Source organism: Marinobacterium sp. xm-d-530 (assembly GCF_013283365.1).
Classification (GTDB): domain Bacteria; phylum Pseudomonadota; class Gammaproteobacteria; order Pseudomonadales; family Balneatricaceae; genus Marinobacterium_E.
Map to the genome: position 1 here is coordinate 285,022 of NZ_WBYM01000003.1, position 56,340 is coordinate 341,361.

The window sequence follows — 56,340 nt, forward strand, 5'->3', positions numbered from 1 at the left end:
TGGGAAGGCTTTACACATCTCGGTAACAAACTCAGGCTCTTTAACCGCTTTAGTACCGATAATCACGTAAGAGACGCCGGCATCTAGGTAGGCTTCAATGGTCTCTGCAGAACGGATACCGCCGCCAATTTGAATCGGTAGATCAGGGTAGGCTTTAGCGATCTCACGCACGATACCACCATTGACTGGCTCGCCTGCGAACGCGCCATTCAAATCGACAAGGTGCAAGCGTCGACATCCCGCATCCACCCACTTAGCCGCCATATCAACGGGGTTGTCAGAGAATACGGTTGAGTCATCCATACGGCCCTGACGCAGGCGCACACATTTACCGTCTTTAAGATCAATCGCAGGGATAATTAACATTGAAGCTTTTCCTATGGGTGAACGACTTAAGCTTGGCCGTTCCAATTTACAAAATTCTTTAGAAGCTGAAGGCCCGCTTTCGAGCTCTTCTCTGGGTGGAACTGCGTAGCAAAGACATTATCCTTAGCCAAAGCCACATCAAAGTCGACACCGTAATTTGCGGTACCGGCAACCAGTGATTGCTCCGCCAACTTAACGTAGTAGCTGTGCACAAAGTAGAAACGTGTGTCGTTTTCAATGCCCTGCCAAAGTGGGTGATCGATGCTCTGCTGAACCTGATTCCAACCCATATGTGGCACTTTGAGCTTTTCGCTGTTGCCGTCTTTCAGATCTTTACCAAAGAAGTTAACACGGCCCTCAAACTCGCCTAAACACTCAACGCCGCCATTCTCTTCAGAGAAGTTAGTCAGTGCTTGGTAACCCACGCAGATACCTAGGAAGGGCTTTCCAGAACTGATCGCTTCACTGACCTCTTGATCCACACCAAGACGGCGCATCTCCGCGACACAATCGCGAATAGCGCCAACACCGGGCAGAAGGACACGATCCGCATCGCGCACCTTCTGTGGGTCAGCCGTCAACACGACCTGAGTGCCGTCGTTGGAAACCAGTTCAAGCGCTTTGGCAACCGAGTGCAGGTTACCCATACCGTAATCAATAACGGCAATCGTGCTCATAACTTATAGACACCCTTTAGTTGAAGGCATCATGCCGGCAGCACGATCGTCAAACTCCAATGCCATACGCAGAGCACGGCCAAAGGCTTTGAAAACAGTCTCCGCTTGGTGGTGAGTATTCTTACCGCGCAGGTTGTCAATGTGCAGCGTGACGCCAGCGTGATTCACAAAACCGTGGAAGAACTCGCCAAACAGATCGACATCAAAACCACCCACAGAACCACGCACGAAATCGACGTGCATCTCTAGACCTGGACGACCCGAAAAGTCGATTACAACACGAGACAAAGCCTCATCAAGTGGCACGTAAGCGTGGCCGTAACGACGAATGCCTTTTTTATCACCAACTGCCTGCTTAAACGCTTGGCCCAGTGTAATGCCGATATCTTCGACTGTGTGGTGATCATCGATGTGTGTATCGCCATTCGCTTTGACGTTGATATCAATCAAGCCGTGACGCGAAATTTGGTCCATCATGTGCTCAAGAAAAGGGACGCCAGTATCGGCTTTAAACTCGCCGGTACCGTCCAAATTGATCTCAACACTGATCTGAGTTTCTAGCGTATCGCGTGATACGTTTGCTGTGCGTGCAGCCATGTTTCTCTCCGCTAGTCATGCGCAAAGCGCAAGTATAGCGAAATCGCGCTGGAAACGGCAGGTTAACTGGCTTTTTTTAATTTTCGACTACACTGAATGTAAATCCCTAATTTGGAACACACTATGAAAGTCGCTATTCGAATAATCGTCGCCCTACTATTGCTGGCTGTTTTAATGGTTGGTGCACTGGCAGGCTACATGGCCTACCTGTTTGATCCCAACGAATACAAAGCCGAAATCGAGCAGCAAGCCAAAGAAAAAGCCGGCATTGAACTGGCAATAAATGGCCCGATCGGTTGGTCGCTCTACCCTACGCTTGCGGTTGAGCTGAGCGACATCTCTGCACAAACGAACGACTCACAACAACAGGCCACCCTCGAAAACGCACGAGCCGTTATTAGTATCCCAGCACTGTTGGGCGGCAAAATTGAAGCGGACAGCATTCAAATCACTGGGCTGATGCTCCCTATGCCCAATCAAGATCAAGGCAACCTCGATCTAGCCATCGATCTGACAACCGCCCTGCAATTCGATACCGAGAAGCAGATTCTGACTCTTTCAAACATCGATCTACGATTTGATGAAAGTCGCTTTAAAGGGTCAGCGACCGTCGACCTGAACAGCCTTGCCATGCAAGTGAATTTAGCAGGGGACAGCATCGATCTGGATCGCTACCTCCCATCAAGCGACACTGAAGCGAATAGTGACTCTACCGATAAAGGCTGGCCAACAGATCCTATAGAGATATCACTGCCCATTGCTGATAACTCTTCTTACCAGCTATCGCTCGATACCCTTATCGTGAAAAAGCAGACCATTTCTGACATAAAACTCAGCGCCAAAACCAAAGGGGGCGTGCTGACCGTCGATCAGTTAGATGCTAAAGCCTTTGGTGGCTCTTTAAATGCCACTGCCGAGATTCGAGCAGATAACAAAGCGCCAACCTTAACGTTCAATCCAAGGTTTAAAGACATTGCCGCTGAACAACTGATGGCACTGGCTATGGAAGATCCCATACTCTCGGCCAAAGTCGACCTAGCAGGAACGCTGAGCACTAAGGGGACATCCGTTAAGGCATTCATCGAAAACCTCAACGGCAAAATGACACTGACCGCTGACGAAGGGGTAATCAAAGGGATCGATATGGCACAAGAGCTTTGCCAAAAGATCGAGAACATCACTTCGTTCGGCTTCAACCCTGACCAGGTCGACAAAACCACCCCGATTGCTAACCTGAGCAGCGATTTCATTATTAAAAATGGCGTTGTGACCAATCCTGAACTTCTAGCTAGTGTCGATGCCGCCAACCTAGATGCCAACGGGACCGTTAACCTGCCCAAACAGTCACTGGATTACACCCTTGGGCTTACCATAAATGAGGACCTCTTCCAGAAGAGCTGTGGCATCAATCCAGCACTGCGTGGCACCCGTATCCCCGTCAATTGCAGAGGCACATTCGACACCGACCCTGTTAAACTCTGCAAACTGGATACCCGCTTTGTTGGTGACATGCTGAAGAAAGTAGCTGGCGAGAAGCTGCAAGCAGAGATCGACAAGAAAAAAGAAGCACTCGAACAGCAAGCCAAAGAGAAGCTACAAGACTCTCTTAAAGATAAATTGGGCGAACAGCTGAAAAGCCAAGACGCCGGATCTCTGATTAAAGGGCTGTTCGGTAATTAATAAAGAGACCGAATGGATAACAGTCACTTCTCTGCGATCGTGTTGAAATGGTTTGATCAACACGGTCGCAAACACCTCCCTTGGCAACAGACAAAAAGCGCATACAACACTTGGATCTCTGAAATCATGTTGCAGCAGACCCAAGTAGCGACTGTGATTCCTTACTACAACGCCTTTATGGAGCGTTTCCCCACAGTCGAAGCCTTAGCCAAAGCACCGATTGATGAAGTTTTGCATCACTGGACCGGTCTGGGTTACTACGCCCGCGCCAGAAACCTGCACAAAGCAGCCAACATGGTCGTTAATGAGTTTAAAGGTCACTTCCCGCAAGACCCTCACCTGCTCGAGCAACTTCCAGGTGTAGGACGATCAACCGCTGCCGCGATCAGTTCCATTGCTTATGGCACCAAAGCAGCCATTCTGGATGGCAATGTAAAACGCGTCTTAGCACGATACTTTGCTGTCGAAGGTTGGCCCGGCAATACCCAAGTCGCTAATCGGCTTTGGGATCATGCCGATTCATTGACCCCGAATAGCCGCAATGCCGACTACACCCAAGCGATGATGGATCTTGGTGCGACACTCTGCACTCGCTCCAAACCCCGTTGTGCAGATTGCCCAATTAGCGACGGTTGTTTAGCTCTAAAAGCAGATCGCGTTACAGATTTTCCTGGATCAAAACCCAAAAAAGAGAAGCCCACAAAACAGACCTTTATGTTGTTGATAAAAGAGGGTGAAAAGTTCCTTCTCGAGCAACGGCCTGCGGCTGGCATATGGGGTGGACTGTGGAGTTTTCCAGAAGTCACAGACCTACGGGATATAGAGATGCACTGGGCGATTGATCAAGAGAAACTTGAGATCCTAGAGCCGTTTAGACACACCTTCTCGCACTACCACCTAGAGATCACACCCGTCGTCATCAATGCAGACTACCTGCAAGTCGAACACGTCATGGAAGAGCGAACCACACTCTGGTATAACAGCGTACAACCTAGCGAAGTTGGCTTAGCGGCGCCTGTTAAGACACTGATTCAAACACTCAGCGCCGCACACAAGGAGAGTTAAATGTCACGCACTGTATTTTGTCGTAAGTACCAAGAAGAACTAGAAGGCCTAGAGCGCGCACCCTACCCCGGCCCAATCGGCCAAGATGTGTTCGACAACATCTCTAAAAAAGCATGGCAAGAGTGGACCGATCACCAAACCATGTTGATCAATGAAAAGCACCTCAACATGATGGATGCAGAATCGCGCAAATTCTTACAAGGCGAAATGCAAAAGTTCTTCGCTGGAGAAGATTTCGAGAAAGCCGAAGGCTACGTACCCACTAAATAAAGATTTTTTAAATCAGACTGTTGACACCCAAAGCAGATCTCGGTTTAATACGCGCCTCCAATGAGTTGCCTCGATAGCTCAGTTGGTAGAGCAGAGGATTGAAAATCCTCGTGTCGGTGGTTCGATTCCGCCTCGAGGCACCATTCTTTCGTTATATGTATCAACAACTTAGCGAGAGTATGGCCTTACACCCTACCATACTCAAACTTCCCGACTTCCCTGTGACTGCCCTAGCGGTTAATTTTCTGTGCCTAAGTTAAATGCTTTATAAACACCAACTCGCACTTACTTTCACCCAGCATAGACTCAAACATCAGCTCTGCCTCTGACAGCATTGTGGAAACATCATTACCTGTGAACTCGTAATGCTCATCTCTGAACGTAGCTCGTATTCCGATAATAGGATCGTCTTCGGTAGAGATACCGATGACAAATATGATCTTAGGCGCATTTGAAGGCGTTTTAGCCTCCAACATAGCTAGGCGCTTAGATAGTGACGCAACCGCCATTAAGCCTCCTCAAGAGCCGCTATGCGCCTCTCAAGCTTATCCACCTCTATGATGCGACCCAACGCTGTAACAGACTGCATAAGCACCGCTCCAACATCAGCAGGACAGTCACCAGAGGCTACTGATGACAAAATAGCACCAGCCTTATCAGCAAGTGTTGTGCCTGCCATAGCTAGCTCAGGAATGTTTACGGATGCAGATGACTGTTTTGATATTGGAACAGTACGATCGAGTATGATCTTTGCGGCCGCTAGATCCCCCAGCAAGGCTTTCTCTACCACTTTATCGATGATATCAGGCGTTGCCTTATCTAGACGCTTACGAAGCTCAGGAGAGAGCATAGGGGGCCTTCCGCGTGGATTTCCAGAAGATCCTTTTGCGAACTTACCAGATGAAGTTCGGCCTGTTAATTCGTGTTTATCAGACATAAATAATAACCAACTATTTTAGTCGGATAATATCATAGCTGACGCAACAAAGCGGCTACTATCGACCCTTCTTAGCCATATCGTGTCTTTTGCTGGCCGGCTAGTTTTGGCCCTACTTGGACCGTTAGCATTATCTAATGTATCGGTTAAGCAGACGTTTTTATGGATAAATAAGACAAGTTGAACCCTTTGGTATCTCATAAGTTCAGCAGTTCAGTTTTCTGTCAGATTTATAGCTTTATAATCAAAAAGAACTGTTTTATTCAGATGTATACGTATTTACTAGAGTGATGAAGCTGCTTATTTCTACATTGTTGTCATTTTTGCTGTTGGGATTTGGCTCACTGAGCACAGCTGATGTGTCTAGTGTAGAAATGACTGAGATGATGTCGTCATCTCTTCATATGAGTCAGCACGCTGGGCAGCATGGCTGTTGTAATCAACAATCACCTAGGTGCTCCTCCGTCTGCACCAGCCTGATTGCTACAACTCTACTTCCCGTTGATTCGCGCATCAGCTTAGCTGATGTGCCGTCCTTCCTAACTTCAGTGCCCTCGACACTCTCCGGGCATTATTTGATAACTGTCCCTCCGCCGCGCTCATAACTCCGAAATTTATATATTTCTAAGTAGTAACTGTCGACGTGTGTCGGCGCTTTTCTATTATTCGGAGAATATTGATGAACCGTTTTTTAAAGCCCGTGCTATATAGCTTGGTGTTTTTATCTGTAGCGATTACCCCCGTATACGCAATCGATAACAGCGATGAAATCGAACGTATAGTTGATCAGCGCATCAGCGAGTATCTAAATAGCGATGACTTTGACAGAGTGGTTGAAGCATCAATCAATCGCTACATTGCTAAACAGAATGAGGCGAGAGCAGATCGAGAACGTCAGGCGTTGGAGCAAGCAGCCAAGAATCTAGCAGCTGTAGATCCTGCTAGGGATCACATTCGCGGACGTGAGGATGCGGACTTTACGCTGATTGAGTACTCCGATTATGAGTGTCCTTTCTGCAAACGATTCCATACTACCGCGATTGAGTTTGTCGAGAAGCATCCTGAAGTAAACTGGGTGTACCGACACTTCCCGCTCGATTTCCATAACCCGGGCGCTCAAGCTCAGGCTGAAGCGTCTGAGTGTGCGGCTGCGGTGGGCGGATCTGATGCGTTTTGGCAGTTTTCAGACCTTATCTATGAACGAACGACCTCCAACGGGAAAGGTTTCCCTGTAGAGAACCTGGTTCCACTGGCTGAAGAGATCGGGCTGGATCGTGGCGCTTTTATCGCTTGTATAACCGAAAGGCGATTCAAGGGCAAAGTTGAAGCAGACTATCAGAACGGCGTGGCATCAGGCGTGAACGGTACACCGGGTAATTTCTTGCGGGATAATCGTAACGGTAATGTGATTCCAGTCAGCGGCGCACAGCCTCTGCAAAATCTGGAACAAATACTCTCTCAGATGAAAGAGGCTCGCTGATGAAACTGAACCGCAGAGACTTTGTGCGCCTTGCGGCCATGAGTGTATTTGCTCAGCCCGTTCTGGCAGCGCTTCCGTCAATCGGAGAAGTGCGTCGTTTTCGGTTGGAGTTAAGACCGGAACAGCGGAATTGGATTCCCCAATCTGAGTTGCCTGTTGATCTCTGGGGGCTAAGCGACTCCCAGTTAACCCTCAGACAAGGGGAGCCGGTGGAGATAGAGGTGGTCAATCAACTCCCCGAGCCCACGACCCTTCATTGGCACGGATTACGAATTGAAAATGCGATGGACGGTGTGAGTGGTTTGACCCAGGAGCCTATTCCACCCGGCGGCACATTTACCTATCGCTTTACGCCCGAAGATGCCGGAACCTTCTGGGCGCACTCACATCATAAAACATACGAACAGCTGGCTCGGGGGCTATACCTTCCCGTAATCGTAGAAGAGAAGACCGCCTCAGATACCGATCAGGATATCCTAATGGTTATCGATGACTGGCGCTTGAACAATGAAGGGCAACTGGATACGGAGAGTCTTGGGAGTCTTCATGAGTGGGCGCACGGTGGTCGGCTAGGCAACTTTCTGACGATCAATAAAGAGGTACAGCCAAGCTTTACCGTAAAAGCAGGATCACGCGTGCGTTTACGGCTACTGAACACCGCAAATGCGCGCATCTTTGCTGTCGATCTGCCGGAAGTTCCTGCTTGGATCCTAGCCAAAGACGGTCAGCCGCTTGCTAACTTGATGCAAGTTACACAAACGTTGGTGATGGCACCGGCCGAGCGATACGATCTTATCTTGGATATTCCCAGAGATGCAGAAGGCCAGCTATCCGTGACGATGCCCACGGATAGAGCTCCCATCGAGATGGCCTATCTTCAGGTAGAGGGTTTGCATGAATCGAAGCGAGTGCAGTCTCCCAACCGCTTACCGGCTAACCCTATAGACGAGATATCACCCGATCAAATGCCGGATCACAAGGTGGTGCTCGACATGACTGGCGGAGCCATGGGCTCAATGACTCAGGCTGTCTATAACGGGGAGCAGATGAGTATGCAGGAGTTGATCCAGCACAAGCAGATCTGGGCGTTCAACGGTGTGGCAAACCGACCGCTTGAACCCTTACTTGAGGCGCGCTCGGGTGAACTGGTTGAGATAGAGATTATCAACAACACCGGTTGGGCACATGGCATGCATCTGCATGGACACCATTTCAAAGCTGATCTGGCGCGATACAACCCCGATTTGTGGCATGACACGCTGCTGATGGATAGCGGTGAATCAGCCCGAATTCGCTTTGTTGCGGGTAAGCCCGGTAGCTGGCTGCTTCATTGTCACATGATAGAGCATCAGGCGGCGGGCATGGTTAGCTGGATCAAAGTGATTGGTTGAGGGAGATGTAATGGAAAACCTCACCCAATTAGGCGTGCTGGCCGCCTTTACCGGCGGAATTATATCCTTCCTATCACCCTGTACGCTGCCGCTCGTGCCCGGCTACCTCTCATTTGTTGCAGGTTCTGGCGACAAAAGCCACTCCGAGCACCACTGGCCTCATATGGTGCTTAGCCTGTTTTTTGTGATGGGCTTCTCTATCGTATTTGTATCCTTAGGTGCCAGTACCAGTTTTCTGGGACAGATGCTTACCGAGTATCGATACGAGGCCAACCTCGTCGGAGGTAGTTTGGTTATCGTATTTGGGCTTTTCATGACAGGAGTTCTAAAGCTGAGCTGGTTGTACCGTGATATTCGACTGCATCCTGTGATCCGCTCAGCAAACCCAACGACAGCCTTTATATTGGGAATCTCGTTTGCGTTGGGTTGGACTCCATGCATTGGTCCAATATTGGCAGTTATTCTCACCCTGAGTTCTTTAAATGCTGATCCTCAGGGTGCTGTGATTCTTCTGACATTTTATGCGCTTGGGCTCGCTATACCGTTTCTGCTGGTTGCGATGTTTATGGGTACCTTTAAAAAGAGGATGGCTCGCTTAGCGCGATTCAGTCGTCATCTTTACGTTGGTGCCGGTATCACAATGGTGATTATGGGGATTGCCATGGTTACCGGGCGGTTGACGCTCTTTGCGGTTTGGGTGATGGATGCGTTCCCGGTTTTAGGCACCGTCGGATAATTTCATACAACAACTTAGGAAATAAATAAGAGAAAAATTAACATGAACACTAAACAGCTATTCAAGAATCTTTTTTTCACCGCCGCATTAGGCGTGAGCGCGATGGCCAATGCGGACCATCGCGACGGGCATGTTAACGTGACCGTCGGGGAACTTTCGGGCCGTGCTGAATTTGGGCAGAAAGTCTTTAACGGTACCTGTGCAGCCTGTCACGGTGAAAACGGTTCAGGATCACAGAAGGGACCGCCATTGATTCATGATATCTACAACCCAGGTCATCACTCTAATCAGTCGATAGTGAATGCCATTAAGCATGGCGTCCGAGCACATCATTGGCCTTACGGAGATATGCCTGCTCAGGAGAAAATCGGGTTTGCAGAAACGATGGCTGTGATCGAATTTATTCGCGAGATTCAGGTTCAAAATGGTGTGGAGCGCCAGGCACACAATATGTAATGGGCGGGTGCATCCAAACTAAATCAGGAGAAAAGAGATGAAACGATTGAAACTGGGGCTTCTAAGCTCAGTTCTGGGGCTATCTACCAACGTTTTCGCGCATGGCGTTATGCATGAAACCTTTCCCGCCAATAGCGCGTCAATGTCAGCGCCGACAGATCGTGTAGAGCTGACCTTCAAGAATCCTACGAAGTTGATCAGTATCAAATTACTCGATTCAGAAGAGAATTCCGTACCGGTTAATTTTGAGCGTTCGACGGAAGCTGGGACTCACTTTGAGTCGATGTTTCAAGCGCTACAACCCGGTAGTTATACAGTTCAATGGAAAGCGATGGGTGAGGATGGGCATATGATGAAGGGAGATTTTGGATTTAAGCAGGAGTAACTCTACAAAGTAAGGCAGCCATAAGAATGCTTGTGAAGGGAGTTAATGTATGGAATTGATTGTTTGGGACGGTCTTGTTTTTGGTACGCGCTGGTTACTTTATCTCGGCGCTGCGGCCGCGATTGGTGGTTCAGCCAGTCTGTGGATGATGCAGCAACAGATTGTGCTCAGACCGGTGCTGATGCGCTATTCCCTGATAGCGACGCTGTTAGCGGTCAGTGCTGCGATTCTGCATTTTCTGGTCCGGGTGGGCGAGGCCTATGACGAAGGCTTAAGCGGGATGTTCGATCCCGATATGATCGGATTTATGTGGGAGTCGCCGCTGGGTGAAGCACTGTTTCTAAGAAGCATCGGTTTGCTAATGATTCTTGCAGGTCTTCTGTTTCTAGCATTAGTTCGCAGCGGGAACCGTGAGCAACGTATTGAGCTTGGATTGATTGAAGGGCTCTTTGTGCTGGCCGGTATGGTGCTTATGGCGCTTTCCTTCAGTGAGGCAGGGCATGCAGTTGAACAACATCTGGTTTTTCAGCTTGTCCTGGCGGTGCATGTCGTTTTAACGGCCTGGTGGATGGGCTCGCTCTATCCGCTATGGTTGGCCTGTCATCGCCTGGAATTTAGCGAAGCGTACCGGTTACTTGATCGTTTCGGTCAGCTAGCAGTAACGGCTGTGCTATTGCTGCTTGCCGGTGGCGTATACATGAGCTACCAGCTGACTGGCTGGGCGAATCTATTTACCAGCGATTATGGCATTTTACTTCTGGTTAAAGTCGCTCTGGTGGCGGTCATCTTATCGCTGGCCGCGATTCATAAACTGGTCTTGGTACCCCGGCTTCAACACACTCAGGATGCGGGTGTATTGAAGCGTTCTATCTTTTTGGAGAAGATTATCGGAGCATCAATCTTTGCAATAACAACTGTTTTAACCACTTTAGTGGGAACGCTTAACTGATGCGTCCGTGATAGCCCAGACGATCATTTATCTTTGAAAATCTCGGTGTGCCGTTGTGCTATCTCCTGAGGCCACTGGGCTTTGATGTACGCCAAAACTTCCCAAATCTGCTCATCGGTCAGCTTACCGGCGAAAGCCGGCATCTTTGACTTATAATCCGCGCCGGCGATCGACTGCACACCCTCTTTGGTTAACTGGAACAGAAGCGCATCATCGTGATGCCAGGTGTGTCCCGTTTCGTCGTGCGGCGGCGCTGGAAGATAGCCGTTATCGTCACGCTTCTGCCAATCCGGCTCACCCTTTAGATCGGCACCGTGGCAGCTAGCGCACTCGTTTTGATAAATCGTTTTCCCAGCACTCACCGCCTTAGCATCAGTGTAAGGAATTTTGCCCTGAGCACTGTTAGTCGAAACGAAGGCAATGGCTGTACCCAGAACAACTACGCCAGCAGCAACGCCTAATTTTGTTCCATTATTCATAATCCATCCAAAATAGGTCTATGGAAATTAAGATGTTTTGACGACTCTATCTATTCGACCGTGATATCTCCCCGGTACATCTGCATCTGGCAATGAAACGCGTAGCTGCCCGCAGGGCTCGCTGGAATCTGAATCGCTTTTACCTTGTTTATGGGTAGCGATACGCTAATGCCGAGATCGGGGACCAGCAGCATTTCAGAGCAGGGGGCTTTATCTTCGCGCAAAAAATTGAGCGTTGTGGGTTTGCCTGCCGGTATCTTGATATGTGCGGGTGTATACACACCGTCAGCGACTTTGATGGTCTGCTTCGCTGACGCAACCGAGGCGACAGGCTTGTAGAGCCAGAACCACCAGACAATCAGTCCGATTAATACTAGACCTACTAGGTTGATGAGTATCATCGGTTACTCCTCCTCAGCGCTTCTGCGCCCTAAAAATTAATGCTGCTGCGCTTTAAACAGGCGCAGTCGATTGGCATTGGTGACGACTGTTAGTGACGAAAAGGCCATCGCGCCGCCGGCTATAATGGGACTGAGTAGAACGCCAAAGATTGGGTACAACAGACCCGCAGCGATCGGTATGCCCGCAACGTTGTAGATGAACGCGCCTACCAGATTCTGTTTGATGTTCGCTAGCGTAGCCTTGCTCACTGCAACGGCATCGGCCAGTCCGTGCAGTGAACCTCGCATTAGGGTGATATCCGCGCTCTCGATCGCAATATCCGTACCGGTGCCGATCGCGAAGCCAACGTTAGCCTTAGCGAGAGCCGGCGCATCGTTAATACCATCCCCCGTCATGCCGACAATCTCACCCTTCATTTGAAGTGATTCAATATGGGCAAGCTTATCCTCAGGCATCACTTCGGCATGGTACTCATTGATACCTACCTGGGCGGCTACGGCTTTAGCCGTGGCATTGTTATCACCAGTTAGCATAATGACTCTCATACCCTGAGCTTGCAGGCGCTGAATGGCCAGTTTGGAATCAGATTTGATCGGATCAGCAACGGCAACAATACCCGCGAACTGATTGTCGATCGCAATAAACATCGGAGTTTTCGCCTGACTGGCGAGGCGCTGGGCTTCATCGACCTGAGCACTGATGTCGATGTTGTTATGCTGCATAAATGAGGCGTTACCCAGTAACACCGTCTTGCCACTGACGTTGCCAGAAACGCCCTGACCGGAGTGCGCGTGAAAATCTGTGACTTTCTCCAGGCTCAAGCTTTGCGCTTTTGCCGCTTCTACAATCGCTTCTGCCAGTGGATGCTCTGATCCAGTCTCGAGGCTGGCGACCAGTGCCAATAGATCTGATTTGTCGAGGTCAGTAACCGGTATTATATCGGTCACAGCCGGTTTGCCTTCAGTGATAGTGCCGGTTTTATCAAGGACCATCGCCGTGATCTGAGAAGCGGTTTGCAGTGCTTCCCCGTTGCGAATCAGTACACCGGCCTCAGCCGCTTTACCCATCCCAACCATGACGGACATCGGTGTTGCCAGCCCAAGCGCACAGGGACAGGCGATAATCAGCACGGTTGTCGCTGAGATAATGGCGAAGGCAATCGTGGGTTCGGGTCCAAAGTTGGCCCAGATCAGCGCGCTGACAATGGCGATGATCATAATCGCGGGTACAAAATACTCGCTGATCTTATCGGCAAGGCGTCCAATCGGTGGTTTGGAGTTCTGCGCCTTTTTAACTGAAGCGATAATCTGCGACAGCGCCGTGTTCTTGCCCACCCGTGTCGCTTCATAGAGTAGCGATCCACTCTTGTTTAGCGTGCCGGCAATGATCTCATCACCGATCTCTTTGACGACTGGAATAGGTTCACCAGTCAGCATCGATTCATCAATTGAAGAATGCCCTTCGACAACGCGGCCATCGACGGCAATCTTTTCGCCTGGGCGAACGCGTACCTTGTCGCCCATAACGACATCATCGATAGGGAGATCTACCTCTTCATCACCACGGAGGACACGGGCTGTTTTGGGTTGCAGGCCGATCAAGCGCTTTATCGCTTCCGAGGTACGTCCCCGCGCTTTAACTTCCAGAGCCAGACCCAGATTAATCAGACCAATGATCATCGTTGTCGCTTCAAAATAGATGTGTCGTGCCATTTCAGGGAAAAGCGAGGGTGCAGTCACTACAGCAAACGAGTAGAGCCAGGCGGCTCCTGTTCCGAGTGCGATCAAGGTGTCCATATTGGCTGAGTGAGTACGAAACGCCTTCCATGCACCAATATAGAAACCACGACCGGCGAGCACCATGGCTGCCAACGTAACCAGGCCGATAATGCCCCAAACGAGTCTCTCCGTGCCGGTGGTGACAGACATTTCACCGATGAACAGCCCGTAAATCATCAGCGGCACACCGATGCTCAGGGAGACGACGACGTTGCGCATCAGCTGCCGATAGTACTGCGCGTCAGCGGCTTCTTTCTCTGCCAGGCTGTCTGCTTCCGACTCGTTTTCAGATTCTTTCGCACCGTACCCTGCCTGAGTAACCGCTTCTATCAGCGTATCGGACGCTACGTTGCCTTCGATGGTCGCAGTGCGATCAGCAAAGTTCATTTCAGCCGAAGTTACCCCGGGAACCGCTTTCAAAGATTTCTCGATTTTAGCGACGCACCCAGCGCAACTGGCACCTTGAATATCCAAAATAATTGGATGCTTCGCGACCTTAATGCTGTTCATGAGCTCCATCCTCTGTAAAAGTTTCAATAAGGTGGCAAATAGACTCGTTGGTCGGACATAGGTCTTCCATCTCGTTCCAGGTTTTAGCAGCTGCAATCATACGGTTTCTTAGCGCGACCATGTCACGAAACCTGGCTTCAGTCTCTTCCAAGCGCTGATTGATGATATCCCTAACCAAACCACAGGCAGAATGCTGATGATCGGTTCGCGCGAATATCTCCCTAACGTCATCAATGCTGAATCCAAGACTGCGCGCAGCGAGGATAAACTTGAGGCGATTGATATCTGATGGACTGAAATGCTTATACCCGTTGTCCGGATTAGTGTGTGGCTTTAGCAGTCCTGCGCGCGTATAAAATCGCACGGTATCAGACGTGATAGAAAGTAACTTGGCAACTTCATTTACCCGCATGAAAGACTCCTCTTTATTTCTGACTTACTTTTCCAGATCAATGCCCTGGTGGAGGTTTACTACAGCAATGCGGCACATGCTTGGCGTTGTCGCGGACGTTCTGATCGATTTGTTTGTCCCAACTAAGCTTTAGCCGGTTCCACCAGTCAGACTCTGGTTTGATATCGTGAGACTCAAGTATGTCCAAGATAGCGCTGATACTCGCAATAGACGCGTCGTACGAGACTGACAAACTTCCATTCTTTACGCCCAGGTCCACCATATCAACGCCTCTTATCGACTCAACCTCTCGTTTTGCAAGCTCTACACTTTGCTGTGTCATACCGGTCAATTTGAGTTTGCGTTTAACCAAAAATGCTTCGTTAATACCCACTTTATGCGTATCCATATCGCCTCAGTTAATCTGACTCGAAGTCACTTAGTACACGTTTACGTTTCTCATATACCTCTTCGTCAATTTCGCCGCGCGCATAAAGCTCGTCGAGGATCCGACGGGCATTATTGGATTCTTTGGATCCAGCTCGAACAGCTTTGACGGTCAGTACTATGATGAAAATTAAAATGCCCCAGAACAGTAGCATCCCGAAGCCACCAAACATTCCAAATCCCCAGGCCATTGGGTGGTAGTCACCGTCAAGATCTGCGAGCGTCGTCCCGCTGAGGAACATCGACGTTGCTGCGTATAGACTTAGTCTTTTATTCATTAGTCGCTCTCCTGCTTGCGTATTACACTATGAGACAGCTAATCTATATTTAGCTTAAACCTGTGAGTAGCTCATAGGTCAAGGATTGAACATGAAAAAGTTAAAACTCTATTGGAATGAGCGGTACCAAAGCCTTGCGGATGAAGAGCTATCATGGACCGAGGTCAGGCCAGATCTTTCTCTTGAATGGATTGAAAAGCTTGCAGATAGAGATGACTCGATTATCGATATCGGCGGAGGTCGCTCTGCGTTGATAGCGAGCCTGTTGGGACAAGGTTATACCCAACTGACTCATCTGGACTTATCAAGTGTAGCGAGTCGTGAACTGCAAGAACGGTTAGGCGAAAAAGCTAATCAGATCAACTGGATCTGCGGTAGTGTATTGGACTTCTCGTCGGCAGCTACAATCGATGTTTGGCATGATCGGGCCGTGTTTCATTTTCTGACGAAGGCTAAGGATCGTCAGCAGTACGTTAAGGTCCTTGAACAACATCTTTCGCCTGAGGGCAGGGTAATCCTCGCAACTTTTCATACCTCGGGGCCTAAAAAATGCTCTGGGCTCCCAATTTGTCAGTACACATCTGAGAGCTTGGTACGGGAATTCAATCAGTGGAGTGAGACTGATTGGGAACTGGAGCTAGGTGCTATTAACGATCATGTAACGCCATCAGGGAATGTTCAGGTTTTTCAGTACAGTTCTTTAAGAAAATCCCGATAAAGAAACAATGCACTAAAACTAAAAGTACTATCGACGCCCTTTTCAGAAGCTAGGATGGCGCGGCTTTCTCAGAAGTGTCGTGGTTTGTCAAAGGTCTGCTTCAGGGAAATCGAGTCATCTCTGTTTTGACCGTAAAGTTCGCTTAGCGACCATCTATTGAAGCGGAGTCGATGGCCCTAATGTGCCGATTTGAGATACCATAGTTGCTCAAACGAGCATGAGATTACTCGACCCTCCAACCACTCAATAGCCTGCTCACGTAAATCAGCATAGTGACTCACATCTTCCTTCAACTCCTTACGCTTTAGTGCCGTAAGGAACTTATTTACATGATGGCGTTTAGATTCTTTAGAGACTGATGAACCAGCAGAGCCATCCAGATTTGCTCTATAAAGTTTCCTGTCTAGGTGCGCTATTACCAAAGCGTTGTATTTAGCAGAGCTACAGTAGCTACTGAGAAGCTTCTGAATAGTCTTCTCAGTAAACGCATCACCTACCGCATCCTGAATCTGCTCATGGATGCCAATTTCTAACAGCGTTGGATCAGCGAATACACTGAAATTATCTGTCAGGTACTCAAGCAATCTTCTTGGTGAAGTCATTTCCCACCTCCTGAGTCTCTGTCTTGCGCTTTAACTCGCTGGTACTGAAGTCTCTAGTACCAATGTCGCCATATCCCTTACTACGCTGTTTCGCTAGATAGGAGAATATATAAACTGCTTCTGATTGAGTTTCTGGCTTAGCTCTATGAATCATAGGAATAGGTGGATCAACACGCCATGGATGAGAGTGACCACGCTTATCGTGCAGTTCTTCCCAGCGTTGTTGCACAGCCCAAGGGTTCTGGATCTTGTTACCGTCAAGCCAAAGCACTGCATGGTAGTGGTAGCCCTTTGCCTTCTCTTTTTCACGCACCCAGAGATACGCGACACGTTTGTGACCTTTAGATATGAGCCACTTCTTTAGTGCCCTAAGCATCTGGGTGAACGCCTTGTTATCACTACCGTATTGTTCACTGTGTGACTCAAGCCGTATCTGATACACCTTGTTGTGATGTGAGAGCATCGCCTCCATCTGAAGAATGGCTGGATACAGAATGTCCGTACGGACTTCGTACTCGCCCTCTGAGCCAGTATTGATCTCATATACATGATCACCATGCTGAACATAGCTAGCGTTCGTCAGAGAGCCTTTCTGGGGCTTTGAGTCGAGGGTTAAAGTGGAGTGGTTTAAGGGTATAGGTAATATCATTTACCTAGCTCCTTTTGAGCTATTAGCTCAAGCAAACCAAGCGGTTGTTCTGGCTGAACATCTGCATCCAATAGCCCATGTTGCATGGCTTTGGGCGATACTTCTTGCTGGCCTAGAGCACCCAGTAGACCACCCTGAATTTCGTTATCCTCGGGTACATCTTGTTGGGCAACTTGTTGAAGCAATCCCGTATTACTCATATCTCTCTGACGCCCCCATTTTCTAACCAAGAATGAACATCATTGATGTCATACATTACTGTGCGGCCGATCTTAAGATGCTGAGGCGCCCTTCCTGTTGCCCTCCAGCGTTGCTCCTGAAGCCATGAGACAGATTTATGTATGTACTTAGCCAACTCTTTTTCAGTTAGCAAAGAAGGGAGTGTTTGAACTGTTGTATGTGTGTGCATAGTGTCTACCTGTTGCTTAATAAGCGACAAGTAGAACACTCAGTTTAGGAAGGGTATGTACTGCCTAATCTTGTAGTACATTTTTTAAGAAGGTTGTTTTAAACCACTTCTTGTTGGGCTTATCATCTAAGTCGAAAAATGTTCGATAATAGTTTGATTGCTCGCCGTCAGACCACAACTCTTCAATAAAGTCGTAGTCTCTAATCTGCGTAAATCTGAACTTTTTAGGCGGATTACTTACACGCTCATGTGGGGGCTTTATTTTAGGGTCATCGACAAGCATTTGGCGCTCAGCACCCTTAAACTTTGAATATATTGTCCATGTAGCACCGACAGCTCTACCTATCTGCTTAGCCCTTATAGTACAGGCCAAACTCTTCATGAGATCAGCATCAGAGATTCTACGCCCTCTGGCTATTTGCCTACTGAAATCACTAGCAATTCTCTCAAGACACTCCACGTATGCATCATTGGCGTGATGCCTAAGCCTCAACCGTTGAGTGTTAGTTAATGACTCGTGCCATTTCACAACAGCAACGGTGTCGCTTCTTAGCATCTGAAAGTTAAGCTCGCCTATTAAATCAATGACCTCCTCAGTAATCGGATCATAAACGACGGTATGCATTTCAGGATTCATCATTTAATACCCTCCTCCATGTCAACATGGCATCTAACTTACTCTCGTAATAGTCATGACCTTGATAGTGACGGGTTTCCACGTCACCTCGATTACGTGACTGGAGCGCATTTCGTATTTCAGGGCTTACCCCTTTACTGGTCAGAACCGTAGTCACTGTAGCCCTGATTGTTTTAGGGGTATAGATCGAAGGTATATCTACATGATTACGAAGCAGATTCAGCAAGTCATCGAAGTAACGATCGTGTACTTGAGTTCTGCCACGGTCCCTACTAAAAACGAAGCCCTCAGTTGATATTGATCGCATTAGATTAACCATCTCATCGGTCAAAGGCACTTCATGGATATGAACGACACCACGACCTTTCGGGTCTTTCAACTTAACGACTGGTCGATCACCGAGCGTTACATCTGACCATTTAATACGCCTAAGCTGATCTAATCTCTGACCACTAAACAATAACCACAGCTTAGCAGTATATGCACGCTCATTGCCCAACAAGCCAATCGAACCCCAAACTTGCTTCAGTAGCTCAGTGGGCATGGAGGGAGCCTTGTCTTTGCGCTCATACTGCTCTTTCTGCCAACCAATCGTAGGATTCACAACAATACCTGCACGACCGACCTGAAGTGGTTTTGAAGCCTTTACAGCCATCGCCATGTTAAATGCGGCCATCTGATAAGAGCGCAACCTATCTTGTGTTCTCATCTTGCCCTCAGCGATTAATCGCCGACACGGTGCCATACAGTCAGTAAGTTGAATTTTGTTGGCTGGAGTGCGCCATATTTTGGGGTGTTGATCGCGTATATGCCTGTGACAGTCACCTCGTACCTGCTTGTGAGATGATTTACCTGTTCTTTGAAGCTCATCACAGTATGATTCTAGAAGGTCACCATATGTGAACTCTCTACCCTCATCATTAGTCAGCTCTTCAGGTCTGATACCGTTTTTGATCTTGGTGCGCCACTCGACAGCTCTATTACGCTGAGCCTCTACATCGGCCTTTTTAATGCCATCCCATACCTCTAGCATTTCTTGGTATATCTTGTCGCCTTTGTACTTCATCACAAAGACCAGACTCTTTGACGGCTGATCATCTGCACCCTTGCGAGAAACACTTAGCTTGAATTGAGTGACTTGAGTGTCATGAACGATGACCTGCTTACCAGACTCGCCTTGATACCCTTTGATGAACTTTGCAGTTAACTCTGTACGCTCAGAAGCCATTCCGACTTCCCCTTGACTTCCCTTTTAATGAGCAATGAGTATACACTGAAAAACAGCAAGAACCAGTATTTACGTGACTTACAGAAACCCAAAGCAACAACCTGCAATCAACACCAGCTATAGAAATAGGATTGAAAATCCTCGTGTCGGTGGTTCGATTCCGCCTCGAGGCACCATTCTTTAAGGCTTGCAGATGTTGCAGGCCTTTTTTGTTTCTGAGCGATAACAGTACTCTTGTTGGCCAAGCTACTAATCACTCAACAACTCAAGAACGTCAGCCATTGATTGAGCAATCTCTTCTGACGTTGCAGGTTCTTTCCCCAGCAAGGTAATGGCCGCCCTGTTTAGTTTTCGAATTTGATCAACTGTCTCTTCAGATTGATCACCATCCATGACTCTTTGTTTGAGTTTGCTTGTCGGGATATCACTGGCTGTGATGGTGGTGATATCAGTTGAGTTTAATCCGCCCAATAACCTATGAAGCTGGCCACGATTTTTTAGCCCTAACTCCTTAACAAGCTGATCGACAGCCTCCTGCTTGGCGGCACCTGTTTTGTGTGCTTTATTTTTCTTGGCTTTCTCTTGGTGGTGTTCAGGCTTTTCTTTCCCTTTTTCTGCAGTCGCCGGCGAGGATGTTGACAATAATGAGATAGAGAGAAGCGAGGCTAAAACTGTGCGAATGATCATAACAATCTCCAATTTGCTAATAATTTAAGCGTAGTCGCAAATTCCTATAAAACAATGAGTCACCCATTTACAGATTAGAAAGGCCGCATCACGGCATTACCGCTGCTAGCAAAACCAAGATGTGCTAGCCTCTCCTAGTCAAATGTTTAAATTAAGAGTTGTTATGACACGTTTTATTGCTCTGTTTTCTGTGCTGTTGCTAGCTGGCTGCGCAACCTCGCCTCCGCGCAATGTTGAGAACGCCTGTTACATTTTTAATGAGAAGCCTGACTGGTACAAAGCGTCGATGGCGGCGGAAGAGAAGTGGGGGCTTCCGATGCAGGTTCAGTTGGCGATTATGCGCCAGGAGTCGAGCTTTAAGCACGATGCAGCACCGCCACGAGATACCTTTTTAGGGGTGCCAATGTGGTGGCGGATCTCTTCAGCTTACGGGTATGCACAAGCAAAGGACTCCACTTGGGATTGGTACAAAAGTAAAACGGGCCGATTCTGGGCAAGCCGAGAGAACTATGCCGACGCTGTCGACTTTATGGGTTGGTACGCCGGCATCTCACAACGCACTTTGGGTATCTCTAAATGGGACGCCTACAACCAATACCTTGCATATCACGAAGGCCACGGCGGCTGGAAGAAACAGACCTTCAATAAAAAAGCCTGGTTAATTGGTGTTGCTAAAAAGGTCGATGCCAATGCGCGAATGTATGGCAGTCAGCTGCAAGGTTGTCGCGACCGTCTTAAATCATCTTGGTGGCCGTTCTAGGCCACCGTTACTCAAACCTGATTAAAGGTTTCGATCTGAAGGTTTATCGTTCACGTACGCCACTTCATGAATGAGAAAACCTTAACCACTGCCTCCCCCGTCCCCAAAAGCAGAGCATCACGCCTATTAAGCATGGGCGGATTAGCTACAAAACTTGCAGGAAACGTCTTAACAGAAGGCTCTAAACGCTGGATAAAAGGTGAAGCACCCTCTTTAAACGAGCTGGTTTTAACACCTAAGAACATGAGTGATGTAGCCGATAAGCTAGCCCGTATGCGTGGCGCAGCAATGAAATTAGGTCAGCTACTCTCAATGGATGCCGGTACCCTACTACCCCCTGAATTGGCCGCTGTCCTAGCTAGGTTACAGTCACAAGGCGTCATCATGCCTAAAACTCAGCTCATACATACGCTTGAGTCGAGCTGGGGCAGTGATTGGATGGATCGGTTTAACTACTTTTCGTTCGACCCCATTGCCGCCGCTTCTATTGGGCAGGTCCACAAAGCACGGACACTGGATAACAATGAGTTAGCAATTAAAATCCAATACCCTGGTGTGGCACAGAGCATCGACAGCGACATCGATAACGTCATTTCACTGCTCAGGCTAAGCGGTTTACTGCCCAGAGGGCTGGATATAGATGAATTGGTTGATGAAGCAAGGCACCAGCTTCACTTAGAGGCTGATTACTGCGCAGAATCACGGCATTTGACAGATTTCGCTGGCAAGATCAGCAACTTTAGCATCAATTGCGATCTAATAATGCCAACTTACTTCGCCGAGCTTTCTGAAACTAACATCATGACGATGAGCTTTATAGAGGGCGTGGGCATTGAAGAGTGGCTAAAAGATCACCCAGAGGATGCCAGCCGTATTATGGGGTTGATGCTGGAGCTATTCTTTACCGAACTCCTGCAGATGAACTTAATGCAGACAGACCCCAACCCCGCAAATTTTCATGTTTGCCCAGACACTGGCAAACTGATTCTTTTCGATTTTGGCGCGGTAAGGCAGTTCGATCCTCAGTTTGTAGATCGCTACAAACAGGCCATAGATCAGGCCATTGAGCAAAACCGTGCAGGCCTTGAAGCGGCTTTAGAAGTGCTTAGTTTTTTCAAAAATGGTACCGATGTGGCAAACAAAGCGGCGGTTATCGATATCTTTACCATTGCTTCTGAACCCCTCAGGTCAACAACGCCTTATGATTTTGGTCAGAGTGATATTGCTAAGCGCATCCATGAGATTGGTATGAGTGTTAGTAAAGACCCAGATGCGTGGCATACCCCACCGGCCGATGTGCTGTTTTTACATCGTAAAATGGCAGGGCTTTATCTAATGGCCGCAAAGCACAAGGCTGTTGTTGATACACGAACTATCTATCAACAAATTAGTGGTTAATAAGGTTTTTATTTGAAGGCATTAACAGACTGAACTATGCTGAATCTAATCTCAGATTTGGTATTCAAGATGCTAAGTGACAAGGTCATAACACCGATCGACTACTCAAAATTGGGCTGTAAACAGTGCCTAAATGGTGAAGTGTTGGGCTTTGATTTCACTATGGCCTTCCAACCCATTGTTGATCTTCGCCATCAGACTATTTTTGCCCAAGAGGCACTGGCAAGGGGGCTTAACGGCGAAGGTGCAGTATCAGTCTTTGAACAGGTTAATAAACAAAACCTCTATCGTTTTGACCAAACTTGTCGAGTTAAAGCCATTGAAATTGCATCGCGTTTTGACAATGAGTCGCTGATCAGTATCAACTTCATGCCAAGGGCTATCTATAAGCCTGAGCTGTGTATTCGCACCACGCTTGAAGCGGCAAAAGTCTATTCGATTGATCCCAAAAGATTGATGTTTGAGTTCAGCGAAACTGAGCGTATTGACGACATTGCTCACCTAAAACGAACGATTGAGTTCTATAAGGAGCAGGGCTTTAAGACCGCTATGGACGATTTTGGTTCTGGGTACTCAGGTTTAAATATGCTGACGGAATTTAAGCCTGATCTGATCAAGCTCGATATCCAGCTGATTCATGAAATTGACCACTCAAAGACACGCTTTGCCATCATTAAGTCGGTTAAAACGATGTGTGATGATCTTGGCATTCAGATCATTGCGGAAGGTGTGGAAACCGTTGAAGAGAAGCAGACACTAGAGGGTTTGGGAATTCACTACCAACAAGGATTCCTATTCGCAAAGCCTGCTTTTGAAACACTGCTTAAAACTGAAGAATTAAACCACCTCTGACACTAATCCAAGCGTTATTGATTCTCTAACTCTTGGATCTTTTTATAGGTAGCCTCAGCTTTGCTGGTTAGCTGTGAGTAGCCGGCAATATCCCCATTGCGCTGCAACTGCATCGCCTGCTCTGTTAGCTCTGCATACTCTTTTTTTAACTTCTTCAATGGATCTTTCTTAAATAAACCAAACATCTCTAATCTCCCCAGTTTGTCCTCTCTACGCAACAGACATTCAATAGGTTTGGTATTACTATCTTCAATCACACCATCAATAGATGATTTACTCGATGCTAAACGATAACACTACGATTAAAGCTGTCCCCACCAATATCATTACAGGGTTTCTAGGGGCTGGTAAGACCTCTGCCATTGTTCACTTACTGCAGAACAAACCTAAACATGAACGTTGGGCCATTTTAGTTAATGAGTTTGGTGAGATCGGTATCGATGGCAGCTTAATGCAAGGCCAATACTCAGAAGAACAGGGAGTATTCATAAGGGAAGTACCGGGTGGTTGTATGTGTTGTGCAGCAGGGTTGCCGATGCAGATCGCTCTGAACATGTTACTGGCAAAAGCGAAGCCTGATCGTCTTCTGATTGAACCCACTGGGTTAGGCCACCCTAAAGAGGTGCTAGACGTTCTCTCCAATGAGCACTATCAGGACGTTCTTTCAATTCAAAAGATCATCACACTGGTTGATGCGCGCCAGCTAAAAGATCAACGCTATACAACGCATGAGACCTTTAATCAGCAAATTGCGATTGCCGATGTCGTTATTGGTAATAAACAAGATCTTTACGATGAGGGTGATAAAGAGCGCCTATCACAGTATATAGATGAGCATTTTTCCCCAAGCAAACCACTCGCGTTTACCGAACAGGGTCAGCTCGACCCTAGCCTGCTGTCTGGCAGCACCCATGCCAAAGCTGGTCATGCACACCATCACCATTCGTACCAATCAGTTCTGGCAAGTGAACAGCCTCTCCCTGAAATTGGCTTTCTTAAAGCAGAAAATCAAGGCGATGGATTCTTAAGTGCTGGGTGGCGATTTGATCAGCGATACCAGTTTGATCGATCCAAACTCTATCTCTTCTTATCGGGCTTAGAGGTTGAGCGAATGAAGGGGGTGTTTATCACTAATGAGGGGCTATTTGGTTACAACTTGGCGGATGGATCCCTAAAAGAGTTACCAATCGATGTGTGTGACGAGAGTCGAATTGAGATGATTGCCGAGCGTCTTGATGATGACTGGGAATCACAGATTTTAAACTGCGCAGTCGATAGTGAATGACCTGATTTGCTTTGTTGGGCGTAAATGTCTGAAAGGAGATTTTATGAACAACAATGCACCACTTCCCTGTCGCGGTTGTTTACCTAACTGCCCAAACCGTAAAACCTGTAATGGAAAACCTTGGGCCGTGCAAAAACCAAACACGACCAAACCTCATTAAAACTTATGGTTAAACCATTAGCGACGCTTCTAATAGCGGCTTTTTTAGCCGGTTGTAGTACACAGGATTGGCGAACCGCCAAACGCGATAGTGCTGAAATCGCACCGCTACCCAGTGAGCACCCTGAGGCGGTTATCCAGGTCTACGGAGCAGATCTTTTCGGTGTGCGAGGCTACTTTGCTGTGCATACCTGGATCTCTACCAAGCAGAAAAATGCACAATACTATACCGTTTACGACGTTGTCGGTTGGCGCACCGGACGCGGATTGCCTGCCCTACAAATCAAACAGGATATCCCTGATCGTTACTGGTATAACTCTAAACCAGAGCTCATTTTGGACATTCGCGGCGCTGAAGCAGAACGCTTAATTCCTAAAATTGACGAAGCAGCCAAACGCTACCCTTGGGCTAATGAGTACACTCTCTTTCCCGGCCCAAACAGCAATACTTTCCCTGCCTGGATTGGTCAGCAAGTCCCTGAGCTTGGTTTGAAGATGCCTTTTAAAGCATTCGGTTCAGGGTATGCAGACTAGAAGCGTTGCAGGCACCGTGCTTGGCATCAAACATTAAAAAGCCGGGCTATGCCCGGCTTATTTATGCTAAGTAAGTACTTACTTAGCTTTCACTTCAGTAATCGAAACAGTGTTGCTCATTTCAGAACTGATCATCAACCAACCTGTGTTCGCATCTCGTGAGATGAACGAAAGACCTTCTGGTGAGACGTTATCCATCGCGTTATTGATGAACTGAACGTAGCTTGGAGACTCTGGGTTCGTGACATCGTAAACGAAAATACCACCGGTACGTTCCTGACCAATGAAAGCGTATTGACGATCATTCAGTGTGCCCACAGTCACTGATTCAGGCTCACCGCCTTTATCATCTGAACGGTCGTCCATCTGGTATTGACCATCTTCAAGCTGACCATTGAAATCGTTTGGACGCAGCTCAGACATTTTCTTAGCAAACTGATTTGCGCTGTCCCAAACCATCTCGCCCTCTGCATTCCAGACAGTGAATGAACGACCACCGTAAGAGTAGATCTGATCGATATCGCCATCACGGTCTATGTCACCCATAGAAGTCGTTGTCTTAAGACGACCTAATACTTTCTTGTCCTGAAGCTCTGCTGCATTTGGGTAGGCCGTTGGATCTAGCTTAAGATCAGCGACACGAACCTCTTCACTGTAACCATCGTAGTCGCGTGAATCACCTTCGTTTGCAGAGAGGATGTACGTTTTACCCTTTGCTGTCATTGAAGCGATAGCATCCGGCATGTACATACCCATTACAGGGTAAGTTGTGATGTTGATCTTGCCATCTTTGTTGCTGGCATCCATCGCATTCTCTGGCTTGCTGTGATCTTTAAAGCCAAGACCGACAACGTCAGTAATTTCAGCAGAGGCTAGATCAACAATTGCAAAAGCATTGTTCTCTTGGAGAGCAACCCAAGCCGTTTTCGAATCTGCTGAGATGGCAACGTACTCTGGTTCAACATCTTGCTGGAAAGAGGCATTTGGACCAAATACGCGTACGCCATTCACACCTTCTGCGAACGCATCGAAGTTTGCATTACGAGCCGTCCAAGTTTGAGTGTCGATAACCGTTACCGAGCCAACAGGGTCAACGGTGTATTCATCGCTTGGCTCACCTTCGTTGGCAGCAACTAGGTAACGACCGTCTGGTGAAAAAGTCACCATATCAGGTAGAGCACCCGCTTCAATGGCATTACCTTTAAGTCCCGATAGTTTTGCTGGCTGACCGTCCAGATCAAACAGAACGATAGATCCATTTGCCTGCTTGTTTTCAGCTTCTACCGCTACAGCAACCACATCACCAAAGGTCGTCACTGAGTTAGGACCGCCACCGTACTGGCTAAGGTCAATAAAGCCTGCATCAGATAGCGCGCCAGACTTAGCAACATTGAGCATGCGAATGCCATTTGAATCCGCGTTAGTGACATAAATACGATTAGCTTTGGCACTGAATGCAGAGATCTCTGTACAACTCTCTTTCTCAACACACTTCTCAGTTTCGGTGAAAAAACCGATCTGTTTGACGTTTAGTTCAGCTGCAAAAGCCTGGCTTGCCGTTGCAAAAGCGACTGACGCGATCGCGACTTTAAGTGAAGTAAGTTTCATGTTGTTGTCCCTTCATTATTAAAAGATCAAAACACTATGTAGTCCGAAGATGACAAATTAATGGAGAAAATATGACTTTTAGATTTCAGAAAAATGAATGCCTGCCATGTAAAAAAATCTTAAAAAATTAACCATTTTTTTGTAACAAAAAGCACCGATATTAGGCGAATACATAACACCACCTAATTGAGGTTCACAATGAAAAACGATATGCCTTCCTTCAACGAATGGGATGATATGCAGCAGCCTGAACGTGCAGCGGATACTGGGTTTGACGCTGTCATGTCACGCCGTTACTTTCTGCGTGGTGCAGCAATGCTGGGCGCTTCGGCACTTGTCATGAGTGCTGGTGTCATGCCTTCAATTGCAACTGCTGCAAGCCGAGCAGGATTTAAGTTCAATCCAATCGCAGCGAGCACTGCAGACACTATTTCTATTCCAGATGGATTTGTTTCCCAAGTTGTCGTTCGTTGGGGTGACACGCTAAACACATCGACACCTGAGTTTGATCACAACACACGTGGCACAGCCGCGGTTCAAGCCGAAGCAGTAGGCGATAACAACGATGGTATGGACATGTTCGTTGTAGATGGTCGCAACGTCTTAGTCTTCAATAACGAATACACTAACCGCAATATCATCTTTGGTAACCGCGCATCAGAGCTTCCCGAAACTGACGACGACGTCAATAAAGGAAAGATGGCACACGGATTGACCTTTGTTGAGTTAAAAGAGACTAACGGCCAATGGGTGATTGTTAAAGATAGTCCTTTAAACCGCCGCATCACGCCAGACAGTGCATTTGAAGTTGTAGGGCCAGCTCGAGGTAGTGATCTACTTAAGACCTCTTCAGATGCATCCGGCACTCGTATCCTTGGTACATTCAATAACTGTGGTAACGGCAAAACACCTTGGGGCACCTATCTAGCCTGTGAAGAGAACTTCAATGGTTATTTCTCATCATCTGAAGGCGAGAACTACCAACAGACAGATGCTGAAAAACGCTACGGCATTGCCAAAGATGGTAAAGATTGGGGTTATGCCTGGGCACAAACCGATGCTCGCTTCGACGTTTCAAAAGAACCAAACGAACCTAATCGTCACGGTTGGGTCGTTGAAGTCGATCCAGCGGGCCGCCAACAGCCGGTCAAGCTTACGGCACTAGGTCGTTTCAAACATGAAAATGCAGAGTGTGTGATCGCCAAAGATGGCAAAGCCGTTGTCTATCTAGGTGATGATGAACGTGGTGAATACCTGTACCGTTTTGTGAGTAAAAACAGCTATAACCCTCAAGGCGATAACAGCACCCTACTTCACGAAGGCGAACTATTCGTAGCGAAGTTTAATGATGACGGAACAGGTGAGTGGTTAAACCTTAAAGACGCAGGCATGAGTGCTGATGAGACGCTTGTCTTTGCTCGTATGGCAGCCAGCAAAGTAGGTGCTACCACGATGGATCGTCCAGAGTGGGTTGCTGCTAATCCTCATAAAGTTGAAGCCTATGTTGCTCTGACAAACAACAAGTACCGTGGCGAAAAAGAAAATCAACCTCTTAATGCTGCAAACCCTCGTGCGAAAAACCCTTATGGTCAAATCGTCCGTTGGACTCCTGCTGAGGAAGATCATGCGGCTGATAAATTTGCCTGGGATATGTTTGCAATGGCGGGCAACCCAACTCAGCACTCTGATCTAATGGCTGGATCTAACAATATCAATGAAGACAACATGTTTAACAGCCCTGACGGACTGAAATTCGATTCTGCTGGGAACCTTTGGATTCAAACCGACGGTAACTACTCTAACGCCAAAGGCTTTGCCGGTATGGGTAACAACCAGATGCTAATGGGCGATCCTGAAACGGGAGAAATTCATCGCTTCTTAGTCGGTCCTAAAGAGTGTGAAATTACGGGCCTTACGTGGAGTGCTGATCGCAAGACCATGTTTGTCGGTGTTCAACACCCTGGCGAGAAAGGCAACAGCCACTGGCCAGAAGGTGGTAATGCCGTCCCACGTAGCTCGATTGTTGCAATCAAGCGTACTGATGGTGGCCTGATCGGCTAATGTCGTAACGCTTATCTACAAAAGGCCTCAATAGAGGCCTTTTTTATGCTTATTTTGGGGGGGGCTAATATCAGCGTTTTGCTAAACACTCCGTGAACTCATCAACCAAGCCCTGCATGAAGTTGACGTATGCACCCTGTGCGAGAGCAACATCCGAGGCCAACGGGTCCAGTTCACCGACATGAACTTCAAATCCACGTGTGATCGAATCGATTAAAGCGGGACGATACTGTGGCTCTTTAAAGACACATGAAACGCCGCTATGCTCCAAAGTCTCACGAAGTTCGGCTAAATGTTTGGCACCTGGCTTAAGTTCGGGGCTGACGGTGAAGTAGCCTACCTGATTAAGATCAAAGTGATTCACAAAGCCGTCGTAGGCATCATGGAAAACCAGAAAACCCTTTTGGTGAACGGGTTCAAGTTGTTCTTTTGCTTGGCTTTCGAACTGTTTCAGTGACGCTAAGAAAGCTGTCTCGTTCTCTTTGATTTGTGAGGCTTTAGCAGGAAAGTGCTGCTGAAGTTCAACCGACAGCTCTTCCGCAAAGAGCTCAACGCTCTCGATATCAAGCCAAGGGTGCAAGCCGGCATGATCATGACCTTCATGCTCATCATGAGCGTCGTGATGTTCCTCTTCATGTTCATGGCCTTCGTGTTCATCGTGATGATGCTCCTCTTCATGATCATGATCTTTGTGATCATCCTTATGCTCATCTTCACCATGCTCTGCATGCTCATCAAGCATCGCTAAATGCTCAACCTTAGAAGCTTCGATTACTTTCTCTAGATAGGGTTCTATCTCAGGACCGACCCAAATCAATAAATCTGTATTGTTCAGTCGCTTACGATCGGAGGGACGTAGCGCAAAGTCATGCGGGGAGGCACCGTCAGGCAGAAGAGTATCAACCTCGGCAACATTGACTAAGAGTTCGGCAGTAATAAGGCTCAGCGGTTTAACACTGGCCATCACCGTATCAGCTTGAGCTTGAGTGGATGCCAGTAAAAGAGAGGTAACAACAGAGGCGGTAAATTTGTGTGTCATTGGGTACAATGCCTATAAACCAGAAAATGTATTGTTATAATATAACAATAATTGAGATAAAGCATGCTTGAAATCAACGACGCATTCAATTCAGACCACAACCACGATCACTGCGTCAGTGGTGCGTTAGATAACGCTAAGGTGATCTGCCAAGAGAGTGGCCAGCGTCTGACTCCCATTCGCGAGTTAGTGTTACGACTCGTCTGGAGCTCCCATAAGCCACTGGGTGCCTATGAGTTGTTGCCAGCACTGGCTGACGCGGGCTTTAACTCAGCGCCGCCGACGGTCTATCGGGCATTGGATTTTTTGCATCAGCTGGGACTCATTCACAAAATCGGTTCACTCAACGCTTTTGTCGGTTGCTCAAATCCAGAACACCCGCATCCATCGGCATTTATGATCTGCAGAGAGTGTAAAACCGCAGCCGAAATTGAGACCAGTGAGCTTCAAGAGAGCTTTAATCGAGTTGCTAATACGCACGGCTTTCAGCTTGAGGAAGAGAATATCGAGCTGTTAGGTCTTTGCAGCGATTGTCGTGGGAGTGAGTCATGAGTAATCCAGATCTGGCTAGATTAGATGGAGTCAGTTTGCGCTTTGGCAATAAATCGGTACTCAACAATGTGAACCTGCCACTGCATAACGACTGCATCACCACACTGATCGGACCCAACGGAGCGGGTAAATCATCGCTGGTAAAGGTGTTACTTGGACTGGTGAAACCGACCGAAGGCACTGTTTGGACGAAACCGAGCCTGCGCATCGGGTATATGCCGCAAAAAATTCAGATCGACCGGACACTACCATTAACGGTTAAACGCTTTTTGCAGATTCCACATGGCTACAACCAAAACGACATCGAGGCTGCCTTAGCTTCGGTGGGTGCTGAACACCTGGTTGATTACTCGATTCATGATCTTTCCGGTGGTGAAATGCAGAGAACCCTTCTTGCTAGGGCTCTGTTAAGAAACCCCGATCTACTCGTGCTGGATGAGCCGGTTCAGGGTGTCGATATTAATGGTCAAACCGAACTCTATCGGCTGATCACGGATATCCGTAAAGAGAGAAAGTGCGGTGTGTTAATGATTTCACACGATCTGCATCTGGTTATGTCATCGACCGATCACGTCGTCTGTCTAAATAAGCATGTCTGCTGCTCGGGACACCCAGAAGCTGTCAGCGCAGACCCTGCCTACATAGAGTTGTTTGGTGCTTCTCACGCGTCAACGCTGGCGCTCTATAATCACCATCACAACCACAGCCATGATATGCATGGTAACGTCGTTGAAGGTGACTGCTGTGGGGGTGATCATGCTTGATTTCATCATCTATGCGTTGATTGCCGGCCTATCAGTCGCCATCGTTGCAGGCCCTTTAGGTGCATTTGTGGTGTGGCGCCGCATGGCCTACTTCGGTGACACCTTAGCTCACTCAGCTTTGCTCGGCATCGCGCTGGGCATTCTGTTTGATATCAACCTGAGCCTAGCCGTCGTGCTCTGCTGTGTAGCGCTGGCGCTTGGTTTAGTCGCAATGCAGCGCCAACACTGGATAGCCACCGATACTCTGTTAGGGATTATGGCGCACAGTGCGCTATCACTAGGTCTGGTCGCGATATCACTACTGGATAACGTACGCATCGACCTTCAGGCCTACCTGTTTGGGGATCTATTAGCGATCACTCCCGAAGACCTTAAGTGGATTCTGTTGGGAGGTATAGCCGTCTTAGCCGCGATCTACTGGCTTTGGAAACCACTACTCGCCATCACTATTAACGAGGAGCTGGCCCAAGTAGAGGGGATACAGGTTGCTCGCTATAGACTCGCCCTAATGCTGTTAATCGCCATGGTGATTGCTGGTGCTATGAAACTGGTTGGGGTGCTGCTTATTACCTCTCTTTTGATCATGCCGGCTGCAGCGGCGCGGCGTATGTCTGCCACGCCTGAACAGATGGCGATTTTTGCCAGTATGCTTGGGTCAGTCGCAGTCGTGGGAGGCATTGCGCTCTCTTGGTTCGCGGACACTCCAGCGGGCCCGAGTGTCGTTGTCTGCGCACTGGTGATCTTTTTGTTAATCTTCTTCGCACCCCGACCACGGGCATGATTCAACTGAATGATTGGAGCATGCATCAGCGTGTTTGGGCGCTGGCCTGGCCGATGCTGCTATCCAACATCACCGTTCCCCTTCTAGGCCTTGTCGATAGCGCCGTTGTCGGCCATTTGGATGATCCAAAGCATTTAGGGGCCGTGGCGATTGGTGCCACACTGTTTACCACTATCTACTGGGCGTTTGGATTCTTGCGAATGGGAACCACTGGGCTGATTGCACAGGCTGTGGGACGCCAAGATGGCAATGCAAATAGGACCTTTTTAGCGCAAGCAACCCTGATCGCACTGGGGCTCGGCAGCCTTATGTGGCTCGCACAAATCCCCATACTCACTTTGGGTTTAGAGTGGATGGGTGCCGATTCCGATGTCCACGAAACCGCTCGAAGCTATGCCGATATTCGTATCTACGGTGCTCCAGCGGCGCTGTTCAACTACGTTTTAGTGGGCTGGTTTGTCGGTAATCAAGATACACGCTCACCCCTGATCATTATGACCGTCGTCAACCTGACGAATCTTGTGTTAGATCTGCTGTTTGTGCTCGGTTTCGGCTGGGGCGCAGAGGGTGTAGCCAGTGCAACACTGATAGCTGAATACACCGGTGTGGTTCTCGGGTTACTGCTGATGAAGCGTCATCTGAAGGTTATTGATGGCTCGATACTGCCAAACTCGTTGCGACAGCTGTCAGCCTATCGCGCGATTTTTACCGTGAATAAGTACCTATTTGTTCGGACCGCGTCACTGCTCTTTATGTTTGCTTTCTTCACCTCACAAGGTGCACGACTTGGCACGGATATACTGTCGGCTAATGCTCTGCTGTTGAACTTTTTGATGCTGATCTCGCACGCTCTCGATGGATTCGCCCACGCTGCTGAGGCGATCTGTGGTCGCTATGCAGGTGCCAAGGATCGTGACAACTTCTACCGCGCCATGAAGAGTTCATCCCTCTGGTCCTTGTTGTTTGCGCTAGGGCTTACACTCACGTTTATGTTGGGAGGGCACTCTATTCTGAGCCTGATGACCGACATTAAATCGGTATTGGATGTCGCACAGGACTATCTGATCTTTATCTGGGTGCTTCCATTGATCGCTGTATGGAGCTATTTCCAAGATGGTGTTCTTGTCGGTACGACTCAATCTAAAGCGATGCTACAGATCATGGTTGTCACTGTGTTTGGCACGTTTTTACCCCTCTGGTGGCTAACACAAGATCTAGGTAATACCGGCCTATGGTTATCATTCACCGCGGCATTTTTGGTCAGAGCATTGATGGGGTTCTGGATTTTCCACCGCTATAACCAGCGTGGGGTTTGGTTTAGGGCGTAATCCGATCCTTAATAACATTTGAGGCTGAAGGCCAGACACCGTTGCAACAAAACCCGCCACAAAGTCCCCGTGTCTGGCTTTCAGCCTGACACGACTATTTCTGCGTCACGGTTTGCCTGCGGCAATTCGTTCCTACAGTCGGACTCTTTTTAAAAAGTTGTATCAAACTGAAATAGTGATACCCTATCCGTACTGACGTTTGTCATGACAAATATCGAGGTTTCTATGGAAAGTCGAATTCAGTTCCGTGTTGATGAAGAGACAAAACAACTTGCGCAGAAAATGGCTGCAAGCCAAGGTCGAACTTTAAGTGATGCATGCCGAGAACTTACCGAACAACTTGCTGAAGAGCAGAGAAAGGTTGCTAATCAAGAAAGCTGGCTTGCCGATCAAATCAATGAAGCTTTTGCTCGATACGATGCCGGCAGTACTACTTTTTATACTGGAAATGATGCCGAGATCGAAATGGACAAGCGCAAAGCTAAAATCCGTGCGGCTAACAAAGCATGATTCTATGGGAGCAAGAATCGCTTAATGATCGTGAGAAGATATTCGCCTATCTTTACCAATACAATCCCGAGGTGGCTGAGAAAACTGATGATTTAATCGTTAAGCAGGTTTCTAACCTCTTAGATCATCCTAAGTTGGGTATTAAACGAGAGGGAGTTCGCGGACGTCGGTTAATATTGCCAGAGCTTTCTTTGATTGTTGCATATGAAATCTCAGATCGAGGTATTCACATACTTAGAGTTCTGCATCAAAAGCAGCAGTTTCCTCACCTGTCTGTTTAACCTGACCGTAATGTGGTGTCAGGCTGAAGGCCAGACACCGGGGCATAAGTCGATGCAGCGCTGGTAGGCGGGGCAGGTCTCTAGGTGATCGTTGACGAAGCCGGTGGCCTGAAGGTAGGCGTAGACGATGGTTGAGCCGAAGAAGCGAACGCCACGTCTCTTTAGATCTTTCGCAATCTGCTTTGAGAGATCGGTTTCTGCAGGTATATCAGCTAACGTTTTGGGTCTATTTACGATCACTTTAGCATCCATAAATGACCACAAATAGTTAGCAAAACCACCGAACTCCTTAGAAATAGCCAGAAATTGCTTGGCATTATTAATAGAGGCTTCGATTTTGGCGCGATTACGAATGACTCTGGCATCAGCCAGCATCGCCTCTATCTCTTTCTCCCCAAACTGAGCCACGAGCTCGGGTTCAAAATTACGATAGTGGTGACGGTAGCCTTGCCGTTTATTTAATACGGTGCGCCAGCTTAAACCCGCTTGTGCGGACTCTAGAACCATAAACTCAAACAGTGTTCGGTCATCAGTTCGCAGTAAACCCCACTCTTGGTCGTGGTAACGATGCTCTATCTCAGACTGACGTGCCCAGCCACAGATATCAGCATCTTGGCTCACGTCAGTGGTCCTTTTTCTGCAAATTAGGGTTAGTAAAGAACTGCAGCGGCTGAGCTTCTACTTCCGTTGCTGGCGTATTCTTTAACGGATCCACACCCTCTTTAGAGACTCGGGTCTCAAGCTCTTTGGGCTCTGGACGGCCGTCAAGGCGCATGCTGTCTTCAAACCCGCATTTAACACATTCACGATACTCACGCTCTTCGTCGCGATACATTCGTGTACTATCCATAGCGGCACAGCGTGGACAGACAACACCGGCGACAAAGCGTTTAACTGGTTTCATAGCAGCTCCTTCGCTTAATTAAGCGGCAATACCTGAGTGGCGAAGCAAAGCATCCACTTCAGGTTCACGGCCACGGAACGCGACAAATAGCTCCATTGGCTCTTTAGAGCCGCCCTTCTCAAGGATTTCAGTTCGGAAGGATGCACCAGTCTCCTGATTAAAGATACCCTCCTCTTCGAAACGCGAGAACGCGTCGGCCGATAGAACTTCAGCCCATTTATAGCTGTAGTAGCCGGCTGCATAGCCGCCTGCAAAGATGTGGCTAAAGCTGTGCTGGAAACGGTTGAATGCAGGTGGATTCAATACCGCCACCTGTTCACGAACACGGTTCAAAACAGACTGAACTGACGTTTGACCAGGCTCAAAATCACGATGAAGTATGAAATCGAACAGCGAAAACTCAAGCTGACGCACCATTAACATGCCCGATTGGAAATGCTTAGCCGAGAGCATGCGATTCAGCATATCTTCTGGCAGAGGCTCACCTGTCTCATGGTGGCCTGAGATCAGTGCCAGAGCTTCTGGCTCCCAACACCAGTTCTCCATGAACTGACTGGGCAGTTCGACAGCATCCCAGGCCACGCCATTAATTCCACTGATATCGGCATGTTCCATTTGCGTCAGCATGTGATGCAGACCGTGGCCAAACTCGTGGAACAGTGTCGTTACTTCATCATGGGTTAGTAGCGCAGGCTGGCCCTCTAACGGCGCCGTGAAGTTACAGACTAGATACGCCACGGGCAGTTGAATATCACCATTGATGTTACGGCGAACACGACAGTCATCCATCCATGCACCACCACGTTTACCGGCACGAGCAAATGGATCTAGGTAACAGTTTGCGAGTACCTGACCATCACGCTTCAACTCAAACAGTCGAACATCGTCATGGTAGGTATCAAACTCTTTCAGTTCAGTAACGCTGACACCAAAGAGGCGCTCGGTTACTGCGAACAGCCCATCCAACACTTTAGGGAGTGGGAAGTAGGGACGCAGCTCTTGCTGGGAAATGTTGAAGCGTTGCTGTTTCAGCTTCTCTGCATAGTAGGTGATATCCCAAGCTTGCAGATCGCTCATACCCTCTTCTGATTGAGCAAAAGCGGTCAGCTCTTCTAACTCTTTAGCGGCTTGAGGACGGCTTTTAGCTGCTAAGTCCTCAAGGAAGTTCACCACCTGATCGGTAGATTGAGCCATTTTAGTGGCCAGTGAATATTCCGCGTAATTGGTAAACCCAAGCAACTTCGCCAACTCAAGGCGCAGGGTCAGGATCTGCTCAATGAGATCGGTGTTATCCCACTCACCCGCTTTTGGCCCCTGATCAGAAGCACGAGTCGCATAGGCCGTATAGAACTCTTCACGCAGCTGACGATTATCAGCCTGCAGCATCACGGCATGATAAACAGGGAAGTCGAGTGTTAGCACCCAGCCCTCTAACTGTTCACTTTCAGCCGCCTGCTTAGCCGCTTCAAGGACATGATCGGGCAACCCAGCTAACTCGGTCTCATCGGTAATATGCTTGGTCCACCCCTGTGTCGCATCCAAGACGTTCTCAGAGAATTTAGTGGTCAATTCAGAGAGTTTTAGTTGAAGCTCGGCGTAACGTTTTTGCTGCTCTTCTGGCAAGCCAATACCCGCTAGACGGAAATCACGAAGTGAGTTAGTAATCACTTTCTTTTGAGCATCTGAAAGTTCAGAGAAGGCCGCACTTTGACTAAATTGTTCGTACGCTTCATAGAGTTTTTTATTCTGGCCAAGCTCAGTAAAGTATTCAGAGAGTTTAGGTAGGCAGGCGTTATACGCTTCGCGCATCTCGTCGGTATTCACCACAGCGTTGAGATGAGAGACCGGAGACCAGGCTTGAGCTAATTCATCATTTAGCTGTTCCAGTTCACCCACTAAACTCTGCCAATCCATCAGTGGTTGTTCAGTCATCTTTGCAATACGCTCACGGTTACGCTGCAATAGCTCATCGACGGCGGGAACAACATGCTCAGGTTTGATGGTACTGAATTGTGGCAGTGAAGATGGTTCTAACAGTGGGTTACTCATCGGTCTCTCCGAGATCAAAAACTCTATACGCTTTACTATACAATGGGGTGAGCGGATCAGTTATTCAAGGAATGCGATATGAAACTACGTCCTTTCAAAGGTATCACCCCAACCCTAGGTGATAAGGTCTTTGTTGACCCCAGTGCGGTTGTCATTGGGGATGTGGTGCTGGGTGATGACGCATCCGTTTGGCCGCTGACAGCGATCCGTGGCGATATGAACCATATTCGTATCGGCGCTCGCACCAATGTTCAGGATGGGGCAATCCTGCACATCACTCATGCCAGCAGCTATAATCCTGACGGCTATCCGTTGATTATTGGCGATGAAGTGACCATCGGTCACATGGCGATGCTGCACGGCTGCACCATAGGCAACCGTGTCCTGATTGGTATGTCAGCGACGGTAATGGATGGCGCAATCGTTGAAGATGATGTCGTTGTCGGTGCCGGCGCGCTTGTACCGCCAGGTAAGCGTCTAGAGAGTGGCAAGCTCTACATGGGCCGCCCTGCCAAAGCAGTTCGCGACTTAACCGAAAAAGAGATGAGCTACTTTAGCTACTCAGCCTCTAATTATGTGAAATTAAAGGATGAGCATCTAGCCGAGGATTGGGCAAATTAAAAATTTGTTGGAGCTTTATTGAGCGAAGCGAAATGAGTCGATATCTCATCGTCTCCTCTGCGAGAAGACTCCAACAGGGGTCTGACCTGTGGTCTGACCCCACTCTAAGAAACGGCAGAGACTAAATAGACTAAGCCTTCGCCTTAGACAACTCACGCAAGCGTTTAACCACTTCAGCACCAATAGAGCGTTGGGTGAACACGCCGTCGGCTTTCTCTTTACCTGCGCTGCGACCCATTAGAAGCTCCAGTGCTTCATCAACGGTTGCGACTGAGTAGATTGAGAAGAGCCCCTCTTTCACGGCATCCACCACTTCCTGTTTCAGCATCAAGTTGCGCACGTTCGCTTTGGGAATGATCACACCCTGTCGCCCAGTTAAACCGCGAGATTCACAGAGGTGATAGAAACCTTCAATCTTCTCGTTAACACCACCAATCGCCTGAACTTCACCGTATTGGTTGATTGATCCGGTCATCGCGAACTGCTGTTTGATCGGTATGTGCGTTAACGCTGAGATCAGGGTACAGATCTCCGCCATTGAGGCACTATCACCGTCCACATAACCGTAGGATTGCTCCATCGCTATGCTGGCCGAGATCGCTAACGGGAACTCTTTAGCGTAACGGTGACCCAGGTAACCGGACAGAATTAACACCCCTTTTGAGTGAATCGGTTGGCCGAGTGTGACTTCACGCTCAATATCGACGATGCCACGACTCCCGGGGTGAACCGTTGCAGTAATGCGCGCCGGCGAACCAAAGCTAACATCACCAACCTGCAGTACCGTCAAACCATTGGATTTACCGATCGCTTCACCATCCGTGTCGATCAGAACGGTCTCGTTGGTAATACCCTCTTGGATCTTTTCAGAGAGGCGGCCGGTTCGACGCTCTTTGGCCGACAGTGCCGCGTCGACGTGTGCCGCATCAATGTATTTGTCATTCGATTTCGCACGACGGTAGTCCGCTTCACAGAGTAGATCGACTAATTCACCGATATGCGCCGATAGAAGATCTTGATCACCCGCCAGTCTAGAGGAGTGCTCAACCAGTCGCGCTACCGCTTCACGAGTTAACGGTGCTAGCTTCTCCTCTTTTGCCAGCGTGCTCATTAGACGGGCGTACTGGCGAATGGTCGCCGGTGTGCGCTCGACATCCTCTTCAAAATCGACCACAACACGGAACATCTTTTCGAAGTCATGATCGAGCTCTTGCAAGAGGTAGTAGATGTTGCGAGCGCCAATGAGGACAATCTTCACATCCAGATCGATCTCTTCAGGTGAGAGCGTTACGGTGCTGATACCGGCATACTCACTGACTGGATTCTCGATGCGAATCGCATGCGCTTTTAACGCTCGCTTCAAGGCGCCGTAGACAAAGGGTTGCTCAAAGAGTTTTTCCGCTTCAATGATCAAGTAACCGCCATTGGCTCGATGCAGTGCACCCGGGCGAATCAGACGGTAGTTGGTGATCATGGCACCCATTTCACTGTTGTACTCGATGCGCCCAAACAGATTTTCGTAACTTGGATGCGCCTCATAGACCACTGGTGCGCCTTTGGTCTTCTCATTATCCACGAGCAGATTAAGACCGTAGTTCTCGTTCATGAATTCGCGACGAGCCGTCTCGGATTTGTTCTCAAAAATCCCCTCCGCAATCATCTCACCGGCGTTACGAATCAGATCACGCTCTACATCTTCAAGGTAGCTGTTCACCCCCTTCAGGTTTGAATATTCACCTCGCACCTCTTCAAACAGGGGTTTAATTGCGTGACGAGCGGTGTCACGATCGAGGTAACGCAGTGCTTCAGCGGCCTCACGGCGCCAGCGTGGCATCTCTGTCAGTTGCTCATTAAGCAGCTCTTCCAGTTCGGATATGTGTGTTGAAAAGGCGTCACGGATCTCTTCCGGAAGCGCCGAAAAGACCGCCTCATCGATGGCTTGCCCTTCCGCTACGGGCGTAAATCCAATCGTGCCCGCATCACGATAAACGGCGATGGAGTATTCACGCCCCTGCTTCTCGACCGTCTCTACTGCTTTGTCATAGAGACGGTTGAAGTCACGTTCAATCTTAGATTTTTCACGCTGATAGGCGGGACTTTCAAAGGCAGCAGGCAGCTCAGTGACGACACGGTTAAGAAGCTTACTAAGATCGTGCTGCAACTTAACGGCTTTACCGGCTGGGAGGCGCAGCGCTTGTGGATGACGGGTGTCTTGGATGTTCTTCAGGTAACACCAATCGTATGGCTTGGATTGGCTTTTGGCTGCCTCACGCAGATTCTCCATCGCAAAAGAGAATCGCCCTGTGTGCGGGTTACCCATCACAAACAGATTGTAGCCGGGGCGGTTCATACCTACCCCAAACTCCATCGCTTCAAGCGCACGATCTTGACCAAAGAAGCCGGCGAAGCCCTCTAGGTTATCGGTGGTTTTAAACGGGAGAAGATCGGTATCGCAGGTACGGTAGAGTTGATCGACTGAGAGCGGGGCTAGCTTTTCCATGCGGGGCATCCAATACAGCGAATTGATACCCTTAGACTGAAGCGCTCCCCCCTCTAAGTCAATGCTATTTGTGTTGCAGTTCGGATCTGAGCTGATTAAGAATCTCGGCTGTTTCCGGTTTCACGCCTCGCCAAATTGCGAAGGACTCCGCTGCTTGTTCAACCAACATACCCAGACCATCTATGGCACGTGCACCATGCTGTTCGCACCAGGCACAAAATGGCGTCTGTTCGGCACCGTACATCATGTCATAACCACAACTGTTGGCATCGATCGCTTCAGCAGGCACAGGGGGCAACTCACCGCCAATACTGGCCGAAGTGCCATTGACGATCAGATCGAAAGCCGGCCCCGTAATGTCATCATAGCCGCAAGCAGAGACGGGAGCGCCCGCAAAGACATCGGCAATAACCTGAGCTTTAGAAACTGTGCGATTCGCTATCACAACGCTCGCAACCTGAGCTTCTAACATCGGCTGAATGACACCACGCACAGCGCCACCTGCACCCAGTATCAAGACGCGCTTGCCGGCTAATTCCAAACCCAAGTTGTTCTTTAGATCAGTTAACAGACCAATGCCGTCGGTGTTATCAGCACAAATTTCGCCCTGCTCATTTAACCAGAGAGTATTGGCTGCACCGGCTGTCTCAGCGCGCGCCGTGCGCTCCTGTGCAAGCTGCCAAGCCAGCTCTTTAAACGGCAGGGTCACATTAGAGCCCTTGATCTCTCCAGAGGTCAGTTGAACCCTCAGCGTGTCCGTAAAGGTATCCGCCTCTAACAGCTGAGCGGTGTAGTTCAGAGACTCACCCGTTGTCTGAGCAAAGTGGCTATGAATTCTGGGTGACAGGCTATGTTTGATCGGATTGCCTGTCACTCGGTACTGATCGATCATGCTTCTAAGCCTAACCAGTCTCTAGATTGCAGGTAGTAATCAGTCAAACGCGCCTCTTCTGTACCGGGTTCAGGCGCCCAGTTGTAGTCCCAGCGCACTTCCGGTGGAAGCGACATCAGAATCGATTCGGTTCGGCCACCGGTCTGCAATCCAAACAGAGTGCCACGGTCAAACACTAGGTTGAATTCAACGTAACGGCCGCGACGGTGTAATTGGAAATCACGCTCGGCTTCACCATAACTCTCATCACGACGGCGCTCGACAATCGGTACATAGGCTTTAGTGTAGGCATTACCAATGGACTGCATCAGCGCAAAACTTTGATCAAAACCCAACTCATTCAGGTCATCAAAGAAGAGGCCGCCGATACCGCGAGGCTCACCACGATGCTTCAAGAAGAAGTAGTCATCACACCACTTTTTATAGCGTGGGTAGACATCGTCCCCAAAAGGGTCACAAGCGTCTTTAGCCACTTGGTGCCAAAAAACACAATCCTCTTCATTGCCGTAGTAAGGGGTCAAATCAAATCCGCCACCGAACCACCAAACTGGCTCTTCGCCCTCTTTCTCCGCAATGAAGAAACGAACATTGGCATGTGAGGTCGGCACTTTAGGATTTTTAGGGTGCATCACAAGGCTGACACCCATCGCTTCAAAGTTACGGCCTTGAAGCTCAGGACGGTGCGCAGTTGCCGATGCAGGCATCTGATTACCGTGAACATGCGAAAAGTTAACGCCGCCCTTTTCAAACACCGCACCGTTTGTAATGACTCGGCTTCGGCCACCGCCGCCTTCGGGTCGATCCCAAGAGTCCTCAACAAACTCAGCGCCACCATCGGCTGCTGCCAGTTCATTACAGATACGATCCTGAAGATCCATTAAGAAGGCTTTTACTTCTGCTACGCTCGGTTTGCTCATTCGCAATCTCCGTCTCTAAACTCGTAGGGTCTGTCCAGTCAGTGCATCACGAATCACGGATGGTCGATCCGAATCGCCTAATGCGCCCTGAACACGATAATTAATTCTATTTCCAAAGTAAGTACTTACTCTCAACTTACTCTTAGCAGGTACTGCAGATGAGGGGTTAGCCGAGGTTGATACCAACGGCATATCGGCACGGTTGCAGAGCGCCTGCACGATGGGATGTGCAGAGACACGAACAGCAACAGAGCTGTGCTGGCCTTTAACCCACTCAGGGATCATCTCGTCGGTATCCGGTATCAACCAGGTATTGGGTCCAGGCCAACTTGCTTCAACAACCTGACGCTGCTCTGCTGTCAGATTCTGCAGCAGTGGCTCAACCTGCCCAATATTGGCTGCCACTAAAATTAAGCCCTTATGCATAGGGCGGCGTTTAACCGCTAACAGATGTTTCACGGCATGCTCGTTCCAAGGGTCACAACCTAACCCCCAAACCGCCTCTGTAGGATAGGCAATCACGCCACCCTGCTGGACCACCTCTACGGCCTGTTTAATGCTCCAATCATTCACCATAATCAGAATCTTACTTTGGAAAAAACGCTATTCTACCGAAGAACGACGTAACGGGCTCCCTCTCGGCCAATAATTCCTGAGATTTCTAGTTCCACGAGCAGACGTTGAAGCTGCCCAATCGGAATACTGAGCTTTGCTGCAAGCTGATCGGCAGTTAACGGCTGCTGATGCAGTGCACGGATTATGGGATCCTCAGACTCAATGGGCGGCGTCTCAACACGATCTGTAGTAAGCGGTAGATAGAGTGACGCCAATATTTCGGAAACCGTTTCAACCAACTGAGCTCCCTCTTTAATGAGATGGTGACAGCCTCTTGCCAGTTCGTTGGTAATCGCACCCGGTATAGCAAATACCTCCCGCCCCTGCTCCAGCGCCAAACGAGCTGTGACCAGTGATCCACTCTTAATAGTGGCTTCAACGACTAAGGTTCCCAAACTCATACCACTGATGATGCGATTACGCTCTGGAAATAGGTAGGGCCTGGGCTGGATACCGGGCAACTGCTCAGTGACTAACAGCCCGCCTGAGTCCAATATCTGCTGGGCCAGCCGTTGATGCCGTTGTGGATAAACCAGATCTGGGCCGTTTGCCATAACGGCGATTGTTGAACCGGGGCCGGCTTGTATTGCGCCGAGATGAGCTGCGTGATCAATGCCTATGGCTAATCCACTGGTGACATGTACGCCCGATTGGGTTAACTCTTGAGCAAATCGCTGTGCGGTTGCACGGGCCAAGCTGGATGATTTTCGCCCACCCACCATAGCGACTTGAGGGTCGCTCAATGCTTGCACATTGCCTTTTGAGAAGAGCACCACGGGCGGATCGTAGATCGATTTAAGCAATTCGGGATAACGGCTATCTTCAAAGCAGATAACGTCACAATCTATGTTTTTAATGACATTTAGATGCTTTTCGGCATGATCGTAGAGTGACTTTATCTGCCTGACAGCGAACTGACTTTCGTTAAAAAGCTCTAACTGCTCTATTAAGCACTTAGAGTCTTTTAGCCGATCAGGCCAGTCAGTGTGTTGAATGAATTTTAAATTGGAAGCGGGTCGCATAGCCAAAAGGCGCAGTGCAACCCAGTCGATCGATTCGGCTGGCATCCTTGCTCCTGACACTGCACATCCATGTGCAGCGATTGTCTAATATTGTGACGTTAAGGCTGACGAAGCGGGTCGCCAACCTGAATCACTTCGGTTGCACGCATCACCAGTGCATAACTGACCTTGTCGAAGGTTTTGTAGACCATCAACTCACCGGCACGCTCGGCTGGTAGTTGAAGTTTTTCACCTGTTTTAGGGTCACGAATCTCTTCGCCACGATTGTAGATCGCGTAAACACTGCCTGGCTCGATTCCTTCGCGCTCGCCAGCATTGATTGTGACACTGTTAAACTGACCAATGTTGGCAACGCCATTTAATACGGCGATGACTTCAACATTTTCGAGCTCTGGACCCGGGCGCGGCATAAACCGAGTCACCAACGGCGCTTCGCCGGTTGGAATCAGAATATCTTTTAAACGCACCTCTTCAGTACTCTTGCGAATATCAACACTGATAGTGTCGCCTTCAGAACCACGAACCAGCGCATCAGCGACGCGATGCAGCTCATAACCCAAAGACTCACCGGTGTTCGGATCTACATACTCGGTCAAAGGACGGTAGAGAGATTGCTGACGACTGTCATCTAATAACTCACCTCGAACATAGACTCGATCATCATTGGCAGCGAGGATGCGTTGGTTTTTACCACCCAGCACGTAGGGCGCATCCGCTAACATTTGATTATCAACCACTCGGCTATCATTGAGAAAGGCTTGTACATCACGCAGAGGGATCGAAGCGATAGCCTCTTCGCGTGGCACGACTTTAACCTCAGGCGTTAATACCAGAGTACCTGGTTTACGACCTAGGCGTGGCTCACCATCTTCCCAGTAGAGGTAGATGACATCTCCAGGATAGATCAGATGAGGGTTGTAGATCTGCGAGTTTACTTCCCAAACCTTAGGCCAGAGCCAAGGGCTTTTGAGAAAACGCGCGGAGATATCCCACAGGGTATCCCCTTTAACAACGGTGTATTCCGAGGGGGCATCTTGCGCCAACTTGATGGTGTCAGCTTGCACCAGCATAGAGGTTAAACCCAATGCAACGGCAGCGATCTGTTTTATCCGTTTAAACATACTGTCCTTCAGCGTTTGACGCTTATCTATTCGATTGCACTGCTTAACGTGTACCACATGCAAACAGAGTCCTAATAGGTATAATAGACAATATTAACAATGTTACTAGTTATCCGATTGAGAGAGATCACTAAACGGTATGGCACTGCTTAAAATTTTAGAGTTCCCAGACCCGCGCCTTCGCACCATTGCTGAACCGGTTGAGACGGTCGATGATGAGGTACGCAAGATCATCGATGACATGTTTGAAACCATGTACGACGCTCCGGGCATTGGTCTGGCCGCAACACAGGTCAATATTCATAAACAGATCGTCGTAATCGATATATCCGAAGAGGGCAATGAGCCACTGGTTCTAATTAACCCCTCTTTTGAAGTGTTAACCGACGAGACTGAACAGATGCAAGAGGGTTGCCTCTCTGTCCCTGGCTTCTACGAAAACGTCGTTCGCCCAGAGCGCGTTAAGCTGAATGCGATTGGTCGTGATGGCGAACCTTATGAGTTAATTGCTGACGGTTTGCTAGCGGTCTGTATTCAGCACGAGCTGGATCATCTGAATGGTAAGCTATTTGTTGACCATATCTCTCGATTAAAACGTGATCGAATCCGCGGAAAACTCGAGAAGAAACATAAATTAGAAGCCGCTCAGGCTTAAAGATCAGACAGGCTTGCCGCTCACCTTGGCAAGCCTGTTTCATTTTAGGATATCGAATTGTCTAAAATTATTTTTGCCGGAACCCCAGATTTTGCCGCGTCTCATCTACAGGCTCTGATCGACTCCGGCTTTGATGTGGTAGCCGTTTATACCCAACCCGATCGCCCAGCGGGCCGCGGTAGGAAGTTACAAGCGAGCCCCGTTAAGCAGATTGCACTGCAAGCAAATATTCCCGTGTTTCAACCACTCTCACTGCGTGATGAAGCGGCTCAAGCGGAACTGGCTGCGATCGACGCTGATTTAATGATTGTTGTTGCCTACGGCTTGATACTGCCGCAGGTTGTATTGGATACACCAAAACTGGGTTGCGTTAATGTACACGCCTCTATTCTGCCGCGTTGGCGTGGTGCTGCTCCGATCCACCGTGCACTGCTGGCAGGTGACAAAGAGACCGGTGTGACGCTGATGCAGATGGAGGCTGGGCTGGATACTGGGCCTATGCTGGCTAAGGTGTTTACGCCAATCGATAAACAGGAGAGTAGCGGAGAACTGCATGATCGATTAGCAGTACTCGGCTCCAATATGCTGGTTGAGCAACTACCTGCACTGTTAGCAGGCGAGTTAACTCCAGAAATTCAAGACGATGCGTTAGCTAACTACGCCAATAAGCTTGAGAAAGCTGAAGGTAAAATCGACTGGACTGAGTCGGCAGACGCGATCGCCCGTCAGGTTCGCGGCCTCTCTCCTTGGCCAGTGGCTTACACAATCCTTGATGATAAAAGCGTACGCATCTGGAGAGCGGAAGCACAATCAGAAGCCGGTGATGCTGGCGCTCTGATCAAAGCCGATAAACAGGGTGTCCTGATCGGGTGTGGCGAAGGCTCTTTGCTAATCAAAACCATTCAGATGCCAGGCGGTCGCGCCACTGAAGCGTCGGCACTACTCAATTCAAACAACCACCCGTTTGTAGAGGGTATGCACTTTGAGTAATACCGCTAACCTAAGGGTGCAAGTGGCTGTTTTTCTATCGCAGCTGTTACAACACAACGGTTCACTCTCTAGCCGACTGCCAGGCATGCTCTCTCGAGTTGAACCTCGTGACCGCGCTCTGTTTCAAGAGATCTGCTACGGCACGCTTCGTTTCTATCCACAGCTTGAAGCGCTCAGCCGTGAGTGTCTGCGCAAGCCTTTTAGAGAAGAGGACACTGACGTCTTTGCCCTACTGTTGAGCGCGCTCTACCAATTGAGACATCTCTCGACGGCTGAACATGCTGTCATCAACGAAACCGTTGAAGGCGCTAAGCAGATGGGTAAGCCTTGGGCCGCCAAACTGTTGAACGCCGTACTGCGTCGTTACCAGCGTGAAAAGGATAGTTTAGAAGCTGATATCCAGCAGACCGAGACTGGTCGCTGGAATCACCCAGAGTGGATGATCGCAAAACTCAAACACAACTGGCCCGATCACTGGCAGAGCGTAATGACCGAAAACGATCAGAGCCCACCGATGTGTCTGCGGGTCAATCGTTCGAAAAGCGATCGTGATACCTACCTTAAAATACTTAACAGTGCAGAGATCGAGGCAAGTGCTGGATTGTTCTCGAGCGATGCCATCTACCTAACGACGCCCTGCTCTGTGGATAAGCTGCCACACTTTGCAGAGGGGCACGTATCGGTTCAAGATGAAGCGGCACAATTGGCTGCAAAACTGCTGGGTGTAAAAGCGGGCGAACGCATACTCGATGCCTGTGCCGCTCCCGGTGGAAAACTCTGCCACCTTCTTGAACTGGAAGATGATATTGAGATCGATGCGCTGGAGTTAGAGCCTCGACGAGTCGCGCGCATCGAAGAGAATTTAGAACGACTAGAGCAGAGTGCGGGTGTCATTGTCGGTGATGCCGCTCAACGGGATTGGTGGAGCGGTGACGCTTACGATCGCATTCTGGTGGATGCGCCCTGTAGTGCTACCGGTGTCATTCGTCGTAATCCTGACATCAAAGTACTGCGTCGTAACGAAGATCTCCTGGGTCTTGCAACCACTCAACTTGAGATCCTTAATAACCTATGGGATATGCTCAAGCCTGGTGGTACATTGCTGTATGCAACCTGCTCAGTGTTCACACAAGAGAACGAGCGTGTTATCGAACGATTTTTGAAAGAGCACTCGGATGCGAAAGAGTGCAAAATAGTCGCAGAATGGGGCATAGAGAGACCTGCCGGTCGGCAGCTGTTTCCACAAAATGGAGGCCATGATGGCTTCTACTACGCCCGCATCAAGCGAATAGAAGAGGCTTAAGCGTTACATGAACGTTGTTATTCTGGGTGCAGGACAGGTGGGTGGCTCTCTAGCAGAGCATCTCGCCAGTGAATCCAACGATATTACTGTCATTGATGTCGATGGCCCAAGACTCAGAGAACTTGCAGACCGCCTAGATATTCGTACGGTTGAAGGTCAAGCTTCGCTGCCAACTATTCTGCATAGCGCTGGCGTAGAAGATGCCGACATGTTGATCGCAGTGACTAACTCAGATGAGATCAACATGGTTGCCTGCCAGGTCGCTTGGTCGCATTTTCGCGTACCAAAGTTGATTGCCCGAGTTCGTGACCAAGCTTACAACTATTCAGAAGGTAAGCTCTTCAATACGCAGAAAGAGAACAACGTTGCCGGCATCCCAATAGATGTTTTGATCAGCCCTGAGCACTTGGTGACACAACACATTGCTAGGATGATCCATCACCCAGGTGCCCTTCAGGTTCTCGATTTTGCCGATGGCGCAGCGCAATTGGTTGCCGTGAAAGCCTATTACGGTGGCCCGCTGGTGGGTCGTGAGATCGCACTGCTTAGAGCGCACATGCCCAATGTCGACACCCGTGTGGCAGCCATTTTCAGACAGGATCGCCCTATTATTCCAACCGGTGACACGGTCATTGAGGCGGACGATGAGGTCTTCTTTATTGCCGCTGCCGGCGATATACGTTCGGTTATGGGTGAACTGCGCCGATTAGATAACCCTTACAAACGCATCATGATTGCCGGAGGTGGCAACATCGGATTCCGACTAGCTGAATCGATTGAGGATGACTTCCAGGTCAAACTGATTGAGCGAAGCCTAGATCGATGCAACCACTTGGCACGCGATCTAAACCGCACCATTGTTCTGCATGGCAGCGCTTCTGACTCTGAACTGCTTCTCGAAGAGAATATTGATGATGTCGATGTCTTCTGTGCCCTAACCAACGACGACGAAGCTAACATCATGGCGTCGATGCTGGCCAAACGTTTAGGCGCCAGAAAGGTGATGACGCTGATCAACAACCCGGCCTATGTTGACCTTGTCCAGGGTGGCGTTATCGACATTGCCATATCACCACAACAGACCACCATTGGTGCCCTACTAGCCCACGTTCGTCGCGGTGATGTAGCAGCGGTTCACTCTCTGCGCCGTGGTGCAGCAGAGGCGATTGAAGCGATCGCCCACGGTGACCCGTCAAGCTCTAAAGTAGTTGGGCGCGCCATTGAGGATATTGCGCTACCCGCAGGTGCGACCATCGGTGCCATTGTGAGAGACAACCAGGTATTGATTGCCCACGATGACGTCGTGGTTGAAGATGGCGACCACGTCATTCTGTTCCTTATCGATAACCGTCAAATTGGCGAGGTAGAGAAGCTCTTTACCGTCGGCCTAACCTTCTTCTGAGGCTCCCATGCACTTCAAAGTGATTCTCAGAATACTTGGCCTGCTGTTGATGATATTCAGCATCACTCAGCTTCCGCCAGCCCTCGTCTCGATGATCTACGACGATGGCAATATTCAGGCCTTTGTTGGGGCTTTCTTCGTCACGCTGTTTACCGGTTTTTTGATTTGGCTCCCCTTCATGCGAGTCCGCCAAGATCTGCGAACACGCGACGGCTTCTTAATTACCGTTCTATTCTGGACGGTACTGGGCTTCTTCGGTTCGTTACCTATCTACTTTTCGGCCGAAACAAACCTTACCTTTACCGACGCTCTGTTTGAGGCCGTCTCTGGTCTGACGACAACAGGAGCGACCGTCATCACTGGACTGGATACGCTTCCCAAGTCCCTGCTCTACTATCGACAGCAGCTGCAGTGGTTGGGTGGTATGGGTATCATCGTACTAGCCGTCGCGATACTGCCAATGCTGGGCATCGGTGGGATGCAGCTCTACCGCGCTGAAACACCTGGCCCGGTAAAAGATTCAAAGCTGACACCTAGAATCACCGAAACTGCCAAAGCGCTTTGGAACATCTACCTGACGCTGACGATTGCCTGCGCACTGGGCTACTGGGCGGCAGGAATGGAGCTGTTCGATGCGATTGGCCACAGTTTCTCTACTGTTGCCATTGGCGGGTTCTCAACACACGATGCCAGTATTGGATTCTATGACAGCGCACTGATCGAGATGATTTGTGTACTCTTTATGGTGCTTTCGGGGATCAACTTCGGCCTTCACTTTGCCGCTTGGCGACAGCATAGTGTCGCCCACTACTTCTCAGATCCAGAGTTCAAGTTCTACCTCTTCTCTCTGATCAGCCTGTCGCTGTTTACGCTGTTTGTACTCGACTTTACCGGCACCTACGAATCGATTGAGGCGCTTCGCAAAGCGGTCTTTATGGTTGTCTCCATTGCAACGACGACCGGCTTTGCCGTCGCGGACTTTGCACACTGGCCCGCCATGCTGCCCTTCTTACTCTTCTTGGCAGCCTTTGCCGGAGGCTGTGCAGGATCGACTGGTGGCGGTATGAAACAGATACGTCTACTGCTGATTCTAAAACAGGGTTACCGTGAGATTGTGCGCCTAATTCACCCGAACGCGATCATGCCTGTGAAGCTGGGAAGACGCCCAATTTCGAACAAGGTGCTTGAAGCGGTTTGGGGATTTTTCTCGGTCTACTTGATCGTCTTTGTGGTGATGCTAGTTGCACTGCTAGCCACTGGACTGGATCAGGTAACGGCATGGTCGGCAGTGGGCGCTACGCTCAACAACCTTGGCCCAGGCCTTGGTGATGTTGCGGCACACTATGGTGACATACCGACTACCGCCAAATGGATTCTGGTCTTTGCGATGTTGCTAGGACGTCTTGAGGTATTTACCTTATTAGTCCTACTAACACCGGCTTTCTGGCGCCGATAACCCTATTAAATGGATAGGGTTACGCCCCTCTTAAATTCTTAAGGAATGCTGTATAATTCTCGGCTAATTTTTTGCAAAAAATCCTAGCCGAGGACTTCTGTCGTGACCGACACTGTCAAACCTGATGTAAGCACCTTCCAAGGTCTTATCTTTGCCCTACAACAGTATTGGGCCGAGCAAGGCTGTGTAATTGTTCAGCCACTGGATATGGAAGTGGGTGCTGGTACTTTCCACCCGTCTACCACTCTGCGTGCTATCGGCCCAGAGAGCTGGAACTCAGCTTACGTTCAACCAAGCCGACGCCCAACCGATGGCCGTTACGGTGAGAACCCAAACCGTCTTCAACACTACTACCAATTTCAGGTTGTGATGAAGCCTCACCCAGACAACTTCCAAGAGCTCTACCTTGGTTCGCTTGAGCGTCTTGGCTTTGATCTTTTGACGCACGATGTACGCTTTGTAGAAGACAACTGGGAATCACCTACATTGGGTGCTTGGGGTCTTGGTTGGGAAGTCTGGCTGAACGGCATGGAAGTCACTCAGTTCACTTACTTCCAACAGGTTGGCGGTCTTGAGTGTTACCCGGTCACTGGCGAAATCACCTACGGTCTAGAGCGTCTAGCTATGTACGTTCAAGAGGTAGACAGTGTTTATGATCTCGTTTGGTCTAAGGCACCGGACGGTACCGTTGTAACCTACGGCGATGTCTTCCACCAAAACGAAGTCGAGCAGTCAACTTACAACTTTGAGTACGCTGATGTGCCACACCTATTCAGCAACTTTGAGCACTACGAAAAAGAGTGTCAAAAACTGCTGGATGTCGGCTTACCGCTACCGGCTTATGAACAGGTCATGAAGGCATCGCATACCTTCAACCTACTGGATGCGCGTCACGCGATCTCTGCGACTGAGCGTCAACGTTACATTCTTCGTGTTCGTACCTTAGCTCGCGGTGTTGCCGAAGCTTACTACAACAAGCGTAAAGAGCTTGGTTTCCCAATGGCAGAAGAGTCTATTCGCCAAGAGGTCCTAGCATCACTGGAGGGAGCCGAGTAATGAGTAATCAAGATTTTCTATTTGAACTGGGTACTGAAGAGCTACCACCGGGTGCACTTCTCTCTCTGTCAGACGCACTGGGTAAAAGCCTCACGGCTCAACTGAACGATGCTCAGCTTAACTTTTCATCTTTAGAGCTATTTGCTGCTCCACGTCGCTTGGCCGTATTGGTTAAAGAGCTAGACAGCCAACAGCCTGATCGTAACATTGAAAAACGCGGACCCTCTGCAAAAGCACCTGAACAAGCCGCTAAAGGTTTTGCTGGCAGCTGCGGTGTCTCTCTTGAAGACCTTGTCATTGAGAATACTGACAAGGGTGACTACTACGTCTACCGCGGTACTGAGGTTGGTAAACCTGCTGCAGAACTTCTACCAGGAATGCTTGAGACCGCTTTGAGCGGGCTGCCGATTCCTAAGCGTATGCGTTGGGCGGCTAGCCGTACTGAGTTTGTCCGCCCTGTTAAATGGATCGTTGCGCTGCTGGGTGATGAGGTTCTACCTTGTACTCTACTTGAGGTCACTTCTGGCCGTAAATCACGTGGCCACCGCTTCCACTACCCACATGATATTGAGCTGATGACTGCAGGTGAATACGCTGCCACGCTTCGTAACACCGGTAAAGTTGTGGCTAGCTTCGCTGAGCGTCGTGAAATGATTCGTGAACAAGTGCTAGCTGAAGCTGCTCGTATTGGCGGAACTGCTGAGATTGACGAAGATCTTCTGGACGAAGTCTGTGCACTGAACGAATGGCCTGTTGCATTGGCTGGACGTTTTGAAGAGCGCTTCCTTGAGGTACCTGAGCAAGTCCTAATCCTTTCAATGAAAGAGAACCAGAAGTACTTCCACCTTGTCGATAGCAACAACAAGCTGATGCCGTACTTCATTACGATCTCAAACATTGAGTCTAAAGATCCTCAGCAGGTGATTGCAGGCAACGAGAAGGTGATTCGCCCTCGCCTAGCTGATGCTGCGTTCTTCTTTGAAACGGACAAGAAGGCGCCTCTTATTGATCGCCTAGAGAAGCTAAAGAGTGTCGTATTCCAAAACGAGCTTGGCACAGTCGCCGACAAAGCTGCTCGCATTGAAGCAACGGCCACTGCCATTGCCAAACTGATTGGCGGTAATGAAGCGTTTGCCGCTCGTGCTTCACAACTTGCTAAGTGTGACCTGCTAACAGATACCGTTTATGAGTTCACAGAGCTTCAGGGCCTTATGGGTTACCACTTCGCACTGCACGATGGTGAAGAGCAAGAAGTTGCACAGGCGATCTACGAGCAGTACATGCCAAAGTTTGCCGGTGACGATCTACCTGCCTCTAAAACGGGCATTGCTGTAGCCTTGGCAGATCGCTTGGACACACTAGTCGGTCTGTTTGCGATCAACCAGCCGCCTACAGGTTCTAAAGATCCATTTGCACTGCGTCGTGCAGCATTGGGCGTGCTTCGTATTATCGTTGAACATGAGTTAGATCTTGATCTTAAAGAGCTTCTTCAGACTGCAGCATCAAACTACCAAGCACTCCCTGCTTTGGACAGTGCTGCTGATAATGTCTTTGAATTCATGCTGGAACGCTTCCGTTTCTGGTTTGAAGAAGAGGGCATTAGCGCTGAGATCTACCTGTCGATCCACGGTCTTCGCCCAAGCAAACCATTAGACTTTGTGCGTCGTGCTCATGCTGTTGCGGCCTTTACACAACTTGAAGCGGCCTCAGCACTGATTGCTGGCAACAAGCGCGTTGGTAATATCCTTGCGAAACTAGATTCTACACCGTCTACCGCTATCAACGATGCACTGCTATCTGATGAGGCTGAAAAAGAGCTTGCTCAAGCACTCAAGGGTTTAAGCAGTTCAGTTGCATCAATGACAGGTGAAGGCGATTACCAGGGCGCTCTTCAAGCTCTAGCTGATCTTCGTCAGCCAATCGACCGCTTCTTCGAAGAGGTTCGTGTCATGGCAGATGACGCTGACGTTAAGCAAAACCGTCTTGCGATGCTGCAACAACTTAAAGAGCTATTTGGTGGAATCGCCGATATCTCCGAATTGGCTGGCTAAACTTAATTGGCCATCAAAAAACCCGAGCACTGCTCGGGTTTTTTATTTGTAAATATCTGCTTTTCTACTACTTTGCATAGTGTTGAATCAAACCACTGACTGCAAGGATGCAAGATGCAAAAAGTTAATCCCAAACTCACCGCCATCGCCTATTTCATTATTGGCCTTTTAGTGTTTTACACACTTTTCCTAGATAAACCCATAACCAATGAGGATGATCGAATTATCATTTTTAACCAGCACCCGAATGGTGAAGAGATCAAATATGCACTTGGTTTGAACAGTTATATTGGGTTCGAAATGATTCCATTTAATATGCTTAACAAGCCTCTCTCTGCGACACATCTCCACCGAAGCATTAATGAATTTGATAAATATGCGGTGTATTTTGGTGATGACACGGATGGAGCTCTAACAACCGGCTTCATTCTCAGCGTCAGTGATTGCCTTAGCAGCCCTTCTATTTATCACTCACTCGTCAATCAGATACCTATCTCTTTTACTGCCAGTTGTGACGATAAGCGGGCCGATCTTCAATTTGTCACACCGACCATCCCAAATGACAACCAGCTACTCTTAAACATGTTTGAAAGCCATACGTTCATCGACTATCAACCGAAGTCTAGTTCTGATTTTACTATTAGATTTTCAATGGACGGATTCACTCAAGCGATGCACAGTGAATTTAGCGACGATTGATTCAAATGTTTCACGTGAAACTTTTTATCAAATAAGATTGAAACTTAGAAATAGAAACAAGGAGTTTGTTTCACGTGAAACAAATTAAAAAGGCGCCTATAGGCGCCCTTTCTCTAAAACACTAAACATTAAACATCTAGGTTAGAGACATTCAGTGCGTTGGACTCGATAAAGTCACGACGAGGCTCAACCTCATCACCCATCAACGTGGTAAACAACTGATCAGCAGAGATAGCATCTTCGATCGTCACTTTAAGCATGCGGCGCGCATCAGGATCCATGGTTGTTTCCCAAAGCTGATCAGGGTTCATCTCGCCCAATCCTTTGTAGCGTTGAATGTTACTGCCGCGACGCGCAAGACCCATCAACCATTCAATGCCTTCGCCCAACTCTGTCACATCCATACGACGTTCGCCACGCTGAAGGTAAGCACCATCCGCTAACAGACCAGAAAGCTCTGCCCCAAGATCAACGATCAAGTCGTAATCTTTAGAGCGGAAGAAGTCAGCCTCAAAACGGAACGCATTCGTAATACCGTGAAGCAATACATTAACCACCGGCACATAAGAGCTGTGCTCTTGGTCGTACTCAACATCCACTGTGTAGACTTCTGAACCCGACGTAACAATAGAATCTAGCTTAGCTTGTAGCTCTTTAGCCCAACCCTCTACCGTCGCTTTATCACCCAGCGAATCGGCCGCCAAACGCGGAACATAGAGAGACTGCATCAAAGCCTGGCTTGGGTAGATTCGCGAGAGACGGTTGATCATTGCCATCACCTTACGGTAGCGACCAAATAGCGTCTCAAGCGCTGCACCAGTGATAGCAGGCGCATCTTCAGCAGGATAGAGTGAAGTACCTTCCAAAGCACCTTGAAGCAGGTACATATCCATCGCTTCATCATCTTTTAGGTACTGCTCTTGCTTGCCCTTCTTCACTTTGTACAGAGGCGGCTGAGCAATGTAGATGTAGCCACGCTCAATCAACTCTGGCATTTGACGGAAGAAGAAGGTCAATAGAAGGGTACGAATGTGAGATCCATCGACGTCCGCATCGGTCATGATAATGATGCTGTGGTAACGAAGTTTTTCAACGTTGAACTCATCTCGGCCGATACCACACCCTAGTGCAGTAATCAGAGTACCGACTTCAGCTGAAGTCAGCATCTTGTCAAAACGTGCTTTCTCAACGTTAAGAATCTTACCTTTAAGCGGAAGGATGGCTTGAGTTCGACGATCACGGCCCTGCTTAGCAGAACCACCCGCCGAGTCACCCTCCACCAAGTAGAGTTCAGAGAGTGCCGGATCTTTCTCTTGGCAGTCTGCCAATTTACCCGGTAGACCAGCGATATCCAACACACCTTTACGACGCGTCATCTCACGCGCTTTACGCGCGGCTTCACGGGCACGCGCCGCATCCATCATCTTCTGCACAACCGCTTTCGCTTCAGATGGGTTCTCTAGCAAGTAGTTATTGAAGTGCTCTGCCATCAACTGCTCGACTGCTGTCTTAACTTCAGACGAAACCAGCTTATCTTTGGTCTGTGAAGAGAATTTAGGATCTGGCACTTTAACAGAGATGATCGCCGTTAGACCTTCACGACTGTCATCACCACTGGTGCTGACATTGCCTTTTTTGTTTAACGACTCAGAATCTATGTAGCTGTTCAAACCACGCGTCAAGGAGGCGCGGAAGCCCGATAAGTGGGTACCACCATCACGCTGTGGGATGTTGTTGGCAAAACAGTGAATCGACTCTTGGAATGAGTCATTCCACTGTAGAGAGACCTCAACGCCAACACCATTTTCATGCATCGCATTGAAGTGGAAGATACTGTTAATAGGCGATTTGTTCTGGTTAAGGAAATCAACAAAGGCAGCTAGACCACCTTCGTATTCAAAGACTTCTTCACGGCCAGAGCGCTCATCTTTAAGACGAATACGAACGCCTGAGTTAAGGAATGAGAGTTCA

General features: G+C 48.8%; 61 protein-coding genes and 1 tRNA gene (2 of these 62 cut by a window edge). 32 read left to right on the plus strand and 30 right to left on the minus strand.

Annotated elements, in window-relative coordinates; translation table 11 throughout:
• The 3 genes in view from hisA to hisB are tightly spaced (at most 26 nt apart) and all read right to left on the minus strand, a layout consistent with a single transcriptional unit that may run on beyond the window.
• On the minus strand, positions 1-366 hold the start of the coding sequence (hisA, locus tag XMD530_RS06760; protein WP_173499196.1) for a 1-(5-phosphoribosyl)-5-[(5-phosphoribosylamino)methylideneamino]imidazole-4-carboxamide isomerase. 375 nt of this gene lie to the left of the window's left edge; the window shows 366 of its 741 coding nt (coding positions 1-366); its start codon is at positions 364-366; the stop codon falls past the left edge of the window.
• Between the two features lie 26 nt (positions 367-392).
• A complete protein-coding gene (gene hisH, locus XMD530_RS06765) occupies positions 393-1,043 on the minus strand; it encodes an imidazole glycerol phosphate synthase subunit HisH (protein ID WP_173506918.1) in 651 nt (216 codons plus the stop codon).
• Positions 1,044-1,046: 3 nt separating this feature from the next.
• Positions 1,047-1,640, minus strand: coding sequence for an imidazoleglycerol-phosphate dehydratase HisB (gene hisB, locus XMD530_RS06770; protein ID WP_173481825.1), 594 nt, complete (start codon positions 1,638-1,640; stop codon positions 1,047-1,049).
• A gap of 123 nt (positions 1,641-1,763) precedes the next feature.
• On the opposite strand from hisB, the gene XMD530_RS06775 reads away from it, so the two are divergent.
• The 4 genes from XMD530_RS06775 to XMD530_RS06790 all read left to right on the plus strand — a co-directional run bounded on the left by XMD530_RS06775 (position 1,764) and on the right by XMD530_RS06790 (position 4,798).
• On the plus strand, positions 1,764-3,320 hold the full coding sequence (locus XMD530_RS06775; protein ID WP_173506919.1) for an AsmA family protein: 1,557 nt from the start codon (positions 1,764-1,766) through the stop codon (positions 3,318-3,320).
• 12 nt (positions 3,321-3,332) lie between these two features.
• Positions 3,333-4,385 (plus strand): A/G-specific adenine glycosylase, encoded by a 1,053-nt coding sequence (gene mutY / locus XMD530_RS06780; protein WP_173506920.1) that lies wholly within the window; start codon positions 3,333-3,335, stop codon positions 4,383-4,385.
• Positions 4,386-4,655: an oxidative damage protection protein gene (locus tag XMD530_RS06785; RefSeq protein ID WP_173481822.1), complete on the plus strand. Its 270-nt coding sequence runs from the start codon at positions 4,386-4,388 to the stop codon at positions 4,653-4,655.
• A 67-nt stretch (positions 4,656-4,722) separates the two neighbouring features.
• Positions 4,723-4,798: transfer RNA gene (locus XMD530_RS06790), tRNA-Phe, on the plus strand.
• 108 nt (positions 4,799-4,906) lie between these two features.
• Here XMD530_RS06790 and XMD530_RS06795 read toward each other — a convergent pair.
• Together XMD530_RS06795 and XMD530_RS06800 are read right to left on the minus strand one after the other, a co-directional pair.
• On the minus strand, positions 4,907-5,164 hold the full coding sequence (locus XMD530_RS06795; protein ID WP_173506921.1) for a hypothetical protein: 258 nt from the start codon (positions 5,162-5,164) through the stop codon (positions 4,907-4,909).
• Positions 5,164-5,592 (minus strand): DUF5681 domain-containing protein, encoded by a 429-nt coding sequence (locus XMD530_RS06800; protein WP_256388206.1) that lies wholly within the window; start codon positions 5,590-5,592, stop codon positions 5,164-5,166. Before XMD530_RS06800 ends, XMD530_RS06795 begins: the two co-directional genes overlap by 1 nt.
• A 679-nt stretch (positions 5,593-6,271) precedes the next feature.
• Between XMD530_RS06800 and XMD530_RS06805 the strand changes: the two genes are divergently transcribed.
• From XMD530_RS06805 to XMD530_RS06830, 6 genes are all read left to right on the plus strand, one after another.
• Complete coding sequence (locus XMD530_RS06805) at positions 6,272-7,072, plus strand: DsbA family protein (protein WP_173506923.1); 801 nt, start codon at positions 6,272-6,274, stop codon at positions 7,070-7,072.
• Positions 7,072-8,463: a multicopper oxidase family protein gene (locus XMD530_RS06810; protein WP_254446198.1), complete on the plus strand. Its 1,392-nt coding sequence runs from the start codon at positions 7,072-7,074 to the stop codon at positions 8,461-8,463. Before XMD530_RS06805 ends, XMD530_RS06810 begins: the two co-directional genes overlap by 1 nt.
• Positions 8,464-8,473: 10 nt before the next feature.
• Positions 8,474-9,199 carry a cytochrome c biogenesis CcdA family protein gene (locus tag XMD530_RS06815; protein ID WP_173483742.1) on the plus strand — a complete coding sequence of 242 codons (726 nt, stop codon included), beginning with the start codon at positions 8,474-8,476 and terminating at the stop codon, positions 9,197-9,199.
• 102 nt (positions 9,200-9,301) lie between these two features.
• A complete protein-coding gene (locus tag XMD530_RS06820) occupies positions 9,302-9,655 on the plus strand; it encodes a cytochrome c (RefSeq protein ID WP_173506924.1) in 354 nt (117 codons plus the stop codon).
• A gap of 37 nt (positions 9,656-9,692) precedes the next feature.
• Positions 9,693-10,040, plus strand: a complete 348-nt coding sequence (locus tag XMD530_RS06825; RefSeq protein WP_217364167.1) for a copper resistance CopC family protein — start codon at positions 9,693-9,695, stop codon at positions 10,038-10,040.
• 49 nt (positions 10,041-10,089) lie between these two features.
• Positions 10,090-10,989 carry a copper resistance D family protein gene (locus XMD530_RS06830; protein ID WP_173506925.1) on the plus strand — a complete coding sequence of 300 codons (900 nt, stop codon included), beginning with the start codon at positions 10,090-10,092 and terminating at the stop codon, positions 10,987-10,989.
• Positions 10,990-11,012: 23 nt separating this feature from the next.
• Here XMD530_RS06830 and XMD530_RS06835 read toward each other — a convergent pair whose 3' ends face one another.
• The 6 genes from XMD530_RS06835 to XMD530_RS06860 are packed head-to-tail and all read right to left on the minus strand — an operon-like array spanning position 11,013 to position 15,274.
• Positions 11,013-11,468, minus strand: a complete 456-nt coding sequence (locus XMD530_RS06835; RefSeq protein WP_173506926.1) for a c-type cytochrome — start codon at positions 11,466-11,468, stop codon at positions 11,013-11,015.
• A 50-nt stretch (positions 11,469-11,518) separates the two neighbouring features.
• Complete coding sequence (locus XMD530_RS06840; RefSeq protein WP_173506927.1) at positions 11,519-11,869, minus strand: cupredoxin domain-containing protein; 351 nt, start codon at positions 11,867-11,869, stop codon at positions 11,519-11,521.
• Between the two features lie 36 nt (positions 11,870-11,905).
• Entirely contained in the window at positions 11,906-14,158 is a 2,253-nt protein-coding gene (locus tag XMD530_RS06845; RefSeq protein ID WP_217364168.1) for a heavy metal translocating P-type ATPase, read from the minus strand.
• Positions 14,145-14,570: a MerR family transcriptional regulator gene (locus tag XMD530_RS06850; RefSeq protein ID WP_173506929.1), complete on the minus strand. Its 426-nt coding sequence runs from the start codon at positions 14,568-14,570 to the stop codon at positions 14,145-14,147. Before XMD530_RS06850 ends, XMD530_RS06845 begins: the two co-directional genes overlap by 14 nt.
• Positions 14,571-14,607: 37 nt before the next feature.
• Entirely contained in the window at positions 14,608-14,958 is a 351-nt protein-coding gene (locus tag XMD530_RS06855; RefSeq protein WP_173506930.1) for a hypothetical protein, read from the minus strand.
• A 10-nt stretch (positions 14,959-14,968) separates the two neighbouring features.
• On the minus strand, positions 14,969-15,274 hold the full coding sequence (locus tag XMD530_RS06860) for an SHOCT domain-containing protein (protein ID WP_217364169.1): 306 nt from the start codon (positions 15,272-15,274) through the stop codon (positions 14,969-14,971).
• Positions 15,275-15,365: 91 nt separating this feature from the next.
• Between XMD530_RS06860 and XMD530_RS06865 the strand changes: the two genes are divergently transcribed.
• Positions 15,366-15,992: a class I SAM-dependent methyltransferase gene (locus XMD530_RS06865; protein WP_173506931.1), complete on the plus strand. Its 627-nt coding sequence runs from the start codon at positions 15,366-15,368 to the stop codon at positions 15,990-15,992.
• 176 nt (positions 15,993-16,168) lie between these two features.
• Here XMD530_RS06865 and XMD530_RS06870 read toward each other — a convergent pair whose 3' ends face one another.
• The 6 genes from XMD530_RS06870 to XMD530_RS06900 all read right to left on the minus strand — a co-directional run bounded on the left by XMD530_RS06870 (position 16,169) and on the right by XMD530_RS06900 (position 20,204).
• Positions 16,169-16,594, minus strand: coding sequence for a ProQ/FINO family protein (locus tag XMD530_RS06870; RefSeq protein ID WP_173506932.1), 426 nt, complete (start codon positions 16,592-16,594; stop codon positions 16,169-16,171).
• Positions 16,569-17,243 (minus strand): inovirus-type Gp2 protein, encoded by a 675-nt coding sequence (locus tag XMD530_RS06875; RefSeq protein ID WP_173506933.1) that lies wholly within the window; start codon positions 17,241-17,243, stop codon positions 16,569-16,571. Before XMD530_RS06875 ends, XMD530_RS06870 begins: the two co-directional genes overlap by 26 nt.
• On the minus strand, positions 17,240-17,443 hold the full coding sequence (locus XMD530_RS06880) for a hypothetical protein (protein WP_173506934.1): 204 nt from the start codon (positions 17,441-17,443) through the stop codon (positions 17,240-17,242). Before XMD530_RS06880 ends, XMD530_RS06875 begins: the two co-directional genes overlap by 4 nt.
• Before the next feature lie 273 nt (positions 17,444-17,716).
• On the minus strand, positions 17,717-18,292 hold the full coding sequence (locus XMD530_RS06890) for a hypothetical protein (protein ID WP_173506936.1): 576 nt from the start codon (positions 18,290-18,292) through the stop codon (positions 17,717-17,719).
• Positions 18,279-19,517, minus strand: coding sequence for a hypothetical protein (locus XMD530_RS06895; protein WP_173506937.1), 1,239 nt, complete (start codon positions 19,515-19,517; stop codon positions 18,279-18,281). The genes XMD530_RS06890 and XMD530_RS06895 overlap by 14 nt, the downstream gene beginning before the upstream one ends.
• A gap of 249 nt (positions 19,518-19,766) precedes the next feature.
• The gene (locus XMD530_RS06900; RefSeq protein WP_173483727.1) at positions 19,767-20,204 is read right to left on the minus strand and encodes a hypothetical protein; all 438 of its coding nucleotides are present in this window, start codon (positions 20,202-20,204) and stop codon (positions 19,767-19,769) included.
• Positions 20,205-20,367: 163 nt separating this feature from the next.
• Between XMD530_RS06900 and XMD530_RS06905 the strand changes: the two genes are divergently transcribed.
• The 3 genes from XMD530_RS06905 to XMD530_RS06915 all read left to right on the plus strand — a co-directional run bounded on the left by XMD530_RS06905 (position 20,368) and on the right by XMD530_RS06915 (position 23,214).
• Entirely contained in the window at positions 20,368-20,964 is a 597-nt protein-coding gene (locus tag XMD530_RS06905; protein ID WP_173482202.1) for a transglycosylase SLT domain-containing protein, read from the plus strand.
• A gap of 66 nt (positions 20,965-21,030) precedes the next feature.
• Positions 21,031-22,362: an AarF/ABC1/UbiB kinase family protein gene (locus XMD530_RS06910; RefSeq protein ID WP_173498625.1), complete on the plus strand. Its 1,332-nt coding sequence runs from the start codon at positions 21,031-21,033 to the stop codon at positions 22,360-22,362.
• A 36-nt stretch (positions 22,363-22,398) separates the two neighbouring features.
• A complete protein-coding gene (locus XMD530_RS06915; RefSeq protein WP_254446199.1) occupies positions 22,399-23,214 on the plus strand; it encodes an EAL domain-containing protein in 816 nt (271 codons plus the stop codon).
• A gap of 14 nt (positions 23,215-23,228) precedes the next feature.
• Here XMD530_RS06915 and XMD530_RS06920 read toward each other — a convergent pair whose 3' ends face one another.
• Positions 23,229-23,399 carry a DUF6435 family protein gene (locus tag XMD530_RS06920; RefSeq protein ID WP_173482199.1) on the minus strand — a complete coding sequence of 57 codons (171 nt, stop codon included), beginning with the start codon at positions 23,397-23,399 and terminating at the stop codon, positions 23,229-23,231.
• A 95-nt stretch (positions 23,400-23,494) separates the two neighbouring features.
• On the opposite strand from XMD530_RS06920, the gene XMD530_RS06925 reads away from it, so the two are divergent.
• On the plus strand, positions 23,495-24,499 hold the full coding sequence (locus tag XMD530_RS06925; protein WP_173506938.1) for a GTP-binding protein: 1,005 nt from the start codon (positions 23,495-23,497) through the stop codon (positions 24,497-24,499).
• 120 nt (positions 24,500-24,619) lie between these two features.
• Positions 24,620-25,192: a DUF3750 domain-containing protein gene (locus XMD530_RS06930; protein ID WP_371731742.1), complete on the plus strand. Its 573-nt coding sequence runs from the start codon at positions 24,620-24,622 to the stop codon at positions 25,190-25,192.
• Positions 25,193-25,270: 78 nt separating this feature from the next.
• Here XMD530_RS06930 and XMD530_RS06935 read toward each other — a convergent pair whose 3' ends face one another.
• The gene (locus XMD530_RS06935) at positions 25,271-26,800 is read right to left on the minus strand and encodes a choice-of-anchor I family protein (RefSeq protein WP_173506939.1); all 1,530 of its coding nucleotides are present in this window, start codon (positions 26,798-26,800) and stop codon (positions 25,271-25,273) included.
• 198 nt (positions 26,801-26,998) lie between these two features.
• On the opposite strand from XMD530_RS06935, the gene XMD530_RS06940 reads away from it, so the two are divergent.
• Positions 26,999-28,861, plus strand: coding sequence for a PhoX family phosphatase (locus XMD530_RS06940; RefSeq protein ID WP_173506940.1), 1,863 nt, complete (start codon positions 26,999-27,001; stop codon positions 28,859-28,861).
• Between the two features lie 70 nt (positions 28,862-28,931).
• On the opposite strand, the gene znuA is transcribed toward XMD530_RS06940, so the two are convergent.
• On the minus strand, positions 28,932-29,900 hold the full coding sequence (gene znuA, locus XMD530_RS06945; RefSeq protein WP_173506941.1) for a zinc ABC transporter substrate-binding protein ZnuA: 969 nt from the start codon (positions 29,898-29,900) through the stop codon (positions 28,932-28,934).
• A gap of 63 nt (positions 29,901-29,963) precedes the next feature.
• Here znuA and XMD530_RS06950 point away from each other — a divergent pair, with 63 nt between their 5' ends.
• The 6 genes from XMD530_RS06950 (at position 29,964) to XMD530_RS06975 (ending at position 34,116) form a co-directional block, all read left to right on the plus strand.
• A complete protein-coding gene (locus XMD530_RS06950; protein WP_173498622.1) occupies positions 29,964-30,452 on the plus strand; it encodes a Fur family transcriptional regulator in 489 nt (162 codons plus the stop codon).
• Complete coding sequence (znuC, locus tag XMD530_RS06955; RefSeq protein ID WP_173506942.1) at positions 30,449-31,216, plus strand: zinc ABC transporter ATP-binding protein ZnuC; 768 nt, start codon at positions 30,449-30,451, stop codon at positions 31,214-31,216. Before XMD530_RS06950 ends, znuC begins: the two co-directional genes overlap by 4 nt.
• Positions 31,209-31,997, plus strand: a complete 789-nt coding sequence (gene znuB / locus XMD530_RS06960) for a zinc ABC transporter permease subunit ZnuB (RefSeq protein WP_173506943.1) — start codon at positions 31,209-31,211, stop codon at positions 31,995-31,997. The genes znuC and znuB overlap by 8 nt, the downstream gene beginning before the upstream one ends.
• Before the next feature lie 20 nt (positions 31,998-32,017).
• A complete protein-coding gene (locus XMD530_RS06965; protein ID WP_254446200.1) occupies positions 32,018-33,325 on the plus strand; it encodes an MATE family efflux transporter in 1,308 nt (435 codons plus the stop codon).
• Between the two features lie 225 nt (positions 33,326-33,550).
• Entirely contained in the window at positions 33,551-33,835 is a 285-nt protein-coding gene (locus tag XMD530_RS06970; RefSeq protein ID WP_173494546.1) for a damage-inducible protein J, read from the plus strand.
• The gene (locus tag XMD530_RS06975; RefSeq protein WP_173494545.1) at positions 33,832-34,116 is read left to right on the plus strand and encodes a type II toxin-antitoxin system RelE/ParE family toxin; all 285 of its coding nucleotides are present in this window, start codon (positions 33,832-33,834) and stop codon (positions 34,114-34,116) included. Before XMD530_RS06970 ends, XMD530_RS06975 begins: the two co-directional genes overlap by 4 nt.
• A gap of 18 nt (positions 34,117-34,134) precedes the next feature.
• On the opposite strand, the gene XMD530_RS06980 is transcribed toward XMD530_RS06975, so the two are convergent.
• The 3 genes from XMD530_RS06980 to prlC are packed head-to-tail and all read right to left on the minus strand — an operon-like array spanning position 34,135 to position 37,069.
• Positions 34,135-34,737, minus strand: coding sequence for a DNA-3-methyladenine glycosylase I (locus XMD530_RS06980; RefSeq protein WP_173506945.1), 603 nt, complete (start codon positions 34,735-34,737; stop codon positions 34,135-34,137).
• A gap of 1 nt (position 34,738) precedes the next feature.
• Positions 34,739-35,020 (minus strand): YheV family putative zinc ribbon protein, encoded by a 282-nt coding sequence (locus tag XMD530_RS06985; protein WP_173482188.1) that lies wholly within the window; start codon positions 35,018-35,020, stop codon positions 34,739-34,741.
• An 18-nt stretch (positions 35,021-35,038) separates the two neighbouring features.
• Positions 35,039-37,069, minus strand: coding sequence for an oligopeptidase A (prlC, locus tag XMD530_RS06990; RefSeq protein WP_173506946.1), 2,031 nt, complete (start codon positions 37,067-37,069; stop codon positions 35,039-35,041).
• 78 nt (positions 37,070-37,147) lie between these two features.
• Here prlC and XMD530_RS06995 point away from each other — a divergent pair, with 78 nt between their 5' ends.
• Positions 37,148-37,690: a gamma carbonic anhydrase family protein gene (locus XMD530_RS06995; RefSeq protein WP_173506947.1), complete on the plus strand. Its 543-nt coding sequence runs from the start codon at positions 37,148-37,150 to the stop codon at positions 37,688-37,690.
• A 130-nt stretch (positions 37,691-37,820) separates the two neighbouring features.
• On the opposite strand, the gene XMD530_RS07000 is transcribed toward XMD530_RS06995, so the two are convergent.
• The 6 genes from XMD530_RS07000 to XMD530_RS07025 form a co-directional block, all read right to left on the minus strand.
• Positions 37,821-40,190, minus strand: a complete 2,370-nt coding sequence (locus XMD530_RS07000; RefSeq protein WP_173506948.1) for a Lon protease family protein — start codon at positions 40,188-40,190, stop codon at positions 37,821-37,823.
• A gap of 64 nt (positions 40,191-40,254) precedes the next feature.
• Entirely contained in the window at positions 40,255-41,082 is an 828-nt protein-coding gene (gene aroE / locus XMD530_RS07005) for a shikimate dehydrogenase (protein WP_173482185.1), read from the minus strand.
• Entirely contained in the window at positions 41,079-41,999 is a 921-nt protein-coding gene (hemF, locus tag XMD530_RS07010; RefSeq protein ID WP_173483716.1) for an oxygen-dependent coproporphyrinogen oxidase, read from the minus strand. Before hemF ends, aroE begins: the two co-directional genes overlap by 4 nt.
• A gap of 15 nt (positions 42,000-42,014) precedes the next feature.
• Complete coding sequence (locus XMD530_RS07015) at positions 42,015-42,575, minus strand: L-threonylcarbamoyladenylate synthase (protein ID WP_173482183.1); 561 nt, start codon at positions 42,573-42,575, stop codon at positions 42,015-42,017.
• Between the two features lie 32 nt (positions 42,576-42,607).
• Entirely contained in the window at positions 42,608-43,681 is a 1,074-nt protein-coding gene (gene dprA / locus XMD530_RS07020; RefSeq protein WP_173482182.1) for a DNA-processing protein DprA, read from the minus strand.
• A 53-nt stretch (positions 43,682-43,734) separates the two neighbouring features.
• Positions 43,735-44,757, minus strand: a complete 1,023-nt coding sequence (locus XMD530_RS07025) for a LysM peptidoglycan-binding domain-containing protein (protein ID WP_254446201.1) — start codon at positions 44,755-44,757, stop codon at positions 43,735-43,737.
• A gap of 139 nt (positions 44,758-44,896) precedes the next feature.
• On the opposite strand from XMD530_RS07025, the gene def reads away from it, so the two are divergent.
• From def to XMD530_RS07065, 8 genes are all read left to right on the plus strand, one after another.
• A complete protein-coding gene (gene def, locus XMD530_RS07030) occupies positions 44,897-45,412 on the plus strand; it encodes a peptide deformylase (protein ID WP_173482181.1) in 516 nt (171 codons plus the stop codon).
• A 57-nt stretch (positions 45,413-45,469) separates the two neighbouring features.
• On the plus strand, positions 45,470-46,402 hold the full coding sequence (gene fmt, locus XMD530_RS07035; protein WP_217364040.1) for a methionyl-tRNA formyltransferase: 933 nt from the start codon (positions 45,470-45,472) through the stop codon (positions 46,400-46,402).
• Positions 46,395-47,705 (plus strand): 16S rRNA (cytosine(967)-C(5))-methyltransferase RsmB, encoded by a 1,311-nt coding sequence (gene rsmB, locus XMD530_RS07040; RefSeq protein WP_173506949.1) that lies wholly within the window; start codon positions 46,395-46,397, stop codon positions 47,703-47,705. The genes fmt and rsmB overlap by 8 nt, the downstream gene beginning before the upstream one ends.
• Before the next feature lie 7 nt (positions 47,706-47,712).
• Positions 47,713-49,107, plus strand: a complete 1,395-nt coding sequence (trkA, locus tag XMD530_RS07045; protein WP_173484674.1) for a Trk system potassium transporter TrkA — start codon at positions 47,713-47,715, stop codon at positions 49,105-49,107.
• Positions 49,108-49,114: 7 nt separating this feature from the next.
• Positions 49,115-50,563 carry a TrkH family potassium uptake protein gene (locus tag XMD530_RS07050; protein WP_173506950.1) on the plus strand — a complete coding sequence of 483 codons (1,449 nt, stop codon included), beginning with the start codon at positions 49,115-49,117 and terminating at the stop codon, positions 50,561-50,563.
• 102 nt (positions 50,564-50,665) lie between these two features.
• Positions 50,666-51,619, plus strand: coding sequence for a glycine--tRNA ligase subunit alpha (gene glyQ / locus XMD530_RS07055; protein WP_173495370.1), 954 nt, complete (start codon positions 50,666-50,668; stop codon positions 51,617-51,619).
• Positions 51,619-53,670, plus strand: a complete 2,052-nt coding sequence (gene glyS / locus XMD530_RS07060; protein ID WP_173506951.1) for a glycine--tRNA ligase subunit beta — start codon at positions 51,619-51,621, stop codon at positions 53,668-53,670. The genes glyQ and glyS overlap by 1 nt, the downstream gene beginning before the upstream one ends.
• A gap of 114 nt (positions 53,671-53,784) precedes the next feature.
• Entirely contained in the window at positions 53,785-54,369 is a 585-nt protein-coding gene (locus tag XMD530_RS07065; RefSeq protein ID WP_173482175.1) for a hypothetical protein, read from the plus strand.
• A 128-nt stretch (positions 54,370-54,497) separates the two neighbouring features.
• Here XMD530_RS07065 and gyrB read toward each other — a convergent pair whose 3' ends face one another.
• Positions 54,498-56,340 carry the 3' portion of a DNA topoisomerase (ATP-hydrolyzing) subunit B gene (gene gyrB / locus XMD530_RS07070; protein WP_173482174.1) on the minus strand. The gene runs 581 nt beyond the window's last position, so the window shows 1,843 of its 2,424 coding nt (coding positions 582-2,424); its start codon lies beyond the right edge, outside the window; the stop codon is at positions 54,498-54,500.

Bases quoted from the DNA above. Each gene is read 5' to 3' on its own strand.
- hisH (WP_173506918.1), bottom strand. From the start codon at position 1,043: ATGAGCACGATTGCCGTTATTGATTACGGTATGGGTAACCTGCACTCG.
- hisB (WP_173481825.1), bottom strand. From the start codon at position 1,640: ATGGCTGCACGCACAGCAAACGTATCACGCGATACGCTAGAAACTCAG.
- XMD530_RS06775 (WP_173506919.1), top strand. From the start codon at position 1,764: ATGAAAGTCGCTATTCGAATAATCGTCGCCCTACTATTGCTGGCTGTT.
- mutY (WP_173506920.1), top strand. From the start codon at position 3,333: ATGGATAACAGTCACTTCTCTGCGATCGTGTTGAAATGGTTTGATCAA.
- XMD530_RS06785 (WP_173481822.1), top strand. From the start codon at position 4,386: ATGTCACGCACTGTATTTTGTCGTAAGTACCAAGAAGAACTAGAAGGC.
- XMD530_RS06795 (WP_173506921.1), bottom strand. From the start codon at position 5,164: ATGGCGGTTGCGTCACTATCTAAGCGCCTAGCTATGTTGGAGGCTAAA.
- XMD530_RS06800 (WP_256388206.1), bottom strand. From the start codon at position 5,592: ATGTCTGATAAACACGAATTAACAGGCCGAACTTCATCTGGTAAGTTC.
- XMD530_RS06805 (WP_173506923.1), top strand. From the start codon at position 6,272: ATGAACCGTTTTTTAAAGCCCGTGCTATATAGCTTGGTGTTTTTATCT.
- XMD530_RS06810 (WP_254446198.1), top strand. From the start codon at position 7,072: ATGAAACTGAACCGCAGAGACTTTGTGCGCCTTGCGGCCATGAGTGTA.
- XMD530_RS06815 (WP_173483742.1), top strand. From the start codon at position 8,474: ATGGAAAACCTCACCCAATTAGGCGTGCTGGCCGCCTTTACCGGCGGA.
- XMD530_RS06820 (WP_173506924.1), top strand. From the start codon at position 9,302: ATGGCCAATGCGGACCATCGCGACGGGCATGTTAACGTGACCGTCGGG.
- XMD530_RS06825 (WP_217364167.1), top strand. From the start codon at position 9,693: ATGAAACGATTGAAACTGGGGCTTCTAAGCTCAGTTCTGGGGCTATCT.
- XMD530_RS06830 (WP_173506925.1), top strand. From the start codon at position 10,090: ATGGAATTGATTGTTTGGGACGGTCTTGTTTTTGGTACGCGCTGGTTA.
- XMD530_RS06835 (WP_173506926.1), bottom strand. From the start codon at position 11,468: ATGAATAATGGAACAAAATTAGGCGTTGCTGCTGGCGTAGTTGTTCTG.
- XMD530_RS06840 (WP_173506927.1), bottom strand. From the start codon at position 11,869: ATGATACTCATCAACCTAGTAGGTCTAGTATTAATCGGACTGATTGTC.
- XMD530_RS06845 (WP_217364168.1), bottom strand. From the start codon at position 14,158: ATGAACAGCATTAAGGTCGCGAAGCATCCAATTATTTTGGATATTCAA.
- XMD530_RS06850 (WP_173506929.1), bottom strand. From the start codon at position 14,570: ATGCGGGTAAATGAAGTTGCCAAGTTACTTTCTATCACGTCTGATACC.
- XMD530_RS06855 (WP_173506930.1), bottom strand. From the start codon at position 14,958: ATGGATACGCATAAAGTGGGTATTAACGAAGCATTTTTGGTTAAACGC.
- XMD530_RS06860 (WP_217364169.1), bottom strand. From the start codon at position 15,274: ATGAATAAAAGACTAAGTCTATACGCAGCAACGTCGATGTTCCTCAGC.
- XMD530_RS06865 (WP_173506931.1), top strand. From the start codon at position 15,366: ATGAAAAAGTTAAAACTCTATTGGAATGAGCGGTACCAAAGCCTTGCG.
- XMD530_RS06870 (WP_173506932.1), bottom strand. From the start codon at position 16,594: ATGACTTCACCAAGAAGATTGCTTGAGTACCTGACAGATAATTTCAGT.
- XMD530_RS06875 (WP_173506933.1), bottom strand. From the start codon at position 17,243: ATGATATTACCTATACCCTTAAACCACTCCACTTTAACCCTCGACTCA.
- XMD530_RS06880 (WP_173506934.1), bottom strand. From the start codon at position 17,443: ATGAGTAATACGGGATTGCTTCAACAAGTTGCCCAACAAGATGTACCC.
- XMD530_RS06890 (WP_173506936.1), bottom strand. From the start codon at position 18,292: ATGATGAATCCTGAAATGCATACCGTCGTTTATGATCCGATTACTGAG.
- XMD530_RS06895 (WP_173506937.1), bottom strand. From the start codon at position 19,517: ATGGCTTCTGAGCGTACAGAGTTAACTGCAAAGTTCATCAAAGGGTAT.
- XMD530_RS06900 (WP_173483727.1), bottom strand. From the start codon at position 20,204: ATGATCATTCGCACAGTTTTAGCCTCGCTTCTCTCTATCTCATTATTG.
- XMD530_RS06905 (WP_173482202.1), top strand. From the start codon at position 20,368: ATGACACGTTTTATTGCTCTGTTTTCTGTGCTGTTGCTAGCTGGCTGC.
- XMD530_RS06910 (WP_173498625.1), top strand. From the start codon at position 21,031: ATGAATGAGAAAACCTTAACCACTGCCTCCCCCGTCCCCAAAAGCAGA.
- XMD530_RS06915 (WP_254446199.1), top strand. From the start codon at position 22,399: ATGCTGAATCTAATCTCAGATTTGGTATTCAAGATGCTAAGTGACAAG.
- XMD530_RS06920 (WP_173482199.1), bottom strand. From the start codon at position 23,399: ATGTTTGGTTTATTTAAGAAAGATCCATTGAAGAAGTTAAAAAAAGAG.
- XMD530_RS06925 (WP_173506938.1), top strand. From the start codon at position 23,495: ATGCTAAACGATAACACTACGATTAAAGCTGTCCCCACCAATATCATT.
- XMD530_RS06935 (WP_173506939.1), bottom strand. From the start codon at position 26,800: ATGAAACTTACTTCACTTAAAGTCGCGATCGCGTCAGTCGCTTTTGCA.
- XMD530_RS06940 (WP_173506940.1), top strand. From the start codon at position 26,999: ATGAAAAACGATATGCCTTCCTTCAACGAATGGGATGATATGCAGCAG.
- znuA (WP_173506941.1), bottom strand. From the start codon at position 29,900: ATGACACACAAATTTACCGCCTCTGTTGTTACCTCTCTTTTACTGGCA.
- XMD530_RS06950 (WP_173498622.1), top strand. From the start codon at position 29,964: ATGCTTGAAATCAACGACGCATTCAATTCAGACCACAACCACGATCAC.
- znuC (WP_173506942.1), top strand. From the start codon at position 30,449: ATGAGTAATCCAGATCTGGCTAGATTAGATGGAGTCAGTTTGCGCTTT.
- znuB (WP_173506943.1), top strand. From the start codon at position 31,209: ATGCTTGATTTCATCATCTATGCGTTGATTGCCGGCCTATCAGTCGCC.
- XMD530_RS06965 (WP_254446200.1), top strand. From the start codon at position 32,018: ATGCATCAGCGTGTTTGGGCGCTGGCCTGGCCGATGCTGCTATCCAAC.
- XMD530_RS06970 (WP_173494546.1), top strand. From the start codon at position 33,551: ATGGAAAGTCGAATTCAGTTCCGTGTTGATGAAGAGACAAAACAACTT.
- XMD530_RS06975 (WP_173494545.1), top strand. From the start codon at position 33,832: ATGATTCTATGGGAGCAAGAATCGCTTAATGATCGTGAGAAGATATTC.
- XMD530_RS06985 (WP_173482188.1), bottom strand. From the start codon at position 35,020: ATGAAACCAGTTAAACGCTTTGTCGCCGGTGTTGTCTGTCCACGCTGT.
- prlC (WP_173506946.1), bottom strand. From the start codon at position 37,069: ATGAGTAACCCACTGTTAGAACCATCTTCACTGCCACAATTCAGTACC.
- XMD530_RS06995 (WP_173506947.1), top strand. From the start codon at position 37,148: ATGAAACTACGTCCTTTCAAAGGTATCACCCCAACCCTAGGTGATAAG.
- XMD530_RS07000 (WP_173506948.1), bottom strand. From the start codon at position 40,190: ATGGAAAAGCTAGCCCCGCTCTCAGTCGATCAACTCTACCGTACCTGC.
- aroE (WP_173482185.1), bottom strand. From the start codon at position 41,082: ATGATCGATCAGTACCGAGTGACAGGCAATCCGATCAAACATAGCCTG.
- hemF (WP_173483716.1), bottom strand. From the start codon at position 41,999: ATGAGCAAACCGAGCGTAGCAGAAGTAAAAGCCTTCTTAATGGATCTT.
- XMD530_RS07015 (WP_173482183.1), bottom strand. From the start codon at position 42,575: ATGGTGAATGATTGGAGCATTAAACAGGCCGTAGAGGTGGTCCAGCAG.
- dprA (WP_173482182.1), bottom strand. From the start codon at position 43,681: ATGCCAGCCGAATCGATCGACTGGGTTGCACTGCGCCTTTTGGCTATG.
- XMD530_RS07025 (WP_254446201.1), bottom strand. From the start codon at position 44,757: ATGTTTAAACGGATAAAACAGATCGCTGCCGTTGCATTGGGTTTAACC.
- def (WP_173482181.1), top strand. From the start codon at position 44,897: ATGGCACTGCTTAAAATTTTAGAGTTCCCAGACCCGCGCCTTCGCACC.
- trkA (WP_173484674.1), top strand. From the start codon at position 47,713: ATGAACGTTGTTATTCTGGGTGCAGGACAGGTGGGTGGCTCTCTAGCA.
- XMD530_RS07050 (WP_173506950.1), top strand. From the start codon at position 49,115: ATGCACTTCAAAGTGATTCTCAGAATACTTGGCCTGCTGTTGATGATA.
- glyS (WP_173506951.1), top strand. From the start codon at position 51,619: ATGAGTAATCAAGATTTTCTATTTGAACTGGGTACTGAAGAGCTACCA.
- XMD530_RS07065 (WP_173482175.1), top strand. From the start codon at position 53,785: ATGCAAAAAGTTAATCCCAAACTCACCGCCATCGCCTATTTCATTATT.